A 57,671-nucleotide genomic window follows, 5' to 3' on the forward strand; every position below is an offset into this window, starting at 1 on the left:
GCCAATGCCACACTGAAACAGCTTTTGCCGATGCTAGAGCAAGGTATGGCTGAAAAGTCTCCCGGTCCCGATCAGGTACGTGAACAATTCTCTGCCTTTGTACCGGGCAAAAATACAAACTCTTTTGTCGGGCAATGTCGGGAGGCGTGGGAGAAACATGGCCTTGTGTCTGAAACGCAACAAGCCGCCCACATGATTTGTGCTCTGGTATTTACCCCTTTCTTTCTGGATGATCCCTTGCAGTCAGTCCTTGCCGACCTGTTTGCCAGACAACCGCCTGACAGGCTTTTTGCGTCGTTGAAGACCGAGTTTTTACGTCGTCTGGAAATAGCCTGACAGGTACGAATGACATGAACCAGATTACAAGCGAATATCAGAAAGCCCAGGAACTGGCCTCCTCCGAAGGCGGGCGGGTCGCGTCGGATGGTTGCCAGCATTGCCATGACGGCAACTGGATTCATTTGCGCTATGAATATCCCGACGAGCAGGCCGTTACCGACACCCTTTATGTGGTGCAAAAACCCAATGGCGGGGAGCCGGGCGGCGAGGTCATTGCCGAAGGTGTGTTAACCGTCAGCGAACTCTCCAAACATCGATATATCCATGTCGATCTTGGCGATTACGATGGCGAGGTTGAGGTCTTTTTCTTTGATGATCCGACCGAACCGGTACCGTTTGAAGAACCCGCCCCGGTTGAAGATGAACGCAACTGGCTGGAACGGGCAGCAGAAAGTGTTGCCTCCAGTATCGCCTCGGGTGCCGAGTGGACCTGGGGGACTCTTCAGGGCGACTTCAATGAAAACATGTCGACCAGCCAGATCATTACCAATGCCATCGTCACCGCCGTGCCGGTGGTCGATCAGGTGGCGGATCTGCGTGACCTGATCGCCAACAGTAAACTGCTTATCCGGGACAAACGGTACGATGAAATCGGCGTTTGGGTTGGTGTTTTTGCCTGCCTGATTGGCCTTGTCCCCTCGCTGGGCTCGCTGGCGAAAGGCGTGATCAAAATCATCTGGAAGAACGTCTCGGAAATCGGGCGGGTGCTGGTCTATATCAACAAGGCGCTGCACCGCACCGGGATGCGGGTCAATGGCTATCGCTTTGTCACCAAGCTCGCCGACGATGTGGTGGACCAGGTTGGTTTTGTTTCGCAAAAATTTGACGAGTTTCTGGACCTGACCGCGCAAAAGGTTTCGCTGCTGGGCAGCGTGATGCCGACAGGCATGGTTAATGACGCCCTTGCGACCATCAAAAAAGTGCGCGGCATGGCAAGCCGTAACTTTGAAGCGGCCGCGCAGGCGATCAAAAAACGGATTTTAAGGGCGACCTCAGGGTATGCCACGAGAGCATTTTCCGTCCTGCCGGGGCACTCAGTTATTATTCGGCGCGTAACTGACATGGTTATCAATTATGGCCCTTATCGGCATTGGCAAAAGACAATGGACCGACCAAGCTGGAGTCCGTCTTTGCCGGAGCCAAAAGGCTCTACTGTGCCGGATAACGCCGAGTTTAAGAACTTTCGAGATTTACACGAAATTAGGGTCGAACAATGGTACGATGAGTTGTTATCAGATCCAGATTTACCAAATTCCATCCGAACCGTGGCAGAAACAAGTCCTGATTTTTTTAAGGATAAGATACTGGGTTCGTTTGCCGAGAAGCCGGTCATTAAAAAATTGGGAAATGATAAAAATATACCTTCCGAAGAGCAGATTAACGAGCTTTATCGGGTGATTGGTAAGGAAGAAGATCAAACAGGCGGGTTTTGGAGCCGATCCCAACCATCGAACTCTGAAGCGGAATGGCGACGTGATAACGCTGTGCTACAAAACTGGAATGCCGCTAGTGCCTATGTTGTTGCTAAGGTGCCACCTCCCGATCATGCTCTGATAGGCCGAATTGGTCCGCAGAAAAGTGAAAATTTACCTGGTCATGTCTTGCCCGGAGGCGGTGAGCAGGTCTGGTTGCCAGGAACAAGAGAAGGTGCTGTTTCTCCGGATCAGATAAAGGAATATTATCATACTTATTGGAATGATCGGGCACCAGTGGAACCGTTACGGCCAACAAGAAATGCCGGAAAAATAGGAGAGTGCGATCTATGAAAAATGCGGTTAAGGTATTTCAAACGGCAGAAGATGCCATACAAGAATACAGAAATAAAATTTTGAACATTAAGAATATGATTGAGGATCATTTAAGATTCGGAAAGCCATTACCAAAAGATTTGCGTGAGATTCTAGTCAACCCTAATTCCACAGACAATTTAAGAATTTCAGTTAGAGTTCTTGATTATGTGGCAGAGGGCCTGTTAAAAAAGTTATACCGAATGAGATACTTTCTTGCTCAATGCAATGTTGTCGACGCCTTGCTTATCGCAGAAAGTTTAACAAGAGATGTTTTCAATAATCTCGCGAATGTATTTGGCGAATATCCTTATGAAAGCGAATTACTACCGCCTTCGTATAATTTTTTTCGAATAATTAACGATGAAACAAAAAAAATCTTCCCAAGAAACCTCGATAGCCCATTGGAGACGGAAGAAAAGAGAGATTTCGCTAATTATCTTCGCAATGTGGACAACCCTTGGACGAAATATGCCAAACCTTGAATGAAACAGAAGAAATCATCGAGTTTTTCGAGAAAGCAGACACAATGATGGCAGCTTACCCAAGCCTAATTGAAAATTTGCGCGAACAGATAAGACTGCATCTTGAAAAGAGTCAGCCTTTATTAAAAGGCGCAGAGGCTGCTTTAATAGCGCCAAATGACAAAGCGTTATTAAAACGTGCACACCAAGGTTTGGCGAAAGCCAAACGGACAGCATTTATTCATTTAAAATCGTTCAGAGATGGCTTGGTAAACGTCAAATCAATAAATGACGTTAGATCAGCAAAGATTTCTGTTGCGGATTGGTCAATGAGCATTGCGCGCACAATGGACGATGTTCTGGATTATGATTATGAGAACGGCGATGTCTTGCCGCCTCCTCATCAACACTCGGCAGAGATAACCAAAAAATATTATGATATATTTCGGTACGATGTGGATAATCCGAGGTCCGATCGTCAATTGGAGGCTGTTTTGAACTATCTCCTGACAGTAAACAATCCTTGGGCGAAACATGCTAAATCTTGAATGATACGGGAAACTGATAAAATCATAGATTTATTTCCCCTGCCTATCAAATGATCTCATATTATGGTGTCATGAGGATATAGTGCAAAACCATAACGTGGCGTGTCCGCGACGCTGTTTGCATGACTGGAATCTCGGTGGAGGATATATGTTTGCAAAAGTCCCGCCTCCTCCTGCTGCATTAATTGGCCCTATTGGCCACAGGATTTGGGTGATGCGACAAAGCATGATCCAGACGTCTTACATCCAGGCATGATATTGGATGGGGGTGGTGAACAGTTATGGTTTCCCAAGAAAGGTCGAGATATTCCTGCCATTCTCGAGAAACGGCAAATAGGCTTCAAATATACGAAATGCAACGCTCCGTCAGATGCGTTACGTTCAACACGGCAAGCTGGAAAAATTGATGAGTGTGACTCATGAATCAGTTTAGTGAAGAAATAAAGCTATTTTCTGAGGCTGATAGACGTCTTGAGGCCTATCCGTCAAAGCTACAGGACCTGATCGTACATTTAAAAAAATTTTTTGAACTTGGTGAACCACTAGTGGAAGGGGCAAATGCGCCGATTTGGCATCCGAATGATGTCGACAGTGTTAGACAGGTCATGGCCTTTTTCCAAGATCAAGGATTAGATCATTTGAATTTAATAAGTATAAATTATAAAAAATCTTTGGGCATATGTAATGTGAACGAAGCTTTTTATATAATATCCGGCATCGGGGGGATTCACCGTGCTTGGCATGACTACTTAGCCGACATATACCAAAGCGATATTTTTCCATCCCCAGCCAGTTATTTGCATGACATTCGTTTGAATATTTATAAAATATTCCAAGTTTACGAAGGGCCAAGAGAGAAAGAATTTGTCAGGTATTTACGTGAAGTGAAAAATCCATGGATCAAATACGCGCACATTTAGATCAAAAAAGTGTAAGAATCCTCTAAATCACACCCCAATCAAAGGCAATGACAGATTTTTCTTATCGGGCACAAAAGAAGGCGCTGTTTCTCTGAATCAGATAAAGGAATATTATCATACTTAGTGGAATGACCGGGCGCAGGTAGAACCGTTAAGATCAATTATAAATGCTGGACAAATAGGGGAGTGCGATCTATGAAAAGAGCGGTTGCAGCATTTAAATTGGCTGAATTCCTCATTCAGGAATACAGAATTAAGGTTTTGAATGTAAAAGATATTATTGCGGATCATTTGCGTATGGGAAAGCCATTGCCGCAAGACCTGCGTATTTTTTTGTTAAATCCTGCATCAGGAGATTATTTAAGAGGTTGTATCAATACTCTTGATCATGTTGAGAGCAGTCTTTCAAAGAAACTGGATAGAATGAGAGGTCATCTTTCTGGCGCAAGAGTTGGAGAGGCATTGGATATTGCCGAGAGATTTTCGGAAACGGTTTTTACTAGTTTGGGGGCTGTGGTTGGAGAATATCCCTACGAGAGTCAGATGTTACCGCCCGCCTACAAGTTCTTTACAAAAATTGATGATGAAATGATGATTGTGTTCCCACGAGAGATTAATGGGCCACTTGAAACCCAAGAAATGAAAGATTTTGCGAATTATCTTCGCAATGTGGACAACCCTTGGGCGAAATATGCCACACCCTGAGCCATGTTGAGCGCTAAAGAAATCGTAACTTTTTTTCAGGAATCTGACCAAATGATGGCAGCTTATCCGGGCCTGATTGAAAATTTGCGCGAACAGATAAGGTTGCATCTTGAAAATGGTCAGCCTTTATTAAAAGGTGCAAAGGCCGCTTTAATATCGCCAAATGACAAAGCGTTTTTAAAATGTGCATACCAAGGTTTGGAGAAAGCCAAACGGACAGCATTTATTCATTTAAAATCGTTCAGAGATGGCTTGGCAAACGTCAAATCAATGAATGATATTGGCTCGGCTGAGAGTTCCGTCGCCAGTTGGTCAATGAGCATTGCCCGGACAATGGATGATGTTCTGGATTATGATTATGAAAACGGCGATGTCTTGCCGCCTCCTCATCAACACTCGGCAGAGATAACCAAAAAATATTATGAGATATTTCGTTACGATGTGGATGATCCGAGGTCCGATCATCAATTGGAGGCTGTTTTAAACTATCTCCTGACAATAAACAATCCTTGGGCAAAATATGCCAGGTTGTGACCGAATGAAGGGGGTATCGCTTTATTTTTAGCTGACTGATAATAACCTGCAGGCCTCCGTTCCAACCTTCCGCCGATCACAAGCAGAGACTTTGGTTAAATTCATGTCCTGAATCGGATTTGGGAGCAATCATGCACAGGCCAACATGATACGTGATTGCAGCACAATTGCCTGAACCCCATGTCGATCCAAAAATAACAAGGCAGCGCCCAATGACGCTGCCCGCACAAATCAGCAGAAATCACAAAGATCCTGTCAGGACTGAAGACTGCGCAATTCCGCAATCAGACCAGCGGTAGAGGCATCGCGCTTTTCCGCACTTTCACTGCCCTGCACCATTGGCAATAATTCCTTTGCCAATTGCTTGCCGAGTTCCACCCCCCACTGGTCATAGGAATTAACGTTCCAGATCACACCCTGAACAAAGATTTTATGTTCATACATGGCAATCAAACGGCCGAGCGTGAACGGATCAAGCTGGCGATACAGGATCATGGTGCTGGGTTTATTCCCGGCAAAAACCTTATGCGGTGCCAGAACATCAATCTCATCTGCCGCCATGCCCTGTGCTTCAAGCTCATGGCGTACTTCAGCCTCGGTTTTACCCACCATCAGGGCCTCTGCCTGGGCAAAGCAGTTGGCAACCAGCTTGTCGTGATGGTTTTGCAAATCATGCAACGGTTTGGCCGCAACCATGAAATCCACCGGGATCAATTCCGTGCCCTGATGGATCAACTGGTAAAAGGCATGCTGCCCGTTCGTACCTGGCTCGCCCCAAATGACCGGGCCGGTCGCCGTTTGCACCTTTTTGCCATCGCGCGTCGTCGATTTGCCGTTACTTTCCATATCCGCCTGCTGCAGATAAGCTGGCAAACGCGACAAATGCTGGTCATAAGGCAAAATCGCAACGCTGGAAGCACCCAGAATATTGCGATACCAAACCCCGATTAACCCCAGAATAACCGGAATATTTTCGGCCAAAGGTGCTGTTTTGAAATGCCGGTCCATTGCCGCACCACCGCGCAACAATTCTTCAAACCGGTCATAACCAACCGCCAGAATAATCGGCAGGCCAATGGCCGACCACAGGCTATAACGGCCACCGACCCAATCCCAGAAACCAAAGGCATTGACCGTATCAATGCCAAATTCCGCCACCTTATCCAGCGCGGTTGACACAGCGACAAAATGCTTTGCCACCGCCGCTTCATCACCCAGCGCATCCAAAAGCCAGCTGCGTGCGGAATAGGCGTTGGTCAGGGTTTCGTCGGTGGTAAAAGTTTTCGATGCGATGATAAACAGCGTCGTTTCCGCATCCAGGTCCTTGAGGGTATCAACAATATGTGCCCCATCCACGTTCGAGACAAAATGGCATTTAATGCCATCAATGTGATACGGACGCAGGGCCTCATTAACCATCACCGGGCCCAAATCGGACCCCCCAATACCAATATTGACGACATCGGTAATTTTCTTGCCGGTATGGCCTGTCCATTCGCCGCTATGAACACGCGCGGCAAAGTCCTTCATACGCGCCAATACGTCCTTGACGGCGGGCATCACATCTTCGCCATCCACCTCGATCGGATCCCCGTCAAGGTTGCGCAAGGCAATATGAAGAACGGCACGATGTTCGGTAATGTTGATGCGTTCTCCGGCAAACATGCGGTCCCGCCAGTCTGCCACACCAGCCTCTTTTGCCAATTCAAGAAGGCCGTTTAAAACATCGTCGGTAATCAGGTTTTTGGAATAATCGACAAACAGGTCATCCAGAGCGGTGTGATAACGCGAAAACCGTGCCGGATCTTCGGCAAAGGCATCTCGCAGGTTCAGTTCGCTGGAAACTTCCGCGCCAATCTGCTTCAGATTTTCCCAACATTCGTTCAAACGTTCTGTCGCCATTCTATCCTCGGATTACAGGTCATTAGGCTATTTTCGGCCAGCGGAAAACTGTGTGGGACAGTCTGTATAAAACTTTCGGGCAATTATGTGGAATCACCGCCCGAAATTATGTTTTTGCCATTACCGTCATCAAGCTTCGGCCATAAAGGCCAAAACCTCTGTTTCTGTTGGCAAGGCGTTAATTGCCCCGCGTTTGGTTGCCGTCAGGGCCCCCACCGCATTTGCAAAACGACAGGCAGCCCCAACCTGTTCCGCCGAAGACAGCAAATCGGCATTTTTGAGCAGGCGCGACAAAAAGCCGGCGGTAAAACCATCCCCGGCCCCGGTGGCATCAACCGACGTCACACTAAACGGTTCGGCAAACCCATTCCACTCGCGGGTGTAATAACGGCTGCCTTTTGACCCCATCGTGACGATGCAAAGCTTCCAGTGATCACACCAAAGCTGTTTCAATCCTGCCTCGTGGTCTTCTTCACCTGTCAGGAAGGTCACTTCGTCATCAGAGATTTTAACGATGTCGGCCTTTGAAATGGCAAGGCGCAAAATCTCGCGCGCGCGATCGGCCGAGGGCCATAACGGCAAACGCAGGTTGGGATCGCACGAAATGATCGCCCCACCCTCGCGGGCAATTTCAATCGCACGCAGGGTCGCTTCACGCGGATCGTCATCAATCATGCACAGGGTACCGTAATGAAACAGTTCGCATCCTTTAAGCATATCAACATCAAGATCCGGCACCGACAAAAGCATGTCGGCCGACGGAGAACGATAAAACGAAAATTCACGTTCGCCATCTGCCCGTAATGACACAAAAGCCAGGCCCGTCAGGGCTTCCTTGGTCAAAACAATGCCCGATGTGTCAACGTCATCGGCTTTCAGGGTATCGACCAGAAAATGCCCAAAGGCATCATCGCCCAGTTTGCCAATAAACCCGGTTTCAATGCCCAACCGTTGCAAGCCAACAGCCACATTGCCCGGCGCCCCCCCGGCGGCCTTGGCAAAGGCTGGAGCATCGGCAAGACCTGTCCCCGTCACCGTCGGTACAAAATCAATCAACAACTCGCCAAGGCAAACTGCTTTTGCCGTCATATACGTTCTCCGCTTATTTCGTCGGTAATACCGACCTGTACGTTTCCGGTGTGGGACAGCCCTCTTTTAATCGATTCAATCCCTGTCGCAAACAAAAAGCCAATCGCGGTATTAACCGGCCAAATATGGCGCTCCTTTACGATGAAACAGCCATATCCACTTCGCGTTCACGGCCCAGTTCGGTCATCCAGGTTACAAAATGCGGATCACGTTCGATCTGGCGGCCATAATGACGGCGCAGCGCCTCGGTAAACCGCCCGTCACGGCCCAGCAATTCGTCGGCATACGCAATCATCACCGAATTTGGCCAGGCTTGCGGACGAATGGCCGCCAGGCGCTTAAACAGCTCGTCCTCGGAAATTTCCGGCTGGGCCTGCGCCATTAACATCACCATTGAGGCGGTAGAGCGCGAAACCCCCATATGGCAATGCACCAGCAAATGCCCGTCTTCGCGCAAATCGCAGGATTTTGCCAATTCTTCGCCAAAGGCCAGAACCTTTTCAACATGATCCCGACGCGGCATTTCCATACCGGGGCGATCCTCGATAATATCGTGAAAACGCAAGATGGTCCGTTCATGCGGGGCAAATTTGCCAAAGGCCTCAGGATCGGGCATATCAGGGTCAAGGACGGACAGAATATGCGTTACTTTGCGTTCGGCATGATCGGGCAGTTCTTCGATACCACAAATCGTCAAAAGCGAGATCGATACAGATTCCATGTCAACATCCTGCGCTATCGTAAAATAAAACGACCGGCATCCTACCCGGATACCGGTCGCATTGAAACGCATCACCAGAAAGTTTGATAATTATTTCTTATTGGCCGCGTGAAGATTAAGCATTTCCCACGCCATCGTCGCCCCCGCCAGGGATGTAATGTCCGACACATCGAAGGGCGGCGAAACCTCAACCACATCACTGCCAATCAGATTGATACCTTCTAGGCCCCGCAGGATCGATACGGCCTGATGGGTGGTCAAGCCCCCCAACACCGGCGTGCCCGTTCCCGGCGCGTAGCACGGATCAAGGCCGTCAATATCAAAGGTGATATAGGCCGGACGGTCGCCAACCACTTCCTTGATACGGGTGACGATCTCGGCAACCGACATGGATTGCACATCCGGTCCATATAGAATGTTGAAACCATGTGTCGAGTCATTATGGGTCCGAATACCCACCTGAATCGATTTGGACGGATCAACAATACCCTTCTGGGCCGCATGCCAGAACATGGTGCCATGATCGATACGGTCGCCGTCATCTTCCCAGGTGTCGGAATGGGCATCAAACTGGATCAGGGAAATGCCTTCGCCATATTTTTCGGCATGCGCTTTAAGGATCGGATAGGTCACAAAATGATCCCCGCCAATCGTCAGCATCTTTGCACCAGACTGCACGATAGTGCGGGCGTGATCTTCGATCATCTCGGGCAGTTTTTCCGGATGACCAGGATCAATGACCATGTCGCCATAGTCAATAACCGCCAATTCACCAAAAATATCCCGACCAGACGGAAAGTGTGGTGCCCAGGCCAAATGTGCCGAGGCACGACGCACCCCCTGCGGGCCCAGGCGCGTACCCGGGCGCGAAGAAGTGGCAAGGTCATAAGGCACACCCGTTACCGCCACATCAATCCCGTCAAGGTCGCGGCTATAGCGGCGACGCATGAAGGAAAGCGCACCGGAATACATCGGTTCGCTGGTATTCTGATGCACCGATTTTGCGGTAAAAGCGTTATCGCCGCCTTTGCTGTCAATGACGCCGGTACTGCTGCTCATTTTAATCGCGCCCTTTCATATTTCAGGCGTCGCCCAGTGCAATCCAGGTCGACTTGATTTCACAATACTTGTCCAGTGCATGCAGCGACCGGTCACGACCGGTGCCAGACTGTTTATACCCGCCGAACGGCATGGTGATCGACCCGCCATCCCAGCAATTCACCCACACCAGGCCTGCGCGCAATTTACGGGCCGCCAGATGCGCCTTGTTAATGTCGCGTGTCCAAACTGCGGCTGCCAACCCATAGGGTGTATCATTCGCGGTTTTAACGGCTTCCTGCCAATCGGCAACAGAAATAACCGACAGCACCGGGCCAAAAATTTCCTCGCGCGCAATGGTCATGGCATTGGTCACACCGTCGAAAACAGTCGGTTCAATGTAATAACCACCACTTTCGGTGCGAACACGGTTACCGCCAAGGGAAACGGCCGCCCCTTCGGACTGACCTTTTTCAATGTAACCCAAAACACGGTTCATCTGGGTTTCATCAACAATCGCGCCCATTTCACTGTTGGGATCCAGCGGATCGCCCGGCTGCATGGCCTTACCCGCCGCAATCACCTTTTCGATGAATTCATCCTTGATTGACTCCTCCACAATCAGGCGCGACCCCGCCGTACAAACCTCGCCCTGGTTATAGAAAATACCACCGGCTGCCGCCTCGGCAGCGGCATCAAGGTCCGGGCAGTCTGCCAGAACAATATTCGGGCTTTTACCGCCGCATTCCAACCACACGCGCTTCATGTTCGACTGACCTGAATATTGCAGGAACAGCTTGCCCACTTCGCCCGACCCGGTGAACGTTATGCAATCAACATCTTCATGCAGGCCCAACGCCTTGCCTGCCGTTGGCCCAAAGCCCGGCACAACGTTCAACACACCTTCAGGAATGCCCGCCTCAACAGCGAGTTCCGCTACCCGCAAAGCCGTCAGGGATGATTGCTCTGCCGGTTTGAGAATGATGGAATTCCCCATCGCCAGTGCCGGGCCCAATTTCCAAACCGCCATCATCAGCGGGAAATTCCACGGCACCACAGCGGCAACCACGCCCAGCGGCTCGCGCGTGATCATACCAATCGAATGCGGGTCAGACGGCGAAATTTCGTCATAAATCTTGTCGATGGCTTCGGCGTACCAGCGAATGCACTTGTAGGACAAAGGAATATCATCCCGCACCGCAAGCGTGATCGGTTTGCCCATATCAAGGCTTTCCAGCAGGGCCAGTTCGGCGGCATGCTTTTCCATCAGGTCGGCAAATTTCATCATCACCGCCTTGCGCGTGCCCGGCGATGCTTCTGACCAACTGCCTTTTTCAAAAACGGCACGGGCCGCAGCAACCGCGCGGTCAACATCGGCACTGTCGCATTCGGCAATTTTCGTCAGAACCGATCCATCACGCGGGCTGATGCACTCAAAGGTCTTGCCCGAAAGCGCATCGACATACGCGCCATTGATAAATGCCTTATTGCGGAAATCAAGGCTGCTAGCCTGCGATTTTAAGGCATCAAAGCTTAAAGCTGTGCTCATGGGATAACTCCTTTGGCAGATCGGGCATGCTATTGTGCCCTACCTTGCTTACGCAAAATTATGAATTCAGTATGACGGTGGTGTTGCTGCACTCACCACTTCACATTCAACATCGCCGGCGTTGCGAAAACGATGCGGGATTTCAGCATTGAAATAATAGGCATCACCGGCACTTAACACCTGCGCCCGTTCACCGACGGTGACTTCCAGCTTGCCACGAACAACAACACCCGCTTCCTCGCCTTTTTGCACAATCAACTTGCTGCCGGTATCGCCACCAACCGGATAAATTTCATGCAGCACACGAAGCTGCCGGTCTTTTCGGGTTGCCCCGACCAGCCGCATCGACATGGTGCCGTCCGATAGCTCGACAAGATCATCCCGCTTGAAAAAGATCTCTTCGCCATTTTCGATGTCGATGGTGAAAAAATCGATCATCGATATCGGAATGCCCTGCAAAACCTTGGCCAGCGAATCAACTGACGGGCTGACCCGGTTTTGCTCGATAGTGGAAATGGTACTGTTTGTCACCCCGGCCCGCCGGGCGAGTTCACGTTGTGACAAACCGTACATATTCCGAATGGCTTTCAGACGGTCTCCAACCTTTTGGCTCATTTTATTTTTCCTGGCACCGGGCCTGGAAGCCATCAAACGGCATCCAGATACCAGCGATGTTCAAGCGGCGTGACCTCGGCAAAAAACTCGTCATATTCCGCGCGACGGCACACATCAAAAACCTCGACAAATTGTTCACCCAAATATTCGCGAACAATTTTGCCATTGGTAAAGTGATCCAGTGCCGAAATCATGCTGCGCGGCACAATCCGGCCGTTATGTTGCTCATATCCATTGCCTTCAACAGGCTCGCCGGGATCAATCCTGTTTTTAAGACCGTGATGAACACCCGCCAAAACACACGCCAGCACCAAATAGGGGTTGGCGTCCGCCCCGGAAACACGATGTTCCACCCGTGCGGCATTGGCATTGCCGGCCGGAACACGCAACGCAACCGTCCGGTTGTTTAATCCCCAGTTTGGCGACATCGGCGCATAGGCCTTGTTTTGGAACCGGCGATAGGAATTCGGGTTGGGGGCAAAAATTGCCATGCTTTCAAACATGGATGCCTGCAAACCGCCAATCGCATTCTTCAACAGGTCGGAAACTTCCTCATCGCCTTTCGGACTGAAAACATTATTGCCTTCCGCATCGCGCAGACTGACATGAATGTGCAGGCCATTCCCGGCCTGATCCGAATAGGGTTTCGCCATAAAGGTTGCTGTTACTTTGTGATCCCAGGCAATACCCTTGACAACACGTTTTAGCTGCATGGCATGGTCGGCGGCCTGCATCGGGTCGTTCACATGACCCAGATTGATTTCAAACTGCCCTGGGCCAGCTTCGGCAACAATCGTATCAGCCGGAATACCCTGACGGTTCAGTTCGCTAACCGAATCATGCAAAACACGGTCAAAATTCTCGATTTCCTGAAGCCCATACACCTGAATACCATCCGAGGCGTAACTGCCATCAAGTGGTGCAGGTGGAATGGGCCGCCCGGTTTCGTTCTGGTCTGCCAGATAAAACTCCAGTTCCAGCGCCACCGTCGGGAAATAACCATCGGCTGCCAAACGATCCACAACGCCTTGCAAGACATTGCGCGGATCAGCAAAAAACGGGTTTCCATCCAGATCATACAGCGACACCATCACCTGGGCGAGCGCCTGTTCCCCGTAAGGAACCCGATGGAGCGTCCCCGGAATGGGTTTGGCAACATTGTCACGGTCCCCACTGGACCATAACAGACCGGTTCCTTCCGGGTTATCCCCGGTAATATCGACGAGGCAGACCGAACCGGGCATGTTAATGCCCTCAGCATAGCTTTTGAGAAACTTGTTTTTCGTAACACGTTTGCCACGAAAAACCCCATTGATATCCGGGAGCAACAACTCAACCAGTTCGATATCGGGATTGGCTTCAAAAAAGCGTTGGGCTTCGGCCCTACCGTCTTCGACGAACGACTTGTTCATCGTCTAATACTCCCTGCACGGCTGTTCATTTGTGTCATAGCGCTGTCATCGTGCCGCGCCGCATCAAAACGGTCAAGCCCTCGATCACGATATCGTTCAATATATCGTTCAATTCACAATTTGACTTTATACCAATTTTACTCTCTCAAAACAGCCAACACCGCACTCTTCCCAAAAATAGTGGCCCAAATCGGCGCTCGATACCTCACAGATCTTTCAAAAATTATCTCTTGCAAAGGTGTTCAAAAAAACGAACACTCTTTTCAAACGTTCGACATTTCGGACAACAGGGACCTGTTACGTCGTCAGGAGCAGTCATGAATCAGCTTGAAAAAACCGCCTTTTGGCAAAACCTTGACCAGCAACATCACATTCATCCCTTTACCGATACCGCAGACCTGAACAAACGCGGTACCCGTGTTATCACCGGTGCGTCAGGTGTTTTCATCGAGGACAGCGAAGGTAAAAGGTACCTTGATGGCATGGCCGGACTTTGGTGTGTCAATATCGGCTATGGCCGCCGGGAACTTGCAGAAGCCGCCTACAAGCAAATGCTGCAACTGCCCTATTACAACAATTTCTTCCAGTGCGCCCACGAACCGGTCATCGAACTTTCCAGGGTTCTGGCGGAAATCACCCCTGCGCATATGAACCATGTTTTTTATGCCAATTCCGGGTCCGAAGCAAACGACACCGTTGTTCGCATGGTGCGCCAATACTGGAACCTGAAGGGCAAGGCTGAAAAAAACTATATCATCAGCCGTAAAAACGCCTATCACGGCTCCACCGTTGCCGGTGCGTCACTTGGGGGTATGGCCGGGATGCACGCCCAGGGCGGACCAATGCTGCCAAATGTCGTGCATATTGACCAACCCTACTGGTATGGCGAAGGCGGCGACCACAGCCCCGAAGAATTCGGTCTGCTTGCAGCACGCAAACTTGAAGAAAAAATCAAGGAACTGGGACCGGACAAAGTTGGAGCCTTTATCGGCGAACCAATCCAGGGTGCAGGCGGCGTGATCATCCCGCCATCAACCTACTGGCCGGAAATTCAGCGAATTTGCAAAGAACACGACATTCTGCTGATTGCCGACGAAGTCATTTGCGGCTTTGGCCGTACCGGCAACTGGTTCGGATCCGACACATTTGACATCAAACCGGACCTGATGCCAATGGCAAAAGGCATGTCATCAGGCTATTTGCCAATTTCCGCTGTGATGGTCGGTGATCGTGTGGCAGATGTTTTGATCAATGAATGCGGCGAATTCACCCACGGCTTTACCTATTCAGGACATCCGGCATCGGCAGCTGTGGCGCTGGAAAATATCCGCATCCTTCGCGATGAAAAGCTGATCGAACGGGTCCGCGATGATATTGGCCCGTACTTCCGCAAAAAGCTGGCAACACTGGAAGATCACCCGCTGGTTGGCGCCGTTGAAAGTGTTGGCCTGATCGCGGGCATGCCGCTGGTTGCCGATAAAAAGACCCGCAAGGGTTTTGACAAACCCGGAGCCGTTGGCACGATTTGCCGTGATTTCTGCGTTGAAAATGGCGTGATTATGCGGGCCTGTGGAGATCGCATGGTTCTGTCACCGCCTCTGGTCATTTCGCGCGATGAAGTGGATGAACTTGTTAAACGCGCCCGTGCGGCCTTTGATGCCACTGCTAAAAAAATTGGCGTGATGTAAGTTTCATCCAGACCTTTTTTCCGCTTTGCGATACGCCCGGCACGGCTCAGACTGTGGCGGGCGTTTCATTTGGCACTATCGCCATCTCGGTGCCCGCCTTCATAATGCGATCACCCTCGTAAACCGCCAACCAAGACCGGCACATGCCCCACACACATACTTTCCATTCCCTGAAACGTTTATACGAACCCGACGCCTATCATGCACCTACTCTGCCCAAAAGTTTCTGGGCCCAAAGTGTTGCCCCCCTGCCCGCCTGTCAAACCCTACCCGACAGCGGCAACATCACGGCAGAAATTGCGGTTATCGGTGCCGGATATACCGGCCTGTCGGCGGCCTTGAAACTGGCACAAGCCGGTCGCTCTGTTGTGGTACTTGACGCCGGACGCCCGGGATGGGGCGCGTCAGGACGCAATGGCGGATTTTGCTGCCTTGGCGGGTCAATGCTGTCATTACATGCACTGGCAAAACAGTTTGGCGAAGACGCAAGCCGTCAGTTTGCCCGCCATCAATTGGCGGCTATTGACCTGGCATCTCAGCGCATTGGCGAATGGGGCGCTGATGTTGACCGCCATTCGGATGGGGAAATGGTGCTGGCCCACAAAGCATCCCGCGTAAAAGGGCTGCATGAAGAAGCACAGGAACTGGCACATTTTGCAGGCATCCAGACCACGTTTCATACCAAAGAATCCCTTGATGAAATGGGCCTGCATGTCCACGGCGTCGCCGGTGGTTTACATGTCAAAGCGGGATTTGGCCTGCATCCCTACAAATATATTGCCGCACTGCATAAAGCCTGCCTCGCCGCAGGTGTTCAGATTTTTGAACAGGCCGAAATCGGCGCCATTACCGAAAATGCAACCGGGGTTACCCTACATAATCCACAGTGCAAAATAAGTGCGCAACAGGCCGTTATCGCAACAAACGGATATAGTGCTGAAAACATGCCACAGTGGCTGGCAGGTCGTTTATTGCCAGTGATTTCGGGCATATTGGTAACACGACCCTTAACCGATGGCGAACAGGCCGAACAGGGCTGGCAAAGCGATATGATGGCCTATGATACGCGCATTTTGCTGCATTATTTTCGCAAACTTCCCGACGGGCGTTTCATGTTTGGCGGTCGTGGTGGTTTGAGTGCCTCGCCCGAAGGTCAAATCAGGGCCCGCAAAGCCCTGGAAAAAGAGTTCCACAGCATGTTTCCCGCCTGGCAAAAAGTGGATATCACCCATCACTGGAATGGGCTGGTTTGCTTATCACAATCTCGCCGTCCCTTTGTCGGTCGTATTGACGGTTATCAACGGTTATGGGCATCACTGGGCTATCACGGCAACGGTGTTGCCCTTGCCAGCTATGCCGGTGAAATGCTGGCAGACCTGATGACCGACAAAACAAGCCAAAGCGATATTGGCCCCATCATGAGCATCCCGCCCAAAAAAATCCCGCTTCCGGGGTTACGCCGCCAATATCGCTGGCTGGCCTATGCCGCATACGGGTTTCAGGATGCGTTTCTGTAACAAATACCCCCCAGCCTTTGCGACAAAAAGTGACATATGTCATGTTTCAAAGGCTGGTTCGGCCCTATAAACGGACAGAAATTTACTGACTCCAGACGTTGCCAAAGACAGAAGCACATAAATGACCAACACCCACACCGAAGATGACGGCCTGTCACATCAGGAACGCCGCGAACGCGCAACACAAAAGATCATGGATGAAACCGGCATAGACCCGCAAATGATCCATGATGTTGTGCATGGCTTTTATGCCAAGGTCCGTGCGGACGCATTTTTGGGCCCCATCTTTGAAAGCAAAATTGAGGACTGGGATCATCATCTGAATAACATGTGCCAGTTTTGGTCATCGGTCGCACTGGCAAGCGGTGCCTATTATGGGCGTCCGATGCAAAAACATATGCCTCTGCCCCTCGACCGGCACCATTTTGATCGCTGGCTGGCCCTTTTTGCCGAAACATTATCGGAACTTTGCCCGCCAGAAGCTGCACGCCATTTTATGGAACGGGCCTTGCGCATCGCGCAAAGCCTTGAAGTCGGCATTGCTGCACATAATGGCGTTATCCTGGCAAAAGGTGAAAGATACGACCCGGTGTCGAAATGGCAGCCCGACTGACATCAGCCGACAACGCCATCAGGAAACACGTTCCTCGACAAATCCTGCACTGCGTATTTCCCCAAAACGGGACCGGCTGACAGGCAGCACCGTGCCATCATCCAGTTCGACAAACAAATTTCGACCCTTTGAAACAAGCCGGTGAATAGCCGAACGGGCAACCCAGTGCGAACGGTGAATTTGCACTCCGTCCGCCGCACCAAGTTCCTTCAGCGCATCGGAAAAACGCAACAGAACCAGCGTATGTCCCAATCGTGTATAAACTTCGACATAATGATCACTGGCCGAAAGACGGATAATTTCCTGTCCAAGTTCAGCGGGCAAACGGCGGACCAGGTCGGGTAAGTCAACTTCTGGTGCCGTTACAAAGGCGTTATCAGCATGTGCCTGCGGCGATGTACCAGTTGCTATTTGTCCGGCTGCAACATTCGTCCGACGGTTAACAATACCGACAATCGCGGCAATTGCCGTAACCGTGACAACAACACTGATAAACATATTTAACAGCGTTTCTGCAGTTGGCAATTTTTGATCAATAAGGGCGGTTAGTCCGGCGAGAGATACGAACACCAAAGGCGACGATAAAACGCCTGCCAACACGTAACGCGGCATGGTCGAAAACCGCAAACGCAGTATTCCAACCCAAACCAGGATGCCAAGAGAGGCAACACTTGCACTGACACCGGCAAACAACAGCCGCATCAAAAACAAAACAAGCATTTCAGAAAGGGCTGCGTGAATGGAAATATCATTCACCGCCCAAATAACCGATACCGCCCCAACAATTGCCAGGAAAGTCGGCGATTTTACCAGCTCGCGCCATCGACGAAGCGCGAATTGTACATCGGTCCCATTCGCGAAAGCCCCGGCTCTTTTCACGCAAAATTCCTTGTTGATCGCAAAGCTGGCACAAATATAGCCGCTCTTTCCTTTGCGCATCAAGTTAAGGGCCATTTCGCTGTGACAATATTTTCCATCATCGCCGGGACCCCAAGCTGGGTCTGGCTGCTTCTCGCCTTTATCCTTTATCGCGGCTTAAAGGCCACCAAACCCCGCACGACCTCGCTTTATGGACCGCTGATTATGCCGGTCATCATGTTTGCCATTTCACTGCAATCCCATACCACCCATCTTGCAATACCAAGCACAATTGATTTTCTGTGGCTTACCGCGCTAGGCGTTGGCGGGCTTGGTGGCGTACTGCTGGCGTCCCATACGGATATCCGCGTTGAAACAGGCCCCCCCGCCCGTATTCACATGCCGGGAAGCTGGGCCAGCTTGATTCTGATCTTGATGATTTTCCTGACCAAATACACTTTTGGCGTGATTGACGCCACACAACCCGAATTGGCAAGTGATCCCGGCATCGTACTGGCCCAGGCAGTGCTTGGCGGGTTGTTTAACGGTCTGTTTCTGGGCAGGGGCATTGGTATTTTCGTTTCTGCCAAAAAACGCCAACAGGAAATTTTACCCAATATAAAGAATAACGTATGATCATTGCCAAAAACAATACTGCACGGTAACGTCAACGCTGCGGTGTCTGAAATCAACCCGACCAAGGCGGAGAAAATACCATGTGGCCTGCCGTGCTTCTTGCTATTCTGTTGCTAGCCGGAATCATCGGCTACACCATCTACGGGTATCGCCGCCATCTTGAAAGCACGACGGGACAAAAAATCGACCTGAATGCGCGCCCCAACAGCGCCCTTCTGATTATTGACCTGCAGGAAGATTTTACCAAGGCAACAGGCAAGAATGCCTATGATCCTGTTCTTATCAAAAACGCCATCGCGGCCATCAACGACCTGGTAACGCTTGCCAATCAAAATGGTCATCCGGTTATTTCAGTGCGGCAGACCTTTTCCGGCTGGTATATGAACCTGCTGGTAAAGCTGCTGAACAACGGTCGCGGTGGCCCCAAATCAGACGGGCTGGATATTGATACCCGGCTGGATGGGGACATTGACCACGATATTGTCAAATCCTGTGCCGATGCCTTTCGCGAGCCAGAACTGGAAAAAGCCCTGGTCCAGCAAAAGGTCGGCAAACTGACAATTGTCGGGCTGGACGGAAATTATTGCGTTAACAGTACAATCAACGCGGCCCTAAACCGGGGATATGACGTATCATTCAGTGATGCGGCAACCCTGGCGATTAGTCCGGCCAATTGGCAAAAAGCAAAATCACACCTGCTGGCCCGCGGCGCACACGATATCACGTCTGGCAACGTTGCCGCCGGGCAATCTCGAAAAACGGCTTAGGAGTTAGGCGGTCCGTAACCGCCTAACCAACCAGCTGGTGATCAAAGACGGTCACGCAATGCATACCATGTCATTGCCAGAACCAGTAGCGGGTAACGCAGGCTTTTCCCACCCGGAAAACGGGGCACGGGCACATTCGCCATCACGTCGAACCGTTCCATCGTGCCTGATACAGCCTCGGCCATAATCTGCCCGGCCAGCGTTGCCATTGCCACGCCATGACCAGAATATCCACTTGCCGAAAAAACCTTTGGTTCAACCCGACGGAAATACGGCATCCGGTTCATGGTAATCGCAAGCGTGCCGCCCCAGCCATAATCAATGCGCGCATCACGCAATTGCGGATACACTTCCAGCATATAGGGCTTAACGAAACTTTTGATGTCTTTGGGGAAATGATAGCTATAGGTTTCGCCACCGCCAAAAAGCATTCTGTTATCGGCACTTAACCGATAATAGTTAATCACGAACTTTGAATCGGCCACCGCAACATCATCACGAATCAATTCCCGCGCCAGGTCATCACCCAGCGGTTCAGTCGCGATGATAAAGTTATTAATGGGCATCACCCGGCGCGCGACCCGATCATCCAAACCATCAAGATAGCCGTTACATCCCAAGATAAGTATTTGTCCGGTAACGTCAGGCCCACCCTTCACTTTTACAGTTACATTTTCGCCAGTGGAGTATTCGGTCACAATCGCATTTTCATAGATCCGCACACCGGCCTGGCGCGCCGCCACCGCCAAACCAAGGGCAAAGTTTAACGGATGCAGGTGCCCGGCCCCCATATCCAGCGATCCGCCATGATAAAATTCAGACCCCACCATCTCGCGCATTTCATCGCGGTTAATATTGCGAATCTGTTCATAGCCATATTCGTCGCGCAATTTGTCGACATATTCATGGGTGCCCTTTACAAACCGTTCCCGATGATCAGCATGTAAAATACCCGGCTTCCAGTCACAGTTTATGCCGTGCTTTTTAATCAGGCTTTTAACGATGCCCTTGGATTGCTCGGCGATGTCCCACAATTTGCGGGCATCATCCGCGCCCAACATTTTTTCAAGTTCATCCTGTTCACGCCGCTGACCGGACCCGACCTGCCCGCCATTGCGCCCAGACGCCCCCCAACCCACCTTGTGGGCTTCGAGCAACACCACATCATACCCCTGTTCTGCCAGGTGCAATGCCGACGATAACCCGGTAAACCCGCCGCCAATCACCACGACATCACAGGTGACATCCCCATCAAACGTATCGAAACCATAAACCGGGTGGGCCGACGCGGCATAATAGGAATTCGGATAGGTGCCGGTCTTGTCATTTGCAGTCAGAAAATTGGGGGTAAACACAATATACCTCGGTGTTATGAACTGGTCCAAAGTGTGCGCCATTCATAGCAAAAGGCCAAGAGGTCAGATCAATTATTTGTTCTGTAACCGCAGGTTAGCGGTTAGTTCCTCAACCATTTTTTGCGCTGTTTTGGTCGCAGCGCAGCCTCCGCGTGCCGTGCAGCGTAAATCCGGGTGCATCAGGTTGCCAATTTTAACAGTTTGATCCACCAGTTCGTCAAATCCCAACACAGCATCAAAACCGGCCATCACCGCCATTGCCGATGAATAGGCATGTGAAACACCCGCCACATTGCGGGCATGACAGGGAATTTCAACATCCCCGCCAACCGGGTCACATACCAAACCCAGCGTATTCATCAGGCACATGCTGGCCGCATCAAAACACTGCGTTGCATTACCTCCAAAGGCCTGTACAACCCCGGCCGCCGCCATTGCCGCCGATGCACCGGTTTCCACCGAGCACCCACCACATTCAGCCGCAAAGGTTCCCCTTGCAGCAAAAACGGCTCCAATCAGGGCCATGACCTGCAGGGCATCGGCCACACCTTGCATATCAATACCATGTCGCACCAGCGCATATAGCGTACCGGGCACAACACCGGCACTGCCCGCCGTCGGAGCGGCAACCACCAATCCCCGGTTGGAATCCCGTTCCATTGCGGCAAGGGCACCGGCAATTGCATCCTGCAACACCGCTCCGCCCAACCCGGCAGGCAGGTTTGCATCTCGTACATTGCGGGCGCGCAAGGTTAAAAAGCGCATCACGTTGTCTTCCTCGCGGGCATTAAAGCCGTCTTCAACAACCCGCAACATCAGTTCAGCACGTTCCATAAATAGCTGGCGTGTCGCGTCACGCGACAATCCCAGCCTTTTTGATTCCAGGCTTAGGGCCGTCTGCGCCAATGATCCGTTATGGGATAAAACCTGGTTTAAAACGCCGTCCGTTGTTGAAAACAGATCATCCGTCGCACATACCGGATATTGCGCCGCGTCGGCAACCAACACCTGGGAAACACCTGGCAATACCTCTATTTTCGCTAGAACGTTCGGGCTTGGAACAGACTGCAACGCCACCTCGATCCGGTCCAATATTTGATCGTCAGCATTCCCAATGCTGGCACGTTCCAATCCCAGCAAGCGGCTATCTGTCGCAACGATCCGCGTTAGATCAGCCTCAATCGCGTTTGCATCATTGGCATACACAAAGATGACTGCCGTTTTACCGGTCAGATAGACATCTTCGCCATTCATGCGGTCGATATAAAACATACCGCCCCCAATCGAGGCTCCCTGATATATATCCGTCCGCAGGCGACCATCCCTTTCCCGCACCGACAGAGCCATATCAACGCGGTTGGGGTGGTTGTTTCGCTCCAGTTCTGTGACCGTGACAGAAAAGGCAAAGCCCTGACCGTTGGAAAGGCAACCTAAAACAGCCCGAAAGTCCGGGTCTGTCAGTGCCACACCGGCAAGACCGGCGGCAAAATTCTCATCGGTGCTTTGCGCCTTGTAAACCGGCGCAAACGATCCGCGCGGGTCAAACCGGATGTCGGCCTGCTCAATCACCTCGCCTTGCGATGTAGATAAGGCCCGCGCGAGACGCCCCAACATATAAGGTGCTGCACAATGAGAACTCGACGGCCCTCGCATCACCGGGCCCACAACAGAATTCAACAGGCTTATTTCCTGCATGGTCCCTCTCCGGTTTCCAATTGCATAAAATATCCGTCATCATTGCGGCAAACCTGAAAAAACGCAATGTGGCCTTTGAAACCTGCAATCCGTGAAAAAATAAAAAGGCCGAAAGCCCATTTCAGGCTTCCGGCCATTCAAAACTCAATAAACCGTCATCTATCGCTGGCGCGTTTCCCATTCGGGATGAACCCAGAACGATGCGTCTGACGGCGGCAAAGCCTGCCCACGAATAATATCGGCCGCCTTTTCACCAATCATAACGGTCGGTGCGTTCAAATTACCCGATGCAATGGCAGGCATGATCGAACTATCGACAACACGCAAGCCTTCAATACCGTGCACACGGGTCTCCCCATCCACAACCGACATATCATCACTGCCCATTTTGCACGAACAGGACGGATGATAGGCACTCTCGGCATGCTGCGCGACCCAGGCATCAATTTCGGCGTCGGTTTGCACATCCTTGCCTGGGGCAATTTCACCACCACGCAAATCCTTAAACGCATCCTGGGCGAAAATTTCGCGGGTCAGGCGCACCGACGCCCGCATTTCTTCCCAGTCTTCCGGGTGGCTCATATAGTTCGGATCTACAATCGGGCGGTCCGCCGGGTTGGAGGACGCCAACCGCACCGTCCCCCGTGATTTGGAGCGCATCGGTCCAACATGGGCCTGAAAACCATCATTTTCCGCCGCACCCGAACCATTATAGTTAATGGCTGCCGGCAGGAAATGGTATTGAATGTCAGGATGCTGCACCCCGGCACGTGACCGAATAAAACCACCGGCTTCAAAATGATTGGTTGCGCCAAGGCCCGTTTTAAACAGATACCATTCCAAACCGACCTTCAATTTTCCCCACGGGTTAAGCACGCGATGCAGGCTGATCGGCTGGGTACATTCCTGCTGAACATACAGTTCAAGATGGTCCTGCAAATTCTCGCCCACTCCCGGCAGGTCCTGAACAACCGGAATATCGTGCTCTTGCAAATGCGCCGCCGGACCAATACCCGAAAGCATCAACAGTTTTGGCGAATTGATTGATCCACCCGATACAATCACTTCACGATCCACCATTGCCTGTTTGACACCGCCTTTATGCTGATATTCCAGCCCAATTGCCCGCTTGCCATCAAACAGAATACGCAGGGCAAGGGCCTTGTCATGTACGGTAAGGTTGGGACGCTTCATTGCCGGGCGCAAATAGGCGCGGCTGGTGGACCAGCGGCGGCCTTTATACACCGTCATATCCATCGTCCCGACACCTTCCTGGCAATAGCCATTCTGGTCCGGCGTTACCGGATACCCCGCCTGCTCGCCCGCCTTGATCCAGGCTTTATAAAGCGGGTTCTTGCAGGCACCGGTGGTCACATGCAACGGCCCTTCGCCGCCGTGATAATCATCACCTGCCTTATCCTCGTTACGGGTATTGGCCCGGCGGAAATACGGCAGGCAATTGGCATAATCCCAATGGGCCAGGGCCGGGTCACTTGCCCAGCCATTATAATCCAGCGCATGTCCTCGCACATAAACCATGCCGTTAATTGAACTGGACCCGCCATAAACCCGGCCACGCGGCGTTTCCATGCGGCGATTATTCAGGTTCTTTTGCGGTGTCGTCCAATAGGCCCAGTTATAGCGCTCTGACTGCATGGGATAGGACAAGGCGGTTGGCATATGAATGCGCCAGTCCCACAAATGGTCCACCGGTCCTGCTTCAATCACCAGGACATTAACAGTGCGGTCTTCCGTCAAACGATTGGCCAGAACTGCCCCGGCAGACCCGGAACCGACAATCACATAATCATAGGTATCGCTGGCTGATGGTTTCATTTTTTAACCTCAGAAGCTTGTATCAACGTAAGTATGATGAATTTTACCGCTGGTGCGCCCCATCACCGGGCGCACGCAAGCGGTTAGCCGTCAATATGGCCGCTCTACATCACCGGTTTCGACATAAACCGATTTCACACGGGTATAGTGCTCAATGGCGGCACGACTGTTTTCCCGCCCGACACCCGATTTCTTCACCCCGCCAAACGGCATTTCGATAGGCGTGATGTTATAGGTATTGATCCAGCAGGTTCCGGCCTCAAGCTCGGCCACAACGCGATGTCCGCGCGAAAGATCGCGCGTAAATACACCAGCTGCCAAACCATATTCCGTCGCATTAGCGCGGCGAATGGCCTCTTCCTCGGTTTTAAAAGTCAAAACCGACATAACCGGGCCAAAAATTTCTTCGCGCACAATGGTCATATCGTCGCGACAATCGGCAAAAACAGTCGGCGCAACGAACAATCCCCCTTCGGGCGTGCCTTCCGTTACGGCATGACCACCAAGAACAACTGTCGCCCCTTCTTTTTTGCCAAGTTCGATATAGGACATGACCTTGTCAAACTGTCCCTTGGTCACAATCGGACCGACCTGGGTTTCAGGGTTTTCCGGGTCGCCCAAAACCAGGTCTTTGCTGCGTTCTACCAGCTTGGCCAAAAACGCATCTTTGACCGATTCATGGACAAAAACCCGCGTTCCGTTGGAACAAATCTGCCCTGAGGAATAAAAATTCGCCATCTGTGCGCCAGATACCGCGTTATCCAGATCGGCATCTTCAAACACGATCATCGGCGATTTACCGCCCAGTTCCATTGTCACGGATTTCATACCGCCAGCGGCAACCGATGCCACCTTGGCCCCCGTTTCGGCGGAACCCGTTAGCGAAACTTTATCCACCCCGGGATGTTCAACCAGCGACGCACCGCATTCGCGCGCGCCCTGCACCACATTATAAACGCCATCTGGCAGGCCAGCTTCCTGCAATGCCTGGGCCACGGCAATCGCCGAAAGCGGTGTCACTTCAGATGGTTTGTAAACAACCGCATTGCCACAGGCCAGGGCCGGTGCTGCCTTCCAACTTGCAATCTGGATCGGATAATTCCAGGCCCCAATTGCAGCACAAACCCCAACCGGCTCTCGGCGCGTATAGGCAAAATTACCAGAAAGATCGATATGCTCGCCCGTAATGTTGCCTGCCACACCGGCGAAATATTCAAAGCATTCGACGGCGGAAACAACATCTACGATTTCCGTTTCCTGAATGGCTCGGCCGGTATCGCGGGTTTCAAGCAGGGCCAGTTCGTCATTGCGCTCACGCAAAATCTGCGCGGCCCGAAACAGCACGCGGGCGCGTTCAGCCAACGGCGTTGCCTTCCAAATTGCCAGGCCCTTGCGCGCGGCCTTGACTGCAGCATCCACATCTGCAGCCGTGCTTTCATTACCCGATGCCAATACCTTGTTGGTCGCCGGGTTCAGCGTCACCATTTCTGCACCGCTGCCCTTTTGCAACTTTCCATCGATGAAATTGCTGATTTGATAAAGGTTCATCTCATAACTCCTATTAGCGCCGCACATATCGGGGCGCTCAAAATTTCGCAAAAATGATTATGCCGCCGCCGCATTCAGGCGAAGGCGCAGGGTCTCAAGCACCATTTTACGTGCCGCACCCACATCAGCCTGCCCCGGCGAAAGCCCCGAACGCACCCAGATGCCGTCAATCATGGCGGCAATAACCTCGGCAATCTCGTCGGCTTTCTGGTCACTGGTTAGAGTGCGCAATTCGTGGCGCAAATTGGATGCAAGCCTGCGAAAATAAACGGTATTCAACCGCCGTAATGCGTCAGAAAACGGTACTTGCGCCCAAAAGGACAACCACGCCACAGTCACCTGCGGCGTAAACTGTTCCTCGTTGAAATTGGTATTCACAATGGCCTCCAAACGCTCCATTGGCGTATGGCACTGTGATACCCGCTTCAAAAAATCAGCGCGTAATTCCTGCATCAGAGACAACATAGTGGCCTCGAGCAGGGCATTCTTGCCGCCGAAATAATGCGAAATAATTCCAGACGACATTCCCGCAGCACCGGCAATCCGGCTGATGGTTGCATCGGCAAAACCAAACTGGTGAATGGTCGCAATCGTCGCATCGATAAGTTGCCTGCGGCGTACAGGCTGCATTCCAACCTTGGGCATTCTGGTATCCAAAACTTGCGATCCGAAGCATCAAAAACACGCCTTGGCTGTTTTTTCCTCTTCGCAATTGACCTAGAGAGAATATGATGTATTTTAATTGAACATTCAATCAATAAAAACAGGTGAGGCCGCCACCAACTTCCGCAAGGCGGAATTCTGCGTGTTTTTGGCTAGATGGCACACCTGTTTGAATTAATTCCGGCCTGCAACAGGGTGTTTGTTGCAGTTCTGGACGAGTATTGGCGCACAGACCGTTGATGTTCGTCTGGCTTTCCGGAACCGAAAGTCTGTTGCCACGTTTGGCTTCAGTATCCGTAAGGTCCATACAAGGGAGAACCAGAAACATGACTTGTCGTAAATCCATTACCCGCCTTATGTGCAGCACCATGATTGCCGGTGCCGCCATTCTGGGTGCCACCACAGCCCAGGCAGAAGTCTCTGACGCATGTAAAACTGTTACCTTCTCTGACGTAGGCTGGACTGACATCACCTCAACCACTGCAACAGCATCGGTTGTTCTAAATGCACTGGGTTACAAAACCGAAACCGAACTGCTTTCCGTTCCCGTGACCTATACCAGCCTGAAAAATGGTGATGTTGACGTGTTTCTTGGCAACTGGATGCCAACCATGTCTGCAGACATCAAACCCTATCTCGAAGATGGCTCGGTTGAGAAACTCAAAGCCAATCTTGAAGGTGCGAAATATACCCTCGCCGTTAGCAAGGCTGCTTATGATGCTGGCCTGAAGAGCTTTCAGGACATTGCCAAATTCAAAGACGAACTTGACGGAAAAATCTATGGCATCGAACCAGGCAATGACGGCAATCGTCTGATCCAGGGCATGATCGACCAAGATCAGTTTGGTCTTGGTGACTTTGAATTGGTCGAATCCTCCGAACAGGGCATGCTCGCACAGGTAAAACGCAAAACGTCGCGCGATAAGTTTATCGTCTTCCTTGGCTGGGAACCGCACCCGATGAATGCCAAATACGACATGAAATATCTTGATGGCGGCGATGACATCTTCGGCCCGAATTACGGTGGCGCAACCATTTATACCAATGTGCGCAAGGGGTATCTTAATGAATGCCCGAACGCTGGAAAATTCATCGACAATCTGAAATTCTCTCTGGATATGGAAAACCAGATCATGGATTCCATCCTCAATAAAAACGAACAGCCGCAAAAAGCCGCAACTGCCTGGATCAAGGCAAATCCCGATGCGGTTTACACCTGGCTGGATGGTGTAACCACCGTTGATGGCGGCGATGCAAAAGCCGCCGTTAAAGAAAAATTCGGCTTCTAATCGCCGATACATTCTGATCATCGATCCCCTGCCCCGGTTTTCCGCGGGCAGGGCGAGCGTCCAAAGCGCCGGAAAAAGCAATATCTGCCGCCTCTGGTGCCAAGACTATAGAACGTTCTTCTTCTAACAGGATTAATTTTGTCCACTAATCTGCGGCTGCTTTCATAAAGCATATGGCAGCGCCAGGGTAACACTAGCCAAACACCTGTCAAAACCGGACAAAACTGATCTTGTTCTAAAAAGAACGTTCTGGAATACACATTCATTCATATTGCTGGAAATTATCTCATGGAATGGCTCACGGAAATCAAGATTCCGCTGGGGAGCTGGATCGCATCCCTGATGGACGCCCTGAATGCTCATGCCGACTTTGTTTTTTATGCCATCTCGGATGCACTGGGTTTCATCATCGACCACACCGTCGATGCACTGGTATGGTTACATCCACTTGTCATTATCGCATTCTTCGCCGGTTTGGCGATCTGGCTGCACAGATCCTGGAAACTGACAGCCTTTACCGTGCTGTCATTGTTGCTGGTTGTCAATCTTGGCTATTGGGAAGCCACCATGGAAACACTGGCGATGGTGTTTTACGCCACCCTGATCTGTATGGTGATTGGCGTTCCCCTTGGCGTGGCTTCGGCCCATCGTCCCTGGCTATATCAGGCCCTGCGCCCGATCCTGGATCTGATGCAGACAATCCCGACATTCGTATATCTGATTCCCACCCTGATCCTGTTTGGCCTGGGTGTGGTGCCCGGTTTGATTTCAACCGTGATTTTTTCCATCGCGGCACCGGTGCGTCTAACCCAGCTTGGCATTGCCTCCACCCCCAAGGCCCTTATCGAGGCCGGGCAAAGTTTTGGCTGCACCCCGCGCCAGTTGCTGTTCAAGGTTGAACTGCCTTCTGCGATGCCGTCCATCATGGCAGGCCTGACGCAATGTATCATGCTCTCGCTTTCGATGGTGGTGATTTCAGCGCTTGTTGGGGCGGATGGCCTGGGCAAACCGGTTGTACGCGCACTTAACACCGTTAACATTGCACAGGGCTTTGAAGCAGGCCTGGCCATCGTCATCCTGGCAATCGTACTGGACCGCATTTGCCGCCGCGACAACAACGAAAAAACGGGGCAGTAATCATGACCAACGCCGTTGAATTCGACAATATCGACGTCATTTTTGGCGACCGCCAGCAAGAGGCCCTCGCCCTGCTCGATCAGGGAAAGAACCGGTCGCAAATCCAGGAGGCCACCAACAATGTGCTGGGCGTTGCCGATGTCAGCTTTAATGTTCCCCAAGGCGAAATCTGCGTCCTGATGGGGCTTTCAGGCTCAGGCAAATCTTCACTTTTGCGCTGTGTAAATGGGCTGAACAAAGTATCGCGCGGGTCGTTGCGGGTACGACATGGCGATGGCGACCAGGTTACGGATGTCACCAGTTGCGATGCCCAAACCCTGCGCACCCTGCGCCGCGAACATGTGGCAATGGTATTTCAGCAGTTCGCCCTGCTGCCTTGGCGAACCGTTGCCGAAAATGTCGGTTTCGGACTGGAGCTGCGCGGCTTGAGCGCAAAACAGCGCCACGAAATCGTTCAGGAAAAACTGGCTCTTGTCGGGCTCGATGAATGGGCATCAAAATATGCCCATGAACTTTCAGGTGGCATGCAGCAGCGCGTTGGCCTCGCCCGTGCGTTTGCCACCGATGCCCCCATTCTTCTGATGGACGAACCGTTTTCAGCCCTTGATCCGCTTATTCGCAATCGCTTGCAGGATGAACTGCTTGACCTGCAGGAAAAGCTGAACAAAACCATCCTGTTTGTTAGCCACGACCTGGATGAAGCCATGAAACTGGGCAATTCAATTGCCATCATGGAAGGCGGATATGTGGTACAGCATGGCACACCGGAAGATATCGCGCTGCGCCCGGCAAATGATTATGTTGCGGACTTTGTCGCGCACATGAACCCGGTAAATATTCTGCGTGGCCGGGCGATCATGCAGCGTGCAACACGCGACATGCGCAATGGGTCTGGAGAATTCGCCATCGAGGATGAGGACATCAAACTTTTCATCGAAAACGGCGTGGTCAAATCCGCTCAAAATGGCGAACAGCAGGAACTCAAACTTGTTCCTTATGACGGCACCGTACCGGATCATCTTGATCCGACCAACAATTCGATCATTTTTGTTGCCGAGGATGATGTTCTTCTCAAAAATCTGATCGAAATTCGAGAAATCACGCAAAATCCGGTGATCCTGACCCGCGAAAACCGCATTTCAGGCACCTTGGGCCGTCGTGAATTTTTCGCAAGCCTGACGCAAACCGCATCTGTGGCCGATTAACACGTCGGCATAGGTTTTTGCAAAAGGCGGCCTGCTTTACCCGGGCCGCCTTTTTCTATTTTCCAAGTCCCACAAAAACGTTAACTCATCCGCCGGTAACAGGTGGAAACAGGGCAATTTCGCGTGCTTCCCCAATCACGTCATCGGCATGGGCAAATTCCTGATCCAGGGCGACACGCACCAATGCAGGATCATTCAGTGCCGCAGCATAATTTTCGCCCTGTGTCGGCATCCATGCCAACAGGTCCGCAACAGTGCCAATATCGGCGGGCACATCAAGCGTTTCTTCGGCTTTCCCGATCCGATCCTTGACCCATGCAAAATACACAAACTTCATCTTCATTCCGATTTAATTCCAAGGTTCCTTATATGCTTGCGCAATGCCAAGCATCAGGCAAGGGACAAAACCTTAGGAATAGATAAAATATCCGCCCGGTGCAGCTGACAGACGTGACGTTAAATTATCGATGAAAAAACGTTCTGCCCGGCCAAGCGACATGCGCGGATTGGTCACAAGATAAATATCAATCGCGGGTGGGGCCTCATACGGGGGCAATTGCCACAACACACCGCGATCACGAGCACTTTTGACCACATGAATCGGCAGCGGACCAATGCCCAGCCCGGCATTGATCAACCGGCGGACCTCCTCCAGATGTGGGCTGGTGGCAATGACCTTTCCCTTCATCCCTTCGCGCGCGCGCAAAACGGCAACAGGTGCTAGCGCATCCGATAACTGATCGGTGGAAAAGGACACAAAGGCTTCATGGCGCAAATCCGCCAATGTCACGTCCTTACGGCCAAAAAGGTGGTGTGTTGGTCCACAAAAAAATCCGAAATGCTCCCGATAGAGCCTGCGGTAATCAAGACGCGGATGTTGTTCGTTCACCAGGCATATGCCGAAACTGGCCTGCTGCGATAAAACCTGGCTCACAACATGGGCCGATGTCGCGACATTAATTTCATATGTCACATGTGGATGCTGGCGATTAAATTCAAACAGGGCTTCATCCAATGGCGGGAACACAACGTGGCTTGCCATCCATAAATGCAAATGCCCCGTCAATTGACTGCCACTATCCTGCATCACATCGGATAATCGCCCGATTGCCCCGCAAATTTCACGACATTCATGATAAAGCGCCAGCCCCTGTTCCGTCACTTCAAACCGGCCCCGTTCACGGTCTATCAGGCGTGCGCCAATCTGGTCTTCCAAACGTTTCAGGGCATTGCTGACGCTGGGCTGACGCAACAATAACCTGTTTGCCGCCCCGGTGATGGAACGTTCCTCCACAATCACCGTGAAAGTATGCAGCAAATTCCAGTCAAACCTGCGCTTGGAAATATCGTCCATAGCCACCTCATAGCCATTTGCTATGAGTTATATTCTACTTATCTATTTGCGCTATAGGCAAGCATAAGGTGAAATATCGCCAATATGGAAACCGGCAAGACAGATTGCCCGGCATAAAAAGCCAACAAAACAATATTCCTTTATGCCGCATAAACGGGAGGCCCACATGGCCGCTGGTGTCGCAAGGGCGCAAAAACGCGCCCCGTGGATACTGCTTTCGCCGTCACTGGTGACGATCGGATTTTTGCTGATCATACCGATGATGTTTATCGTGGTTTATTCCTTCTGGCTGCGCACGGCAACCGGCGCGGATCAAAGCGGCTTTTACCTTGATAACTGGCAGGAAGTTCTCTCCGATCGCTTTTATCGCGACATCCTGTTGCAAACCCTGAAAATCGCCTTTTTCACCACCATCATTTGCGCGGTCATCGGCTATATTCCAGCTTATTTCGTCGCCAATACCCGGATGCGATCAAAAACACTGCTGCTGATCATGCTGATGCTGCCATTCTGGATCAGCTACATCATCCGTACCATGTCCTGGATCAATATTCTGGGTACGTCGGGCGCTATTAACGGCCTGTTGCTGTGGGCGGGCATTATCGATAACCCGCTAAATATGCTCTATAACCAGACAACGGTTATTCTCGGTCTGGTGCATTATTTACTGCCTTTCATGATTTTGAATGTCTATGTCAGCCTGGAAGGCATTGACAAAAACCTGACCGAAGCTGCCGAAAGCCTGGGCTGCAATGGCTTCCAGGCCTTCCGCGAAGTTACATTGCCGCTTTCCTTTCCCGGTCTGGCGGCAGGCTCGCTTCTGTGTTTTGTGCTGGCATCAGGCACCTATATCACCCCGCTTATCCTCGGTGGCCCGCGTGATGCGATGTTTGCCAATCTGGTCTTTGAAGCCATCATTACGCAGCTTAACTGGCCGCTGGGCTCGGCCCTGTCACTGGTTCTTCTGGCACTGCTGGGCGCGCTGGTCGTGATTTACACCCGTTATCTCGGCGTTGATCAAATCGCCAAAAGTTTCCGGTAAGGGGAATTGATCATGATAAAAGGCTGGTCTCTAATCCGTATCGCAACCATTCTGGTTTATCTGTTTTTGTTTGCCCCTGTGGCCGTTGTTATTTTGCTGGCCTTCAATGCCAATCAGTTTGGCAGTTTCCCCATCGAAGGCTTTTCGCTGCGCTGGTTTGACTCCCTATTGCACAACGATGCCATCGTTCGGGCCTTCAAAACCTCGCTGCTACTGGGCGTTCTGACCAGCGCCATTTCCACCACGATTGGCACAATGGCCGCCGTTGCGATGGTCCGTTACGATTTTCCCGGCAAAAAGGCCATTTCCAGCCTGTTAATCGCCCCCATCCTGATCCCGGAGGTGGTGCTGGCTGTGGCCCTGTTGCTGTTCCTGCAATTTTTGGCCCTGCCCAAAAGTTTTGGCCTGCTGTTAATGGGGCATGTGGTCTTCACCCTGCCCTTTGTGCTGCTGGTGGTGCAGGCACGGCTTGTTTCCATTCGCCGCGATGTTGAAGAAGCCGCCATGAGCCTCGGGGCAACACCGATACAGACCTTTTTTGAAATTACTCTGCCGCTGATGCTGCCAGCCGTAATGGCCGGGATGCTGTTTTCCTTCACCATTTCGTTTGACGACATTACCGGCACGCTGTTCTGGAAACCAGGTGGTGTTGAAACAGTCCCCACACAAATTTTTGCCATGCTGCGCAATTCCATCAGTCCGGAAATCAATGCCTTGGGTGCCGTTATGGTGATTTTTACCGTCGCCCTGCCCCTTGTCGCCACTGCCATTGCACGTCGCCTTTCAGCCGCGCGCATAAAAACCAACAAAGCCAAACAATGAAACGGGTACACCCGTCACAAAACACAACAAAAAGACAAAACCAAAATATCAAACCTTTATCAGGAGGCTTAACCCATGGATGAGACGAAACGCTACGAACGCCTGCTAAGCCGTTATAGAAATGGCGACATTAACCGCCGTACTTTTTTGACCGTACTGGGTGCTGCTGGCGTTACAGCAGGAATCGTCGGCGGACCGATGGGCATGCTGGTAAAATCCGCCAAGGCGGCAACCCCGCAACAGGTTCGCTTTGATGGCTGGGGCGGCGTTGTATCTGAAGCATTTGAAAAATACGCCTTCGAACCCTACACAAAAAAAACCGGTATCAAGGTGGTTTCGGGCACCTTTGGCGGGGCGGATGAATATCTGGCACGGGTTAAATCCAGCCAGCCAGGCGAATTTAATCTGGCCCATCTTTCTGGTGTGTTTGATTACGCCCGCTATCACGGCCTGGAGCTCAGCTCGGAACTTAATGAAGCCAATATTCCCAACCTAAAAACGGTCATTACCAACCTGATCGAACCTTTACGCAAAATCTCGGACGGTAAACTCTCCGCCGTGCCCTACGATTATGGCACCACCGGTATTGCCTATAACCGCAAACATATCAGCGATGATGAAGCCAAAGCCAAAGGGGCCAAGCTGATGGTTGATGACGCCTATAAAGGCAAAATCGGCGGCTGGGCGGAGTGGAAAACCCGTATCTGGTATGGCGCCCTGCAATCCGACCAGGACCCGAATAACATTCAGGATATGGAAGCGGTTTGGGACATGATCCGTAAGCATCGGGATCTGGCCCTTAAATACTGGACCTCAGGCGCGGAACTGATGAGCCTGCTTGCCGAAGAGGAAATTTATGTCACCGAAGGCTGGTCGGGCCGTATTCGGGCCCTTCAGGATCAGGGGCATGATATTGGCTATTTTGACCCCAAAGGCGGCCTTGGCTGGCAGGAATGTATCTTCGTTCTGAAAGGAAGCCCGATGGCCGCCTGCGAAGAACTGCTCAACTTCATGCTGGAACCCGAAGTCGCCATTGCGGTGGCCGAAGGGCAGTTCTATCCGCCTGCGCTTGACCCGCAAAAGGTGGAACTGGGCAAGATCATCCCCACCCTGCCCGCCTTTGACCCCACCGGCACACTCGATGGCCTTAGCTTTTTTGATCCGGCTTACTGGAACAAAAACGAAGCCGACTGGTCCAAGAAATTCTCGCGGGTACAGCGCGGTTATTAACCACGTTCCGCCAAGACAACCCGGCTTTGCCAATGTCTCCCCTCTGCGGGCCGGGTTGTTTTAAAAACCAATGACAAAGGTTTGAAAACATGGCCCAACGCCAGCATGCTGTTGAAATGCGCAATGTCGTAAAACGATATGGCGAATTCACTGCCGTTAAAAAAATGGATCTGACCGTTCCTGAAAACAGCTTTGTCACGTTTTTGGGGCCATCGGGATGTGGTAAAACCACAACCCTGCGCATGATTGCAGGCCTGACGGACATTACCGAAGGCGACCTTATCATCCGGGACCGGCGGGTTAACGACCTGCCCATCCATAAACGCAATCTGGGGCTGGTCTTTCAGAATTACGCCCTGTTTCCACACAAAACCATTTTTGAAAATATCGCCTTTGGCCTGAAATATCGCAATGTCAACAAGGCCGATATTGCGCAAAAGGTTAAATCCGCCCTGGATCTGGTGCAGTTGCCACATGTAGCGGACCGCTACCCCAACCAGCTTTCTGGCGGGCAACAACAGCGTATTGCCCTGGCCCGCGCCATTGTGATTGAACCAGATGTATTGCTGCTTGACGAACCCCTGTCGGCCCTTGATGCGAACCTGCGCGAAGAAATGCGTGTCGAGCTGAAACGTATTCAACGCGAATTGGGCGTTGCCACCGTTTTTGTCACCCATGACCAGTCCGAAGCCCTGGCAATGTCAGACAAACTGGTGGTTATGAAAGACGGCATTGTCGAACAGGAAGGCGCACCGCAAGACGTTTACAATAACCCATCATCGGCCTTTGTGGCCGATTTTCTGGGGCATTCCAACATCTTTACCGGAAAATTGTCCGAACCATCGGGTGAGACAGCACCTGTCGAACTTGAAGGCGGAACAATCCTTCGAACCACTGCCCATCAAATACAGCGTGTTAACCGCCAGCAAAATATTCGTGCCGTTATCCGGGCAGAAAAAATTATGGTTTCAACCAATCAAAGCCCGGCCTCAAACGATAGCACCAGCATCCCCGGCCGCATCAAAACCGTTGATTATCTGGGGCAAATGGCCCGCTATTTCATCACTGCCGAGGGCCAGGACTGGCAAGTGATCAACCCGATTGATCAGCATCCCTTTGGCGAAGGTGCCGAGATTTTCATGCACATTCCTGCACGTAACTGTGTGTTGTTACCCGGTCATACCGACTGACCGGTTTTAGAAAGCCCCACGAAATGACCCATGAAACGACAAAAGCCGGGCATAACCGGGATTCCAAGCTGTTCTATCAAAGCCGTTCCCGTCGCCCGCTGATTGACCACGCCAAAGGCGTGTATATGTGGGATGTGAATGGCCAGCGTTACATCGATGCGTCCAGCGGCGCGATGGTCAGCAATATTGGCCATAGTGATCCGCGTGTTCTTGCTGCCATGCAAGCCCAAATGGAACAGGCGACTTTCGCCTACCGCCTGCATTTTGAAAATGAGGCCGCCGAGACTTTGGCCTGGCGCCTGGCCCAATATGCGCCGGGCGATCTGGAGCGGGTGTTTTTTGTTTCCGGCGGGTCGGAGGCTGTTGAAAGCTGCCTGAAACTGGCGCGCCAATACACGCTTGCCATTGGGCAGGCGCAGCGCAGCAAGGTCATTTCACGCTTTCCCAGCTATCATGGTTCGACCCTGGGCGCGCTTGCGATCACCGGATATACACCGATGCACGCGCCCTTTGCCCCAATGATGGTGGACCAACCCAAAATCCCGGCACCAACATGTTATCTGGACCGCGATGACCTGAGTGATCATGAACGCGGCCTGAAATATGCAAACATGCTGGAAGCCGAAATTCTGCGCCAGGGGCCGGAAACCGTGCTGGCCTTTATCATGGAGCCTGTCGGTGGAGCCGCCACGGGTGCCCTTGTTGCACCTGACAGCTATTACCAGCGGATTCGCAACATATGCGACCAATATGGCGTGTTGTTGATTTATGACGAGGTCATGACCGGGGCGGGCCGCACCGGCAAATATTTTGCCGCCGAACACTGGAATATCGTGCCCGATATTATCGCCGTCTCCAAGGGACTGGCAGCAGGTTACGCACCGCTGGGCGCCATGATTGCCCCGGACCGGATCGTCAGCCCCGTGCTGGATCATGGCGGATTTATTCATGGTTACACCTATGCGGGCAACCCGATTGCCTGTGCGGCGGGCAATGCCGTGCTTGATGTAATTGAACAGGATAACCTGCTGGAAAATGCCACGTCTTCAGGGGCCTCCCTGAAAGCCGAACTGACCAAACTGATGGCGTCATTCCCCTTCATCGGCGATGTCCGTGGCAAGGGCCTGTTGCTGGCACTCGAACTTGTTGCCAATCGCGACACAATGGAACCGATTGCCCCCAAGCATATGGCCGCTGCAAGGCTGGTCGATATTGCTTACGACAAAGGGCTGATCATTTACTGGCGGCGTACCCGGGGCGGGTATCGTGGCGATCATATTATGGTTTGCCCACCCCTAACCATCACCCCCGACCAGTTTGGCGATATTCTTGATCCGTTGCGCGATGCCCTGACCCAGCTTGAAAGCGAACTCAAACAGGCGGGAGCAATTTGATATGGCCCATAAAGTCATTATCACCTGTGCCATCACTGGTTCGGTTCATACGCCGTCCATGAGCCCATATTTGCCCATCACACCCGATGAAATTGCCGAACAGGCCATTGCGGCCGCACAGGAAGGGGCCGCTATTTTGCACCTTCATGCCCGCGACCCCAAAACCGGCTTCCCCGCCCCGGACCCGGGACTTTTCAGGCAATTTTTGCCTAAAATCCGCGAGGCCACCGAGGCGGTGGTCAATATCTCGACCGGCGGTGGCATGACCATGACGGTTGAGGATCGCATCCAGGCAGCGCAAACCACATCGCCGGAAATGGCGTCGCTTAACCTTGGCAGCATGAATTTTGGTCTGTTTCCGGCATTAAAGCGCAAAACCGAATGGCAGCATGACTGGGAACCGGACTTCCTCGAAAGCAGCCGTGATTTCATATTTAGAAATACCTTTTCAGATATTGAAACAATCCTTGCGCAACTGGGCGACGCCAACGGCACCCGCTTTGAATTTGAATGTTACGATGTAGGCCATCTTTATACCCTGGCCCATTTCATCGATCACGGGCTGGTCAAAGGCCCGGTCTTTTTACAGTTTGTGCTGGGTGTTTTGGGTGGCATCGGTGCCGATCCTGAAAACCTGATGCACATGAAGGCCACCGCAGACCGGCTTTTTGGCGACCAGTACCGTTTTTCCGTTTTAGGTGTTGGTCGGGCCCAAATGCCCTTTGCCGCCATGTCGGCCAGTATGGGCGGTCATGTGCGTGTTGGCCTGGAAGACAACCTTTACATCTGCAAAGGCGAACTGGCGCGTAACAATGCCGAACAGGTTAAGAAGGTTTGCGATATTCTGACCGGCTTGAACCTTGACATCGCCACACCGGACGAAGCCCGCGCCATGCTGGGCCTCAAGGGATATGACAAAGTCGGGTTTTAGCCCGGCCAGCCACAATGTTTTATCCCATCCCTGATGCGTCACCACCACACGACCAAGGAAAGGGCGGCAAAATGATGCAGGCCTATTTTTCACCCGATCAAATGTTGCATCACGGCCAGACCTTTCTGGTTGGCGGTGAACGCAAACCCATTCCCGAAGTACCAGAACGGGCCGAAATCCTCAATTCTGCCCTAAAAAAGCTGTCAATTACGCCCCAACACCCCAACGATTTTGGCCTTGCACCGCTGGCAAAGGTCCATTCGCCGGAATATTTGCTGTTTTTAGAAACAATTCATGACGAATGGCGTGCCAGCGGCGGGGCCGATATCGTGGTGCCGCACATTCACCCGTTTGATCGCACCGGTACCTATCCCGCTACGGCGGCAGGCAAAGCGGGATTTCACCTGTGTGATACATCCTGCCCCATATCGGCCAAGACATGGCAATCCGCACGGGCAAGTGCCAATTGTGCCGTCGCTGCCGCGCAGGATGTACGCGATCACAAAGCGAACATGGCCTATGCCCTGTGCCGCCCGCCGGGCCACCATGCCAGCCGCGAGATTGCCGGCGGTTTTTGTTATCTGAATAATTCGGCCATTGCTGCCATGCAATTACGCGAACGGTTTGACCGTGTCGCGATCCTGGATATCGACCTGCATCATGGCAATGGCACGCAGCACATCTTTTATGACCGCGACGATGTGTTCACCCTGTCCATCCATGCCGATCCGGCCGGTTTTTATCCGTTCTACTGGGGCCATTCCCATGAACGCGGAACAGGCCGGGGTCTGGGCTATAATCGCAACTTTCCCTTGCCACTTGGCAGTGGCGATGATGTGTTTTTGAACGCCCTTGATGACGCAATAATGCTTATTGAGAAATATGCCCCCGGTGCCCTGATCCTGGCCTGCGGCCTTGATGCCTCAGGCGATGACCCTTTTGGCGGACTAAATGTCTCGACCGACGGTTTTGGCAAAATCGCCCGTAAAATCAGCTTGATCGGCCTGCCCACCGTGATAGTTCAGGAAGGTGGATATGTCAGCCCGTCTCTGGGTGACAACCTTGTTCAGTTCCTTGGAAGTTTTGCGGAGGCACGATCATGACTTCAGCCGACATCATTATCATCGGGGGCGGTATTGCCGGGATGTCTGCCGCCTATTTTCTGGCGCAAAAAGGCAAAAAAGTCATCGTGCTGGAACGCGAGGACCAACCGGGCTATCACTGCACCGGGCGTTCAGCCGCACTCTACAGCGAAACCTATGGCCCGAAGATCATTCGCAAAATGTCAACCGCCAGCCGGTCCTTTTTCCTGACCCCGCCCGAAGGTTTCACCGACCACCCCATTCTGACCCCGCGTGGCATGCTGATTATGGCAATGCCCGGCGAAGAAACGCAACTGGACGAACTTCTAACCGAAGGTCGTGCCAATGGTGCGGATGTTCAGGCCCTGACACCGGATCAAATCGGTGAGTTGATCCCGATTATTGATACCCGGCAGTTTATTGGCGGCGCACTGGAACCCGCCGCAATGGATATTGATGTTCATGCCCTGCATTGGGGCTTTATTCGCCAGTTCAAAAAGATGAATGGCACAATTGTCACCCGCGCCCATGTCGCCAAAATGGAAAAAACCGGCGATAACTGGGTTGTCACCACACACCGCAACGATCAGTTTACAGCCCCGGTTGTTGTCAATGCCGCCGGTGCCTGGGTTGATGAAGTTGCCTGCGCGGCAAATGTCGCCCCGCTTGGCATTACCCCCAAACGCCGCACGGCAGTGATGGTGGACCTTCCGGCTGGCATCAATGCCGAAAAATGGCCCATGACGGCCACCATCGAAGAAGGACTTTATTTCAAACCCGATGCCGGGCGATTGCTGGTCTCCCCCGCAGATGCCACACCAACCACCCCGCAAGACATCCAGCCCGAAGAACTCGATGTGGCGATTACCATTGACCGGCTTATGACCATGACCAATCTTAATGTCGGCCGCCCCGGTGAAAGCTGGGCTGGATTACGCAGTTTCTTTGCCGATGGCGACCCGGTATCGGGTTTTGATACCAACAAAAAGGGCTTTTACTGGCTGGCAGGGCAAGGGGGCTACGGCATTCAAACGGCCCCGGCAATGGGGGAATTTGCTGCCTGCATGATTTGCGGTGAAGACATTCCTGAACGCATGAAGCAACTGGGCATCACACAGGATGCCCTGTCCCCTGCCCGTCCGGGGCTTGCCGCACAAACAACCGAACCCGCATCATGACCGGCAAGGCAACAACAGCAGCAGCCACACGAACAGCCCTGCGTAAAGCCGTCCATGCCCGGCGCGATCAGATTTTGAGCGACCTTGCCGATCTGGTCGCCCATCCAAGCCTTTTGGGCACCGAATACGGCGCACAGGAATGGATGGCGGAAAAATATCAGTCGATGGGGCTGGTTGTTGAGAAAGTCGCCATTGATACTGAAAAACTGCGCGACAAGCCCGGTTTTTCACCGCCCGTTATTGAAAACTATGATGGCCGGGAAAATATTATTGGCCTGTATCAGCCGCAAAAACAAACCGGCAAAAGCCTGATTCTGAACGGCCATATTGATGTAGTGCCAACCGGCCCGGCAGAACTTTGGCAGCAACCACCTTTTACCCCGCATGTCATCGGCGATTGGCTCTATGGCAGGGGTGCCGGCGATATGAAGGCGGGGCTTATTGCCAGTTGCCATGCCTTCGAGGCCCTGTGTGATGCAAACCTTCTGCCTGCCGCCCCGGTGATCTTCCAATCCGTGGTCGAGGAAGAATGCACCGGTAACGGCGCCCTGGCCTGCCTTCACGCCGGATACCGTGCTGATTGCGCCATCATCCCCGAACCATTTAACCAAACCCTGATGACTGCGCAATTGGGGGTTATGTGGTTTCAGCTAACCGTTACCGGCAGCCCGGCCCATGTGCTGGATACGTCGGCAGGCAGCAATGCCATCGAGGCTGCCTATGGCTTTTTTGAAACGCTAAAGGAAGTTGAAGACCTTTGGAATCAGCCGGACCATCGCCACGCGGCTTATGCCGCCCATGATCACCCGGTAAATTTCAACCTGGGTAAAATATCAGGCGGGGAATGGGCCTCGACCGTGCCGCCAGTATGCGAGGCCGATATTCGCATTGGCTTTTATCCCGGTATGGATATGGCAAAAATCCGCAAGATCATCGAGGACGTTGCGCAATCGGCCCGTCAGAATCATCCGTCTTGCAAGGGTGCCACCTTTGACATCACCTATCGCGGTTTTCAGGCCGAAGGATGCGTCATGGATGAAACCCATCCCATGATGCAAACCATTGGCCGCTTGCATCAGGAAGTAACGGGGGATGCGATAAAAAACTACGCATCAACGGCAACAACGGATGCCCGTTTTTTCCAGATCTATGGCAATATCCCGGCCACATGTTACGGACCAAAGGCAGAACGCATTCATGGCATTGATGAACGGGTGTCGATTTCTTCGCTCATGCAAGTGACCGAAGTTCTCGCCCTGTTTGTGGCTGACTGGTGCGGAACACTGCCGCGTTCCTGAACCACACCTTAAATCTTATAATCTTATCATCTTATAAACGGAGTATCTTATGAGCATTGAACGTTTTCATACCGGCCATCGCATGAGTCAGGCTGTTGTACATGGCAACACGGTTTACCTGGCAGGCCAGGTTGGTGAAGCGGGCGCATCCGTCACCGAGCAGACCAAAAAATGCCTGGAACAGGTTGATGCCCTGCTGGCCGAATGTGGTTCAAGCAAGGAAAAAATCCTTCAAACCATTATCTGGCTGGCCGATATGAATGATTTCGCTGAAATGAATGCCGTTTGGGATGCTTGGGTTCCGCAGGGTCATACGCCGGCACGCGCCTGTGGCGAAGCCAAGCTGGCAACGCCGGATTACAAGGTGGAATTCATCGTTACCGCCGCCAAAGACTAACATGACGTCATTTATTGCCAGGCAGAGGAGCCCCTCTGTCTGGCTTTTTTATAACGCGATCACATAGCCTGCGGCATCAAGAACGAACAGACGTGCCTAGCCTTCCTGCTGATCGCGTGCGTCGCGCGTAACAATCACGGAATGTCCTTCCAGCGTTTGGTGAACAGGGCATTTATTGGCGATTTCGATCAGACGCTGGCGGACGTCATCATCAAAATCCCCATGCAGGGTAATGATGCGTTCAAAACGGTCAATTTTGGCACCGTGTTCCCGTGCACTTTCGCTACAATCAATGCAATCATCAGCATGTATTTTCTGGTGTGATACCTGCACGGAAATGCCATCCAGCAGGATTTTCTTGCGATCAGCATACATACGGATCGTCATGGATGTACAGGCCCCCAGGGCAGATGCCAAAAAATCATAGGGGGATGGCCCGCTATCCAACCCGCCAACGGCCTCTGGTTCATCAGCAATGAAACGATGACGCCCCGAAACCAGCATGGTCTGAAATTTTCCCAGCCCGGTTTCACGCGCCTTAACACCATCAGGCCCTTCCCCGGCGGCAGCCACCAACGATTTTGCCGCATCCGTTTTGACGATATAAGGTCTCGCCCAGGCGGCAATCACACCGGCGACATAGGCCGCATCCTCGGACGCACGTAAAAGATGGTCCGCTTTATCAAGCGAAATAAAGCTTTTGGGATGTTTGGCGGCGGTAAAAATACGCGTTGCATTGTCAATTCCGACGGTTTGATCCAGCGGACCATGCAGCACCAGCAACGCCTTGTGAAGCTGGGAAACGGACTTTTCGATGTCATGCCCGGCAAGATCATCAAGGAACTGTTTTTTGATGGTAAAGGGCCGCCCACTCAGCGAAACTTCCGCCTGCCCTGCCTTGCGGATTTCATCGAGCTTGGCGGCAAAATTTTCCGTTACATGCGCCACATCTGCCGGGGCTGCAATGGTGGCAACAGCCTGCGCCTCGGGGATATCTTTGGCAACTGCAAGCATCGCCGCCCCCCCCAGCGAATGACCGATCAGCAATTTCGGGGCTTCAAACTCGTCACGCAGATATTGTGCAGCCCGGCGTAAATCTTCCAGGTTAGATGTAAAACTGGTTGATCCAAAATCGCCCCCCGAACCACCAAGCCCGGTAAAATCAAACCGTAAAACAGCGACACCTTGCACATTGAGCGCCTGGGAAATTTTGCGGGTCGCCGTCAGGTCCTTGGTGCAGGTAAAACAATGCGCAAACAGGGCATAAGCCAGAACAGGCCCAGCCGGCAAATCCAGTCGCGCGGAAAGCGATGCACCCATAGCACCTTCAAAACTCAGCTTTATCGCGCGAATTGTCATGTTTTTCTCCGTTGCTGTGGGTCAAATACATTTTGACAAATTGATAATATATTACCAGCTTAACGGGTAATTATTATATGTTTTTTACGCTAGAAGGATGGCCTTGCAATGCTGCCCATCAAAACATCCCGGCTGGTCCTAAGAGCAGCAACACATGATGACGCAGCTTTTGTTCTGGAACTGCTTAATCAGCCAGACTGGCTTGAATATGTTGGGGATCGCAACATTGGCGATCAGGCTGCAGCAGCGGTTTATATTAATGAACGGCTGATTAGCGCCTATGAACGCACCGGATTTGGCCTTTATATGGTGGACCTTGCCAAAACCGGCGAAACGATTGGCCTGTGTGGCCTTGTAAAACGTGAAAACCTGCCCGATCCAGACATTGGTTTTGCCTTTTTACGCGAATGGCAGGGCAAGGGCTTTGCCCGCGAAGCCGCCCAGGCAACATTAGGTCATGCCTATAGAGACCTTGGCTTAAAACGAGTTGTCGGTTTTACGTTACCGGAAAATGAACGTTCCATTCGCCTGCTGGAAAGCTTGGGCATGGTGTTTGAACGCCAAGTCTATATTGATGACAACCGCGAGGCCTGTAATCTTTACGTTCCGGCAAAGGAACATCAACCGTCGGCCTATGGCGCATTCTAATTACGCCGGATGCCTATCCTGCGCCCCACCCCCGATGGCACAGGCAAATGTTCCTGCGCCTTGCGAATGCCATCCAAAGTTTGAAAAATATCATCGGGGAACGGGGCCGAACGCCGGGTTTCCATGTTGATGTGCATGGTAATGATTTCGTTGGTGGCCGAAAGCCAGCCTTCCTCCGCATGGCGCATTTCATGATACATGTGAATGCGTTTGGCATCGCAATCAAGCACACGGGTATGAAGTTCAAACCTGTCACCCAGATGGATTTCCCGATCATAGGTCGCGTGCATTTCAAGCGCAAAGGTCGATCCCCCGCGCCGGGCGGGATATGTCCTGCCCAGCCCTACAGCATCCAAAAATGCCAATGAGCCCAGATTAAACGCCACGATATAATACCCGACATTCACATGACCGTTGAAATCGATCCATTCAGGCAGAACATCGCCACGATAGCTGATCAGCATATCCGGGCCGAAAAGAGTGGAGCTGATCATTTATCCAGAGCCTCGACAACACTTACGGCAGCAGCAAAATCTTCCAGCGCGTGACCAACGGATTTGAAAACAGTGCATTCATCATCCGACTGGCGCCCTTTGACTTTCCCGCACGTTAGATCAAACAAATCCCCGTTAATGTCATCCTTGCTGATCGCCCCGGATGCAATTGCCTGCACAACATCCCCGCCTTCGGCCGAGGCACCATCGAAGCTGTCCACATAGATGCGGCATTTCTGCATAACCGCATCATCGGTTTCGCGCATGGTGGGCTTGAACGCCCCAACCAGATCAACATGCACCCCGGCAGGCAGCCAGGCCCCACGTACCAGCGGTTCCGTGCTCAGCGTGGCGCAGGAAATAATATCCGCCGTACCACAGGCGGCCTCCAAATCATCCGTCCCGCTGGCCTTAAACCCCAAAAGTTCAACTTCACGCGCCAAAGTCACCGCCTTTTCCGGGCGGCGATTCCAGATCGTGACTTTTTTGATCGGGCGGACTGCTGCATGAGCCGCAATCAGGTTGGGGGCCATCGCACCCGTACCCACCATCACCAAATGGCTGGCATCCGAACGGGCCAGATAATCGGCCGCCAGCGCCGATGCGGCAGCGGTGCGGCGGGTTGTTAAACGTGTACCATCCAGCACGGCTTTGGGTTGCCCCGTGACACCATCAAGCAAAATGTAAATGCCAGATACCGCCGGAAGATTACGCTGCGCATTGCCCGGCACGACGGCAGCCACCTTTACGCCCGCTGCACCGTCTTTTTCCCAGGACGGCATCACAAGCAGGGTGGCATCATCCTCGCTGGAACGTTCCATGTTAAAATGACTGCGCAAGGGTGTCTCGCAGCCCTTTGCAAACCAGGTGCGCAGGGCCTCAACCATGTCGCGCGGGGGAACAGAACGATCAATATCTTCGGCGGTGACAAAACGCATGGGGCCTACCTGTAAAATTTGTGATTATTCAATTGGTAACGCACAATAACCCTATCATGTTGACCGGGCATCGTCACCGTAACAAACCACTGTTTTACCTGGGCACAACGCCTGTATCATGCTGGTTTTACGCGATTTAGCTTATAATACGCTTTAGATTTCCATAAAGCGCACCGCTGAGGGTATAAAGCTCCTCCAGGACGGTAAAATGGTTCGCCCCCCATGCCTGACGAACCGGAACATTCGATCCACTTTTGCTGCAATAGGCAGCATAGGCCTGACTTTGTCGCAAAAATTCAGGTGTTTCCAGTGCGCCCACCACCAGCATCATATTCGGCCCCACCGGCACCGCATCAAGCATTGGCGAGTTATCAGCAGCACTTTCTTCGGTCAGATGAATATCATTATTGATACTGGTAAAGCGTAACGGAGCCAGATCAAACACGCCTGACACCGGAATAACGGCGTTAAACGGGCTCGCATCGCCAATTTCTCCATGCCAGTCATGGGCGGCCAGCCGGGCGACAATCTGCCCGCCAGCGGAATGGCCGGAAATGCTTAACCGATCACGATCGCCATTAAAATCATCGATATGGTCGTAAATATAGGCAATGCACCGGATCGCCTGTTGCGTAATCTCGGCCACGGTAACATCGGGGCACAAATCATAATTGGCCAAAACAACTGTAAAACCGTCTGCCACCATGTCACGCGCAATAAAGGCATAGTCGCGCTTGTCCTGGCTGCGCCAGTAACCCCCATGAAAAAACACATGGATCGGAGATTTTGGGTCAGCCGCCGGGAAAACATCCATCGTCTCTTTGGGGCCGGGGCCAAACCGCACATCGGCAAGATGATGCAAGTCTGCACGGGTTTTTTCCGATTGTGCAACAAAGCGGGAAAAATGATCAGCAAAATCCGGCACGGTTTCGCGCGGGTTATACTGCCATTCGACCTCTGCTGCTGTAAAACCACCCCACCCCATATGTATTTTTCCTGTTTTGCTGTGCCTATCGTCAAATATGTCAAATACCCAAATGATTTTTCTTTATTTCCGGCGTATTTGCAAATTCTTCCGAAGAACCATTCCAGACAATGCGTCCTTTTTCCAGAACATAATGCCTGTCGCACACCGCCATCAACGCATCCAGATTGCCATCAATGATCAATACCGTCTGGCGCATGTCACGCAATTTGCGAATGCAGGCCCAAATATCGGTCCGAATAACCGGAGCCAGCCCCTCGCTTGCTTCATCGAAAATCAACAAGTCAGGATTGGTCAACAGCGCCCGACCAATCGCCAGCATTTGCTGTTCACCGCCCGAAAGCTGATTGCCCATATTGTTCTGACGTTCGGCCAGACGCGGAAACAAGTCGTAAATCTGCGCCAGGTCCCAGCCCTGGCCGCGTGCCGTTGCCACCAGATTTTCGCGAACCGACAGATTGGGGAAAATCTGCCGTCCTTCGGGCACCAGACCGATCCCGGCGCGGGCAATACGAAAGGATTTATGACGCGAAATGTCGCTGCCGTTAAAAAGGATGGTGCCAGAACGTGGCGGAGTTAACCCCATGATGGAACGAACCGTGGTGGTTTTTCCCATGCCGTTCCGGCCCAGAAGGCTGACAATTTCACCTGCGTTAATTTGTAAATTTACACCAAACAAAACCTGGCTGCTGCCATAACTGGTTTCGACATTTTGCAACTCCAGCATCAGTATCCCTCCGCCAGATAAGCCTTTTGCACATCTGCATTGTCACGGATTTCATCGACAGTGCCCGATGCAATCACCGCACCATTCACCAAAACCGAAATCACATCAGCCAGGCGAAAAACGATATTCATGTCATGCTCAACCAGCAGAATGGCAAAATCCTGTTTAAGCCGTTCCAGCAATTCGGCCAATTGGGTACTTTCGGTGGGGCCCATGCCCGCCATTGGTTCGTCTAGCAGCAAGACCTTGGGTTCAAGTGCCAGGGCCATTGCAATTTCAAGCTGGCGTTTTTGCCCGTGGGCCAAATCGGCAGCACGCCGGTTCGCAAACCCGGCCAAACCAACCAGGGTTAATAATTCAGTGGCACGGTGATTGATGCCTTTATCCCGGCCAACGGCCCGCCAAAATGAAAAATGATGCCCGGCACGCGATTGCACGGCAACGGCGACATTTTCAGCAACGGTAAAATCATCAAAAATCGCGGTGATCTGAAACGACCGCGCGACCCCCATTCGCGCCCGCTTGGGCATGGAATAACGGGTAATGTCCTGCCCGCAAAACCAAACCTGACCTTCATCGGGGTGCAATTCGCCCGACAATTGCGACAGGGCCGTGGTTTTCCCTGCCCCATTCGGGCCGATCAGGGCATGAATTTTACCCGTTTCCAATTGCAGCGAGAGGTTATCGGTCGCCCGCAAACCGCCATAGCTTTTAAACAGGTTTTTGGCCTCGAATACCGGGCCGATGGTGCGTTGTTCAACCATGATCATCCCCGGATTTTATGGATGCCTTGCCATTGCCGGTCAGGAAACCGGCAATCCCGCCCCGGAAAAACACCACAACCAAAATCAGGATCGGCCCCAAAATCACCTGCCAGTGTTCGGTAAAGGATACCAGGCTTTCTTCCAACAGAAACAGGGCCAGCGCCCCGTAAACCGGCCCGACAAGAGTTCCCATCCCGCCCAGGATCACAATCACCATCAATTCGCCGGACCGTGACCAGTGCAAAAGACCAGGGCTGACAAATTCGGAATGATTGGCAATCAGCGCGCCCGCAAGGCCGCCAATGGCGGCAGAAATGCAAAAAGCCACCAGCTTATAAAGCAGCGGGTCATAGCCAAGCGCCCGCATCCGCCGTTCATTTTGCTTGCAGCCAACAATGACGCGCCCAAAACGCGACGCCACCAGCCGGGACAGGAAAAACCACACTGCCAGCAAAATGGTAAAACACAGATAATAGAACGTATTGCGGTCATAAAGGTCCAAACCGGGAAGGGTATTGCGATCCCATAACGACAGCCCGTCCTCCCCACCATATTGCGACAGCGAGACGAAGAAAAAATAAAACAATTGCGCAAAGGCCAGGGTGATCATAATGAAATAAACACCCGATGTGCGCAGGCTGATCAGCCCGATAATTGCCCCAAAAAAGGCCGCCACCAGCATGGCAAGCGGCCAGACCACCAGGGCTGCATTACTGCCTGTCCAGCCAAAAATAAAATCGCTGCCATCAAAGGCGTGGGTGCCCAAAATACCCGCTGTATAGGCGCCAATGCCAAAAAATGCCGCATGCCCAAAACTGACCATGCCACCAAAGCCAATGATCAAATCCAGCCCGACAGCCGCCACAGCATAAATCAGCGCGCGATTGAACATCGTGATCAAAAAGGAATTATCAAAGGCATGGGCAATGGGTGGCACCAGCGCCAGCAGCCCGAAAATCGCCAATGTTACCCAGCTTTTACGTGAAAAATTCTTAACCATGTGTCTGGAACAACCCCCGTGGTCGGAAGGCCAGAACAACGGCCATCAAAATATAAATCATCATCGATGCAAGCGACGCCCCTGCCCCGTCCGCAACGGATGGCGGCAACCACAGGCGCATCAAATCGGGGATGTAAACCCGGCCCAGTGTATCGGTCAGGCCAATCAACAATGCCCCGGCAACCGCACCGCGAATGGAGCCAATACCGCCAATCACAATGACCACAAATGTCAGAATAAGGATATTTTCGCCCATACCGGACTGAACGGCACTAAAAGGTGCCGCCATGACGCCAGCCAAACCGGCAAGGGCCGCGCCAAAACCAAACAACACCGTATAAAGCAGTGAAATATTCACCCCAAGTGCACCAATCATTTCCCGGTTCGATGCCCCGGCACGGATCCACATGCCAATGCGGGTTTTCATCACCAGAAAATACAAAAGCCCGGTCACAACAATACCCGTCACAATCACAGCAAGGCGAAAGGCGGGATAAGGTGCGCCGGGGATCAGCTCCACCGTGCCAGACAGAAAATCAGGGGTGTTCATGGCAACGGGCTGCCGACCCCAAATAATGCTGACCATTTCATTAAAAAACAATATCAGACCGAATGTCGCCAATACCTGGTCCAGATGATCCCGGCGATAAAGGCGACGCATAATGACAAATTCCATTGCCATCCCGGTTATGGCGGCAGCGGCAATACCAGCCAGCAAACCCAGAAAAAAGCCCGACCCATGCGCAATGGCGGTTGCCCCGACATAGGCGCCCACCATAAATAACGACCCATGCGCGAGATTGATCAGGTTCATGATCCCAAAAATAAGGGTCAGCCCCGATGCCATCAAAAGCAGGGTTACGCCAAATTGCAGCCCGTTTAAAAGCTGCTCCAGGAATAAAAGCATAACTGTTTTCCGGTGCAGAAGTGGTGGAACGGCTGGCAAAAGCCAGCCATTCACCGGTTACGCCAGGCAAAATTACATTTTGCACTCGGATGCGTAGGCATCGACATGATCGGAAAACACTTTGCCAACCAGTTTGTTGGTAAAGCCACCATCCGGGTCCGCAACAACCTCACGGATATAAAAGTCCTGGATCGGATGATTATTATTGCCAAATTTGAAATTACCCCGAACCGAGGTAAAATCGGCCTTTTTCAAGGCCGTGCGGAATTCATCCTTTTTCGACATATCCCCGCCAACGGCCGCAATGGCACTACCAATCAGATTAGCGGCATCATAGGCCTGCATCGAATACTGGCTGGGTTTGGCACCATATTTGGCGACATAGCTGGCGACAAATTTTTTCGACGCCTCATTATCCATATCAGGCGACCAGAGCGATGAATTCTTCATCCCCTCTGCGGCCTCGCCTACAGCATCGACCATATGTTCATCAGCTGAAAATGCCGGGCCAAACAGCGGAATTTCGTCTTTCAAACCCGCCTGGGCATATTGCTTGATAAAGTTGATACCCATGCCACCGGGATAAAAGAAAAACACCGCATCCGGCTTTGCCGCACGCAAAGATGCAATTTCAGCGGCATAGTCGGTCTGGCCCAGTTTGGTATAGACCTCGTCCACGATATCGCCCTTGTAGAACCGCTTGAAACCAGACATCGCGTCTTTGCCCGCCGGATAGTTCGGAGCCAGCAAATAGACCTTTTTATAGCCCTGGTCCTGAACATACTGGCCCATTGCTTCGTGGATATTGTCGTTCTGATAGGCCGCGTTAAAATAGTTTGCGTCACATTTCGCACCGGCCAGCAAACTGGGACCTGCATTGGTGGAAACATAAATGATGCCATCCCGCACAACTTTCGGCACAACGGCCATCGCCACATTCGAGAAAACAATACCTGTCATCAGATCAACATGTTCGCTCTCGATCATGCGGGTGGCAATCTGACGTGCCGTTTCGGGTTTTAAACCGTCATCCTCGACAATCAGGTTAATATCGGCCCCCCCAAGCTTGCCGCCCTGTTCAGATATCGCGAGTTCAAACCCCTTGCGCGTGTCATCTCCCAGATATCCCGCACCAGTAGACAGGGTTGTAATCAAACCGATTTTAACCGGTTCAGCCGCCTGCGCACCGAATGTTGCGATACAGCTACCCATCATCGCGGCGGCTGCCCCCAGCAATACGGCCTTTTTGCCTTTTAGTGACATTTCAAATGTCTCCCTGAAGCCTGACTATGAATGGTTTATTATGGTTGTTCTTTGTCGTCTTTCTATTGATCCCCAATTTGATCGCCGTTGCAACACACAGTTTGTTTAAGCTTAAAGTTTTTTTATTTCACCTACGTGTAATTGCGTATTTTTTGCCAGTATTCCTGTTATCCACCCGCGAAAAGTGACACAGTGTGCAACCATAAAATGTGCCACTGCCAAAAACAGGGACTCAATATGACCGTCAATCAAACTTGCCCCTTCCCGACCAAGGACGCCGACCGCAACGCCATTTGGGACATGCTTGTCCCGCGCGATATTACGGCCTTTGTCCTGGCGGACTGGTCATTGGTGGAAAATGATTTTGCCGCCAATGGATTTTACGGCATTGACGCCCACACATCAGCCAACCCGGATGACTGGACACTGGCATTCCCCGACCTGTCGGCCTATCGCGATACGTGGTTGTCGCAGGCGCGCGCCAGCCAAAACACCGACTATGCCGAACGGTTATTTGATGCGGTTTTTGCCGCCACCAAACTGGAACATATTGAAATCAATGGCGACCGTGCGCTGGCGCGCAAGCATTTTAACGGCAACATCAAAAAGGCGGATGGCAGCGAAGACCGCCTGTTATGGAAAACGCATTATTACTGCCAAAAAGGGGCGGACGGCAAATGGCGCATTACCGGCTTTATCGGCTATTTGCCCAATAACGACTGACCCAAAACAACAAAGGCGGCACCCCCAAATACGCGGGTGCCGCCTTTATCATATTAACAGATAAACAGATGAAGCCTGTTACAAAACCTTGCCACGGGCGGCAACAAAGGCCGGATTTTCAAAAATATCATTCCGGCAAAGCTGCACATAATCGAACATATTGCTGACCACACAGACATGGTTGGGAATGATGCGGATACGCTGGCCAATTTCAAAGGGCTGTGTTGCCGGATCAAAACTGAGAATGCCGTGTTCTTCGCTTAATCCCTTAACGGAAACATCGGGATGGCCAACGACATAGCCGTAACCCTCAAGCCCCAGCAAATCCGATGTCAGGACCTTTGACCCCGCATCGATAATGGCGCGTCCCGGTGCCGGCAGGGAAACGACTTGCGTCAAGACATGCAAGGCACAATCTTCTTCCTGGCAAACGCCCCGCGCCATCAGCGATTTGTCGTTATAAATATAGGTGCCAATGCGATATTCCGTCACCACCGGGGCCAAATGCGCCTGCCACATATCGGGCGTTCCCCCCGAACTGCGCACCGGGCATTCCAGCCCTACCTTTTCACACGCGGCCATTGCCGCCCGGAAAAATTCTTCGACCCGTGCGGTACCACCATTGGGCGGATAAGTCATCAACCCCATAAATTTCAGGCCGGGCAAATCATTGATCAGAACCGCAAGCTTGGCGGCATCCTCAGGTGTTTGTACCCCGCAGCGCCCTGCCCCGGTATCACATTCAACCAAAACCTCCAGCGGTTTTTCCGCACTGGCAAATGCGCCGGATAATCCCCGAAGAACAACATCATTATCGGCAACAACCCGCAGCAAACCGATCCTGTCGGCAAGCGCACGCAGACGGGCAAGTTTACGATCGCCCAGAATGTTATAGGTGATCAGAATATCATCAATACCGGCATCGGCCATCACCTCGGCCTCGCCGATTTTCTGGCAGGTAATGCCCTTGGCCCCAACGGCAATTTGCTGCAGGGCAAAATCAGGAATTTTGTGGGTCTTGATGTGCGGGCGGAGCGCAATACCGTGTTCGTCGCAATATTCCTGATAATTGCGCAAATTACGCTCGACACAATCCAGGTCAACGATGGCACAGGGCGTTTCAAGCTCGGCAAATTCGGTCATTCTATGCTCGATTCATCATGATGCGGCAGTAAACGGATCATCGACAATAGGCCAAATGTCACGGGTCAGATGTTTATAACCGTTGGTTTTCGGATCAGACGGATAAGGTCCGTGAACATTGACGTAAATGATCTCGCCAGCGATTTTGGCAAACGCATCGTAAAAGTGATTGGTGGATTTGATAAACAGATATTTTTTCGCTTTGGGATCAACGCCCATATTGGCAAAAAGATCCGGATCGAAACTTTGTGCCCGGTTGCTGTTTAAAATGACTTCGCCACCATCAGGCAGTTCAATCAGCGCACAATCGCCCAGCGGCACGATGCTGTCGCCAAAGCTTTGCCAGGAATTACGGCGCAGTTTTTTAACCGTCACCATCGCATCGACCGGAGCGCCCCCGGTCGAGGATGTTTTGCCACCAAAGCGCAAGGGAAGCTGCCCGCCTTCGCCGGCTGAAAAGCAGATCCGCACCGCCATCGGGTCCCAGATTGTGCCAAAGGCATAATCCGTTAGCCCGGCTTCCATTACCTTGCGCAGCAACAGGGTGGAATCACCGGGAACCCCGCCGCCCGGATTATCCCAGACATCGGCGATCACGACGGGAAAACTCGATGAACAAGACAGTTTTTCAAGTGCCTGTTCGGGGGTAATGAAATCGGGCCGCGTGGTGCCGCGAAAACCAAAAAGTTCCATACCCAAATCATGCGACAGGCGCATTGCCAATCCCTTGTCATTATCGGTAATGACAACCACCTTCGCACCCAGGTCCGGCACGTCACCCGCCATGAAGCCGTGAATAACCGAAATCGACAAAATGCCATTTCGGCCTTCCATCGCATTGATGCGGTCAACAAAGGATCGCATCGGTTCACGCGATGTCGGCAGGACCTCGATCATTTTGCAATCAAAGGCCGCCTTTACCGGCGCAATCTCGCCGCGCAGGGTGCGCAACACCAGATCAACGGTACTCGCCCCTGCCGTGACAAAATCGGTATGGGGGAATTCCTTGAACGCGACCAGAATATCAACCGCGTCAAACCGCTTGGCACTTAAATGACTGTGCGGGTCAAAACTGGCCCCAATCACCACCTCCGGGCCAACAATATCACGCACCGATTGCAGCAAATCACCTTCGCAATCAAGATAATCCTGCGCCACCATTGCCCCGTGCAACCCCAGCACCACACCATCGACCGGCATGGCGGCACGTAATTGCGCCAGCACTTCGTCACGCAGGGTTTCATAGGTTTCGCGGTTTACAAGCCCGCCCGGTTCGGCCCAGGTGGCCGTTCCCTCAACCAGTTCCCAGCCCTCAGCCTTCGCGCGGGCGCGGGCAATGGTGAAAACGGCACTGCATAGGGTTGGTGTTTCAGGATGTTCGCCGGGGGCGGCATAAAAACTTTCGCGGAAATCGGCCATATCGGTGCGAAGCGGCGAAAATGTATTGGTTTCGGTTGCGATGGAGGCGCAAAAAATCCGCATACCCGTGTCCTTCTTGATCTTTATATTGGGTAAGTTGTTCAATAAAAATGTGAAAAACGATGAACAGAATAAGGGGTGGCGGGAGGAAGCCGGGAGACAGCCCCCTCCCTGCCTGACGGAAAACTTATTCCGTCAGATACTGTTTTGCGTTGGCTTTGTTGACTTCGGTTTTAAACAGATCCAGCAGTTCAACACCTTTTTCGCCCAGGGTTTCCTGAACGTGTTTTTCCATGACCGGCTGGGTCGCTTCCTTGAACTGTTCGCGTTCTTCCGGCGTCAGGGCATCAATTTCCATTTTGCCCATCAGGCCTTTCAGACCACGATCAGATGCCTCGATCACGCGGGACACACCCCGGCTGGCAACAACACAGGACTGTGCGGCATAACGAACGATGCGCTGCTGATCCGGTGTCAGCCCATCCCAAAAGGTTTTTGACAGCATAAAGGTGTAAGGCGAGAACAAATGATTGGTCAGGGTCAGATATTTCTGAACTTCGTTGAATTTGGCAAAGGTCACAGTCGGGACCGGGTTCATCTGCCCGTCAATCACGCCGGTTTGCAAACCGGCATAAACTTCGCCCCACGCCATCGGGTAGGCTTCGGCACCCAATGCCTGCATGATTTTCTGATGAGATGGCAAAGACATAGTACGAATACGCACGCCTTTGAAATCTGCCAGATTTTTAATTGCGTGTTGCGAGTTGGTTACAGCAAAGAACCCGCCGGTATCGGGGAAACCAAGAACCTCGACATCACCCAGGGTTGCCTCAATATCCTTTGCCAGGGCAACGCCAAACGGCCCATCATACACGTTATAGGTGGCGGCATTGCTGTCAAAGGCGAATGGCAGGTTCAAAACATCGATACGCGGATAATAGGATGCAATGGCCCCGGTTGACGTCAAAGTTGCCTGGATCAGACCATCACGCACCATTTGCACATGTTCAGCCGCAGACCCCAACTGGTTGGACGGATAAACTTCAACCTTGATGGCGCCATTGGTATCGGCCTCGACGATATTGGCGAAAACTGCCGTGCAGGCCTGGGCCGGGTTTTCAAACGGGTCCAGTTTATTGTCATGGGCGAATTTTAGAATCTTTGCTTCGGCATGGGCGGTGCCAACGGTACCGGCCAGCATCGCTGTCGCAGCCATCAAAGCCCCGAAACGTTTTAGTGTTTTCATAATACCTCTCCTGATTGGGTTTATTTTGCGCCCCAAACACCCGGTCCCCAGGGTGATCCGCCCTGGGCAAGGGCGGATAAAAAGTCGTTCTGGCAAGGACCGATGCCTAGCGGAAGCCAAGCATGTGCGGCACAACCAGCGCCAGATCGGACCAGAAAGCGAACAGCAACAGCACCCCGATTTCAGCAATCAGAAACGGCCAAAGCTGCACAGCAATTTTTTCAAGTTTTTCACCCGTCACGGATGCCAGCACAAACAGACAGGCCCCGACAGGTGGCGTCATAAGCGAGATGTTCAGTGCCAGCACAAAAATGATGCCTGCATGAATCGGATCCATCCCGATTTGCAGGGTCAGCGGCACCAAAACCGGGGCCAGAATGATCAGAATGGCGTTAATATCCATGACCATGCCAATCGCCATCAACAGGCCAATGATCATCAGGATCACCCAGTAAGGGTTGCTTGATACCCCCAGAACCGCACTGGCAATTTCCTGTGGAATGCGATTGAAACTCAGCCACCAGCCCAGAATTGAGGCAAAGGCGATGATGATGAAAATGACACCCGTGACCCGTGCGGTACGGATCAGCATATTGATGAAGTCTTTTACCGTCAGCGCCCGGTAAACGAACACGCCAATAAACAGGGCATAGGCCACGGCAACAGATGCTGCCTCGGTCGGGGTGACAATACCCCCCAGGATACCCCCCAGAATAATCAGAGGCATAATCAGGGCCGAAATCGAGGACTTAAAAATTTTCCAGATTTCAAGCAGGCTGGCGCGGCGTTCTTCCTTGGGCAGGTTTTTGCGGCGCGCGGAAACGGCAATCACCGTCATGCAGATCAGGCAAATCATAAGGCCTGGCAAAATACCAGCCGCAAACAGACCCCCAATGGAAACCCCCATCAGCGACCCATACACCACCATCAGCCCCGAGGGCGGAATGGTCGGCCCGATGATGGACCCCGCCGCTGTTACCGCACAGGCATAATCACGGCGATAACCACGTTCCACCATTGCCGGAACCAGCGTTTTGCCAAAGGCAGCAGCATCGGCGGTCGCGGCCCCGGTCAACCCGGCAAAAAACACGCTTGCCAGCATATTGGTATGCGCAAGCCCGCCGCGAAAATGCCCCACCAGCGACTGGGCAAATTTCACCAAACGGCTGGTAATGCCGATATGGTTCATAATTTCGCCTGCCAGAATGAAAAACGGCATGGCAAGAAACGGAAAAACATTAAGCCCGTTAAAAACCTTGCTGGGCCCCTGCACCAAAAACATGCCGCCGCCCATATCGTAAAGGCCGACAACACCGGCAACGCCCAGGGCAAAACCAATCGGCATCCCCAGAACCATCAGAACAACAAAGATAATGGCGACGATCATTCCGCGCCCTCCGTCAAATCGACCGGGACGTAACGCCCCTGGTCACGCAATGCGACCAGCAGAAGCTGAATGGCTGCCAACAGGGCCGAAACCGGCACGGCGGCATAAGGCAGCGCCAGGGTCATGCCAAAAATCATCGCATGGCGTTTCATGCCGCCCAGCGCAAAATCAAACCCGTAAAAGGCCAGATAAACAAAGGCAGCAAGCGCAATGACATCGACGGAAAAAAGAACAGTTCGCTGCAAACGCATGGGGAAATTAAGAACAACAAGGCCAATGCCGATATGTTCGCGCCTTGCAATGCCCGCCGAAACAGCCAG

Annotated in this window: 56 protein-coding genes (2 of these 56 running past the window's edge); 27 read left to right on the plus strand and 29 right to left on the minus strand. The window is 52.2% G+C overall.

The window, feature by feature from the left end; translation table 11 throughout:
- The 7 genes from LF95_RS08990 to LF95_RS09020 form a co-directional block, all read left to right on the plus strand.
- Nucleotides 1-336: the 3' end of a DUF4123 domain-containing protein gene (locus tag LF95_RS08990; RefSeq protein ID WP_073954615.1), read on the plus strand. The gene continues 1,437 nt to the left of window position 1, outside the view; only the last 336 of its 1,773 coding nucleotides appear in the window; its start codon lies beyond the left edge, outside the window; its stop codon occupies nt 334-336.
- 125 nt (nt 337-461) lie between these two features.
- A complete protein-coding gene (locus LF95_RS08995) occupies nt 462-2,105 on the plus strand; it encodes a hypothetical protein (RefSeq protein WP_143181972.1) in 1,644 nt (547 codons plus the stop codon).
- Complete coding sequence (locus LF95_RS09000) at nt 2,102-2,611, plus strand: hypothetical protein (protein ID WP_073954617.1); 510 nt, start codon at nt 2,102-2,104, stop codon at nt 2,609-2,611. Before LF95_RS08995 ends, LF95_RS09000 begins: the two co-directional genes overlap by 4 nt.
- The gene (locus LF95_RS09005; protein ID WP_073954618.1) at nt 2,608-3,138 is read left to right on the plus strand and encodes a hypothetical protein; all 531 of its coding nucleotides are present in this window, start codon (nt 2,608-2,610) and stop codon (nt 3,136-3,138) included. Before LF95_RS09000 ends, LF95_RS09005 begins: the two co-directional genes overlap by 4 nt.
- Before the next feature lie 419 nt (nt 3,139-3,557).
- On the plus strand, nt 3,558-4,058 hold the full coding sequence (locus LF95_RS09010) for a hypothetical protein (protein ID WP_073954619.1): 501 nt from the start codon (nt 3,558-3,560) through the stop codon (nt 4,056-4,058).
- 195 nt (nt 4,059-4,253) lie between these two features.
- Nucleotides 4,254-4,763, plus strand: a complete 510-nt coding sequence (locus LF95_RS09015) for a hypothetical protein (RefSeq protein WP_073954620.1) — start codon at nt 4,254-4,256, stop codon at nt 4,761-4,763.
- A 51-nt stretch (nt 4,764-4,814) separates the two neighbouring features.
- Entirely contained in the window at nt 4,815-5,297 is a 483-nt protein-coding gene (locus LF95_RS09020) for a hypothetical protein (protein WP_073954621.1), read from the plus strand.
- 255 nt (nt 5,298-5,552) lie between these two features.
- On the opposite strand, the gene pgi is transcribed toward LF95_RS09020, so the two are convergent.
- The 7 genes from pgi to LF95_RS09055 all read right to left on the minus strand — a co-directional run bounded on the left by pgi (nt 5,553) and on the right by LF95_RS09055 (nt 13,623).
- Nucleotides 5,553-7,199, minus strand: coding sequence for a glucose-6-phosphate isomerase (gene pgi / locus LF95_RS09025; RefSeq protein WP_073954622.1), 1,647 nt, complete (start codon nt 7,197-7,199; stop codon nt 5,553-5,555).
- A 129-nt stretch (nt 7,200-7,328) separates the two neighbouring features.
- Nucleotides 7,329-8,288, minus strand: coding sequence for a PfkB family carbohydrate kinase (locus LF95_RS09030; RefSeq protein ID WP_073954623.1), 960 nt, complete (start codon nt 8,286-8,288; stop codon nt 7,329-7,331).
- A gap of 136 nt (nt 8,289-8,424) precedes the next feature.
- Nucleotides 8,425-9,009: a tyrosine phosphatase family protein gene (locus LF95_RS09035; RefSeq protein ID WP_073954624.1), complete on the minus strand. Its 585-nt coding sequence runs from the start codon at nt 9,007-9,009 to the stop codon at nt 8,425-8,427.
- A gap of 90 nt (nt 9,010-9,099) precedes the next feature.
- Entirely contained in the window at nt 9,100-10,068 is a 969-nt protein-coding gene (gene speB / locus LF95_RS09040) for an agmatinase (RefSeq protein ID WP_073954625.1), read from the minus strand.
- Between the two features lie 22 nt (nt 10,069-10,090).
- Nucleotides 10,091-11,596: an aldehyde dehydrogenase gene (locus tag LF95_RS09045; RefSeq protein ID WP_073954626.1), complete on the minus strand. Its 1,506-nt coding sequence runs from the start codon at nt 11,594-11,596 to the stop codon at nt 10,091-10,093.
- Nucleotides 11,597-11,662: 66 nt separating this feature from the next.
- On the minus strand, nt 11,663-12,211 hold the full coding sequence (locus tag LF95_RS09050) for a cupin domain-containing protein (protein WP_073954627.1): 549 nt from the start codon (nt 12,209-12,211) through the stop codon (nt 11,663-11,665).
- Nucleotides 12,212-12,243: 32 nt separating this feature from the next.
- A complete protein-coding gene (locus LF95_RS09055) occupies nt 12,244-13,623 on the minus strand; it encodes a glutamine synthetase family protein (RefSeq protein WP_073954628.1) in 1,380 nt (459 codons plus the stop codon).
- A 317-nt stretch (nt 13,624-13,940) separates the two neighbouring features.
- Here LF95_RS09055 and LF95_RS09060 point away from each other — a divergent pair, with 317 nt between their 5' ends.
- From LF95_RS09060 to LF95_RS09070, 3 genes are all read left to right on the plus strand, one after another.
- Entirely contained in the window at nt 13,941-15,311 is a 1,371-nt protein-coding gene (locus LF95_RS09060) for an aspartate aminotransferase family protein (protein WP_073954629.1), read from the plus strand.
- Between the two features lie 143 nt (nt 15,312-15,454).
- A complete protein-coding gene (locus LF95_RS09065; protein WP_083607571.1) occupies nt 15,455-16,828 on the plus strand; it encodes an NAD(P)/FAD-dependent oxidoreductase in 1,374 nt (457 codons plus the stop codon).
- A 121-nt stretch (nt 16,829-16,949) separates the two neighbouring features.
- Nucleotides 16,950-17,441, plus strand: coding sequence for a group III truncated hemoglobin (locus LF95_RS09070; protein WP_073954630.1), 492 nt, complete (start codon nt 16,950-16,952; stop codon nt 17,439-17,441).
- Between the two features lie 18 nt (nt 17,442-17,459).
- Here LF95_RS09070 and LF95_RS09075 read toward each other — a convergent pair whose 3' ends face one another.
- Nucleotides 17,460-18,320 (minus strand): LytTR family DNA-binding domain-containing protein, encoded by an 861-nt coding sequence (locus LF95_RS09075; RefSeq protein WP_168173677.1) that lies wholly within the window; start codon nt 18,318-18,320, stop codon nt 17,460-17,462.
- An 81-nt stretch (nt 18,321-18,401) separates the two neighbouring features.
- Between LF95_RS09075 and LF95_RS09080 the strand changes: the two genes are divergently transcribed.
- Both LF95_RS09080 and LF95_RS09085 read left to right on the plus strand, forming a co-directional pair.
- Complete coding sequence (locus LF95_RS09080) at nt 18,402-18,935, plus strand: DUF6622 family protein (RefSeq protein WP_073954632.1); 534 nt, start codon at nt 18,402-18,404, stop codon at nt 18,933-18,935.
- Nucleotides 18,936-19,015: 80 nt separating this feature from the next.
- Complete coding sequence (locus tag LF95_RS09085; RefSeq protein ID WP_073954633.1) at nt 19,016-19,702, plus strand: cysteine hydrolase family protein; 687 nt, start codon at nt 19,016-19,018, stop codon at nt 19,700-19,702.
- 41 nt (nt 19,703-19,743) lie between these two features.
- Here the strand turns inward: LF95_RS09085 and LF95_RS09090 are convergent, their stop codons facing one another.
- The 5 genes from LF95_RS09090 to betI all read right to left on the minus strand — a co-directional run bounded on the left by LF95_RS09090 (nt 19,744) and on the right by betI (nt 26,781).
- On the minus strand, nt 19,744-21,057 hold the full coding sequence (locus tag LF95_RS09090; RefSeq protein ID WP_215905659.1) for an NAD(P)/FAD-dependent oxidoreductase: 1,314 nt from the start codon (nt 21,055-21,057) through the stop codon (nt 19,744-19,746).
- Between the two features lie 72 nt (nt 21,058-21,129).
- Nucleotides 21,130-22,752, minus strand: coding sequence for an L-serine ammonia-lyase, iron-sulfur-dependent, subunit alpha (locus LF95_RS09095; protein WP_073954635.1), 1,623 nt, complete (start codon nt 22,750-22,752; stop codon nt 21,130-21,132).
- A 159-nt stretch (nt 22,753-22,911) separates the two neighbouring features.
- On the minus strand, nt 22,912-24,588 hold the full coding sequence (gene betA / locus LF95_RS09100; protein ID WP_073954636.1) for a choline dehydrogenase: 1,677 nt from the start codon (nt 24,586-24,588) through the stop codon (nt 22,912-22,914).
- A 90-nt stretch (nt 24,589-24,678) separates the two neighbouring features.
- Complete coding sequence (gene betB, locus LF95_RS09105; protein WP_073954637.1) at nt 24,679-26,136, minus strand: betaine-aldehyde dehydrogenase; 1,458 nt, start codon at nt 26,134-26,136, stop codon at nt 24,679-24,681.
- A 57-nt stretch (nt 26,137-26,193) separates the two neighbouring features.
- Complete coding sequence (gene betI / locus LF95_RS23535; protein WP_073954638.1) at nt 26,194-26,781, minus strand: transcriptional regulator BetI; 588 nt, start codon at nt 26,779-26,781, stop codon at nt 26,194-26,196.
- 344 nt (nt 26,782-27,125) lie between these two features.
- Between betI and LF95_RS09115 the strand changes: the two genes are divergently transcribed.
- From LF95_RS09115 to choV, 3 genes are all read left to right on the plus strand, one after another.
- Nucleotides 27,126-28,088, plus strand: coding sequence for a choline ABC transporter substrate-binding protein (locus LF95_RS09115; RefSeq protein WP_073954639.1), 963 nt, complete (start codon nt 27,126-27,128; stop codon nt 28,086-28,088).
- Nucleotides 28,089-28,376: 288 nt separating this feature from the next.
- Nucleotides 28,377-29,225: a choline ABC transporter permease subunit gene (choW, locus tag LF95_RS09120; protein WP_073954640.1), complete on the plus strand. Its 849-nt coding sequence runs from the start codon at nt 28,377-28,379 to the stop codon at nt 29,223-29,225.
- Between the two features lie 2 nt (nt 29,226-29,227).
- The gene (gene choV / locus LF95_RS09125) at nt 29,228-30,430 is read left to right on the plus strand and encodes a choline ABC transporter ATP-binding protein (protein ID WP_073954641.1); all 1,203 of its coding nucleotides are present in this window, start codon (nt 29,228-29,230) and stop codon (nt 30,428-30,430) included.
- 85 nt (nt 30,431-30,515) lie between these two features.
- Here the strand turns inward: choV and moaD are convergent, their stop codons facing one another.
- Both moaD and LF95_RS09135 read right to left on the minus strand, forming a co-directional pair.
- Entirely contained in the window at nt 30,516-30,773 is a 258-nt protein-coding gene (moaD, locus tag LF95_RS09130; protein ID WP_252509703.1) for a molybdopterin converting factor subunit 1, read from the minus strand.
- Nucleotides 30,774-30,839: 66 nt separating this feature from the next.
- Nucleotides 30,840-31,784: a LysR family transcriptional regulator gene (locus LF95_RS09135; RefSeq protein WP_073954642.1), complete on the minus strand. Its 945-nt coding sequence runs from the start codon at nt 31,782-31,784 to the stop codon at nt 30,840-30,842.
- A 166-nt stretch (nt 31,785-31,950) separates the two neighbouring features.
- Between LF95_RS09135 and LF95_RS09140 the strand changes: the two genes are divergently transcribed.
- The 10 genes from LF95_RS09140 (at nt 31,951) to LF95_RS09185 (ending at nt 42,348) form a co-directional block, all read left to right on the plus strand.
- The gene (locus tag LF95_RS09140; RefSeq protein WP_073954643.1) at nt 31,951-32,826 is read left to right on the plus strand and encodes an ABC transporter permease; all 876 of its coding nucleotides are present in this window, start codon (nt 31,951-31,953) and stop codon (nt 32,824-32,826) included.
- Nucleotides 32,827-32,838: 12 nt separating this feature from the next.
- Nucleotides 32,839-33,648 (plus strand): ABC transporter permease, encoded by an 810-nt coding sequence (locus LF95_RS09145; RefSeq protein WP_073954644.1) that lies wholly within the window; start codon nt 32,839-32,841, stop codon nt 33,646-33,648.
- 75 nt (nt 33,649-33,723) lie between these two features.
- Nucleotides 33,724-34,878 (plus strand): extracellular solute-binding protein, encoded by a 1,155-nt coding sequence (locus LF95_RS09150; protein WP_073954645.1) that lies wholly within the window; start codon nt 33,724-33,726, stop codon nt 34,876-34,878.
- An 89-nt stretch (nt 34,879-34,967) separates the two neighbouring features.
- Nucleotides 34,968-36,068 (plus strand): ABC transporter ATP-binding protein, encoded by a 1,101-nt coding sequence (locus LF95_RS09155; RefSeq protein ID WP_073954646.1) that lies wholly within the window; start codon nt 34,968-34,970, stop codon nt 36,066-36,068.
- A 23-nt stretch (nt 36,069-36,091) separates the two neighbouring features.
- Nucleotides 36,092-37,462, plus strand: coding sequence for an aminotransferase family protein (locus tag LF95_RS09160; RefSeq protein ID WP_073954647.1), 1,371 nt, complete (start codon nt 36,092-36,094; stop codon nt 37,460-37,462).
- Nucleotide 37,463: 1 nt separating this feature from the next.
- Nucleotides 37,464-38,393 (plus strand): 3,5-dioxohexanoate:acetyl-CoA acetone transferase, encoded by a 930-nt coding sequence (locus LF95_RS09165; RefSeq protein ID WP_073954648.1) that lies wholly within the window; start codon nt 37,464-37,466, stop codon nt 38,391-38,393.
- Nucleotides 38,394-38,464: 71 nt separating this feature from the next.
- Nucleotides 38,465-39,496 (plus strand): histone deacetylase family protein, encoded by a 1,032-nt coding sequence (locus LF95_RS09170; RefSeq protein WP_215905660.1) that lies wholly within the window; start codon nt 38,465-38,467, stop codon nt 39,494-39,496.
- A complete protein-coding gene (locus tag LF95_RS09175) occupies nt 39,493-40,653 on the plus strand; it encodes an NAD(P)/FAD-dependent oxidoreductase (protein ID WP_073954649.1) in 1,161 nt (386 codons plus the stop codon). Before LF95_RS09170 ends, LF95_RS09175 begins: the two co-directional genes overlap by 4 nt.
- A complete protein-coding gene (locus tag LF95_RS09180) occupies nt 40,650-41,951 on the plus strand; it encodes a M20 family metallopeptidase (protein WP_073954650.1) in 1,302 nt (433 codons plus the stop codon). Before LF95_RS09175 ends, LF95_RS09180 begins: the two co-directional genes overlap by 4 nt.
- A gap of 49 nt (nt 41,952-42,000) precedes the next feature.
- A complete protein-coding gene (locus LF95_RS09185) occupies nt 42,001-42,348 on the plus strand; it encodes a RidA family protein (protein WP_073954651.1) in 348 nt (115 codons plus the stop codon).
- Between the two features lie 96 nt (nt 42,349-42,444).
- Here LF95_RS09185 and LF95_RS09190 read toward each other — a convergent pair whose 3' ends face one another.
- Nucleotides 42,445-43,707 (minus strand): bifunctional alpha/beta hydrolase/OsmC family protein, encoded by a 1,263-nt coding sequence (locus LF95_RS09190; protein ID WP_073954652.1) that lies wholly within the window; start codon nt 43,705-43,707, stop codon nt 42,445-42,447.
- 108 nt (nt 43,708-43,815) lie between these two features.
- Between LF95_RS09190 and LF95_RS09195 the strand changes: the two genes are divergently transcribed.
- Nucleotides 43,816-44,355, plus strand: coding sequence for a GNAT family N-acetyltransferase (locus LF95_RS09195; RefSeq protein WP_073954653.1), 540 nt, complete (start codon nt 43,816-43,818; stop codon nt 44,353-44,355).
- Here LF95_RS09195 and LF95_RS09200 read toward each other — a convergent pair.
- From LF95_RS09200 to LF95_RS09235, 8 genes are all read right to left on the minus strand, one after another.
- Nucleotides 44,352-44,849, minus strand: a complete 498-nt coding sequence (locus tag LF95_RS09200; protein WP_073954654.1) for a thioesterase family protein — start codon at nt 44,847-44,849, stop codon at nt 44,352-44,354. The two genes, LF95_RS09195 and LF95_RS09200, sit on opposite strands and share 4 nt — an antisense overlap.
- The gene (locus LF95_RS09205; RefSeq protein WP_073954655.1) at nt 44,846-45,787 is read right to left on the minus strand and encodes a bifunctional Delta(1)-pyrroline-2-carboxylate/Delta(1)-piperideine-2-carboxylate reductase; all 942 of its coding nucleotides are present in this window, start codon (nt 45,785-45,787) and stop codon (nt 44,846-44,848) included. Before LF95_RS09205 ends, LF95_RS09200 begins: the two co-directional genes overlap by 4 nt.
- Before the next feature lie 136 nt (nt 45,788-45,923).
- Nucleotides 45,924-46,772 (minus strand): alpha/beta hydrolase, encoded by an 849-nt coding sequence (locus LF95_RS09210; protein WP_073954656.1) that lies wholly within the window; start codon nt 46,770-46,772, stop codon nt 45,924-45,926.
- A gap of 40 nt (nt 46,773-46,812) precedes the next feature.
- Nucleotides 46,813-47,499, minus strand: coding sequence for an ABC transporter ATP-binding protein (locus LF95_RS09215; protein WP_073954657.1), 687 nt, complete (start codon nt 47,497-47,499; stop codon nt 46,813-46,815).
- Nucleotides 47,499-48,263 carry an ABC transporter ATP-binding protein gene (locus LF95_RS09220; protein ID WP_073954658.1) on the minus strand — a complete coding sequence of 255 codons (765 nt, stop codon included), beginning with the start codon at nt 48,261-48,263 and terminating at the stop codon, nt 47,499-47,501. Before LF95_RS09220 ends, LF95_RS09215 begins: the two co-directional genes overlap by 1 nt.
- Nucleotides 48,256-49,263: a branched-chain amino acid ABC transporter permease gene (locus LF95_RS09225; RefSeq protein ID WP_073954659.1), complete on the minus strand. Its 1,008-nt coding sequence runs from the start codon at nt 49,261-49,263 to the stop codon at nt 48,256-48,258. The genes LF95_RS09220 and LF95_RS09225 overlap by 8 nt, the downstream gene beginning before the upstream one ends.
- The gene (locus tag LF95_RS09230) at nt 49,256-50,170 is read right to left on the minus strand and encodes a branched-chain amino acid ABC transporter permease (RefSeq protein WP_073954660.1); all 915 of its coding nucleotides are present in this window, start codon (nt 50,168-50,170) and stop codon (nt 49,256-49,258) included. Before LF95_RS09230 ends, LF95_RS09225 begins: the two co-directional genes overlap by 8 nt.
- 72 nt (nt 50,171-50,242) lie before the next feature.
- Entirely contained in the window at nt 50,243-51,433 is a 1,191-nt protein-coding gene (locus LF95_RS09235; protein WP_073954661.1) for an ABC transporter substrate-binding protein, read from the minus strand.
- A gap of 237 nt (nt 51,434-51,670) precedes the next feature.
- On the opposite strand from LF95_RS09235, the gene LF95_RS09240 reads away from it, so the two are divergent.
- Nucleotides 51,671-52,156 carry a hypothetical protein gene (locus tag LF95_RS09240; RefSeq protein ID WP_073954662.1) on the plus strand — a complete coding sequence of 162 codons (486 nt, stop codon included), beginning with the start codon at nt 51,671-51,673 and terminating at the stop codon, nt 52,154-52,156.
- Nucleotides 52,157-52,234: 78 nt separating this feature from the next.
- On the opposite strand, the gene LF95_RS09245 is transcribed toward LF95_RS09240, so the two are convergent.
- The 5 genes from LF95_RS09245 to LF95_RS09265 all read right to left on the minus strand — a co-directional run.
- Nucleotides 52,235-53,299 carry a D-TA family PLP-dependent enzyme gene (locus LF95_RS09245; RefSeq protein WP_073954663.1) on the minus strand — a complete coding sequence of 355 codons (1,065 nt, stop codon included), beginning with the start codon at nt 53,297-53,299 and terminating at the stop codon, nt 52,235-52,237.
- Nucleotides 53,300-53,314: 15 nt separating this feature from the next.
- Nucleotides 53,315-54,781 (minus strand): M81 family metallopeptidase, encoded by a 1,467-nt coding sequence (locus LF95_RS09250; RefSeq protein ID WP_073954664.1) that lies wholly within the window; start codon nt 54,779-54,781, stop codon nt 53,315-53,317.
- A 124-nt stretch (nt 54,782-54,905) separates the two neighbouring features.
- A complete protein-coding gene (locus LF95_RS09255) occupies nt 54,906-55,964 on the minus strand; it encodes a TRAP transporter substrate-binding protein (RefSeq protein ID WP_073954665.1) in 1,059 nt (352 codons plus the stop codon).
- 106 nt (nt 55,965-56,070) lie between these two features.
- Nucleotides 56,071-57,351 carry a TRAP transporter large permease gene (locus LF95_RS09260; protein WP_073954666.1) on the minus strand — a complete coding sequence of 427 codons (1,281 nt, stop codon included), beginning with the start codon at nt 57,349-57,351 and terminating at the stop codon, nt 56,071-56,073.
- Nucleotides 57,348-57,671, minus strand: the 3' portion of a protein-coding gene (locus LF95_RS09265) for a TRAP transporter small permease (protein ID WP_073954667.1). It continues 198 nt past the right edge of the window; only the last 324 of its 522 coding nucleotides appear in the window; its start codon lies beyond the right edge, outside the window — the gene reads right to left on this strand; the stop codon is at nt 57,348-57,350. The genes LF95_RS09260 and LF95_RS09265 overlap by 4 nt, the downstream gene beginning before the upstream one ends.

The sequence above is a fragment of the Thalassospira sp. TSL5-1 genome, from assembly GCF_001907695.1.
In the GTDB taxonomy this organism is placed as follows: domain Bacteria; phylum Pseudomonadota; class Alphaproteobacteria; order Rhodospirillales; family Thalassospiraceae; genus Thalassospira.

Coding starts and splice junctions, on each gene's coding strand:
- LF95_RS09000 (WP_073954617.1), top strand. CDS start 2,102: ATGAAAAATGCGGTTAAGGTATTTCAAACGGCAGAAGATGCCATACAA.
- LF95_RS09010 (WP_073954619.1), top strand. CDS start 3,558: ATGAATCAGTTTAGTGAAGAAATAAAGCTATTTTCTGAGGCTGATAGA.
- LF95_RS09015 (WP_073954620.1), top strand. CDS start 4,254: ATGAAAAGAGCGGTTGCAGCATTTAAATTGGCTGAATTCCTCATTCAG.
- LF95_RS09020 (WP_073954621.1), top strand. CDS start 4,815: ATGATGGCAGCTTATCCGGGCCTGATTGAAAATTTGCGCGAACAGATA.
- pgi (WP_073954622.1), bottom strand. CDS start 7,199: ATGGCGACAGAACGTTTGAACGAATGTTGGGAAAATCTGAAGCAGATT.
- LF95_RS09030 (WP_073954623.1), bottom strand. CDS start 8,288: ATGACGGCAAAAGCAGTTTGCCTTGGCGAGTTGTTGATTGATTTTGTA.
- LF95_RS09035 (WP_073954624.1), bottom strand. CDS start 9,009: ATGGAATCTGTATCGATCTCGCTTTTGACGATTTGTGGTATCGAAGAA.
- speB (WP_073954625.1), bottom strand. CDS start 10,068: ATGAGCAGCAGTACCGGCGTCATTGACAGCAAAGGCGGCGATAACGCT.
- LF95_RS09045 (WP_073954626.1), bottom strand. CDS start 11,596: ATGAGCACAGCTTTAAGCTTTGATGCCTTAAAATCGCAGGCTAGCAGC.
- LF95_RS09050 (WP_073954627.1), bottom strand. CDS start 12,211: ATGAGCCAAAAGGTTGGAGACCGTCTGAAAGCCATTCGGAATATGTAC.
- LF95_RS09055 (WP_073954628.1), bottom strand. CDS start 13,623: ATGAACAAGTCGTTCGTCGAAGACGGTAGGGCCGAAGCCCAACGCTTT.
- LF95_RS09060 (WP_073954629.1), top strand. CDS start 13,941: ATGAATCAGCTTGAAAAAACCGCCTTTTGGCAAAACCTTGACCAGCAA.
- LF95_RS09065 (WP_083607571.1), top strand. CDS start 15,455: ATGCCCCACACACATACTTTCCATTCCCTGAAACGTTTATACGAACCC.
- LF95_RS09070 (WP_073954630.1), top strand. CDS start 16,950: ATGACCAACACCCACACCGAAGATGACGGCCTGTCACATCAGGAACGC.
- LF95_RS09085 (WP_073954633.1), top strand. CDS start 19,016: ATGTGGCCTGCCGTGCTTCTTGCTATTCTGTTGCTAGCCGGAATCATC.
- LF95_RS09095 (WP_073954635.1), bottom strand. CDS start 22,752: ATGCAGGAAATAAGCCTGTTGAATTCTGTTGTGGGCCCGGTGATGCGA.
- betA (WP_073954636.1), bottom strand. CDS start 24,588: ATGAAACCATCAGCCAGCGATACCTATGATTATGTGATTGTCGGTTCC.
- betB (WP_073954637.1), bottom strand. CDS start 26,136: ATGAACCTTTATCAAATCAGCAATTTCATCGATGGAAAGTTGCAAAAG.
- betI (WP_073954638.1), bottom strand. CDS start 26,781: ATGCCCAAGGTTGGAATGCAGCCTGTACGCCGCAGGCAACTTATCGAT.
- LF95_RS09115 (WP_073954639.1), top strand. CDS start 27,126: ATGACTTGTCGTAAATCCATTACCCGCCTTATGTGCAGCACCATGATT.
- choW (WP_073954640.1), top strand. CDS start 28,377: ATGGAATGGCTCACGGAAATCAAGATTCCGCTGGGGAGCTGGATCGCA.
- choV (WP_073954641.1), top strand. CDS start 29,228: ATGACCAACGCCGTTGAATTCGACAATATCGACGTCATTTTTGGCGAC.
- moaD (WP_252509703.1), bottom strand. CDS start 30,773: ATGAAGATGAAGTTTGTGTATTTTGCATGGGTCAAGGATCGGATCGGG.
- LF95_RS09135 (WP_073954642.1), bottom strand. CDS start 31,784: ATGGACGATATTTCCAAGCGCAGGTTTGACTGGAATTTGCTGCATACT.
- LF95_RS09140 (WP_073954643.1), top strand. CDS start 31,951: ATGGCCGCTGGTGTCGCAAGGGCGCAAAAACGCGCCCCGTGGATACTG.
- LF95_RS09145 (WP_073954644.1), top strand. CDS start 32,839: ATGATAAAAGGCTGGTCTCTAATCCGTATCGCAACCATTCTGGTTTAT.
- LF95_RS09150 (WP_073954645.1), top strand. CDS start 33,724: ATGGATGAGACGAAACGCTACGAACGCCTGCTAAGCCGTTATAGAAAT.
- LF95_RS09155 (WP_073954646.1), top strand. CDS start 34,968: ATGGCCCAACGCCAGCATGCTGTTGAAATGCGCAATGTCGTAAAACGA.
- LF95_RS09160 (WP_073954647.1), top strand. CDS start 36,092: ATGACCCATGAAACGACAAAAGCCGGGCATAACCGGGATTCCAAGCTG.
- LF95_RS09165 (WP_073954648.1), top strand. CDS start 37,464: ATGGCCCATAAAGTCATTATCACCTGTGCCATCACTGGTTCGGTTCAT.
- LF95_RS09170 (WP_215905660.1), top strand. CDS start 38,465: ATGATGCAGGCCTATTTTTCACCCGATCAAATGTTGCATCACGGCCAG.
- LF95_RS09175 (WP_073954649.1), top strand. CDS start 39,493: ATGACTTCAGCCGACATCATTATCATCGGGGGCGGTATTGCCGGGATG.
- LF95_RS09180 (WP_073954650.1), top strand. CDS start 40,650: ATGACCGGCAAGGCAACAACAGCAGCAGCCACACGAACAGCCCTGCGT.
- LF95_RS09185 (WP_073954651.1), top strand. CDS start 42,001: ATGAGCATTGAACGTTTTCATACCGGCCATCGCATGAGTCAGGCTGTT.
- LF95_RS09190 (WP_073954652.1), bottom strand. CDS start 43,707: ATGACAATTCGCGCGATAAAGCTGAGTTTTGAAGGTGCTATGGGTGCA.
- LF95_RS09195 (WP_073954653.1), top strand. CDS start 43,816: ATGCTGCCCATCAAAACATCCCGGCTGGTCCTAAGAGCAGCAACACAT.
- LF95_RS09200 (WP_073954654.1), bottom strand. CDS start 44,849: ATGATCAGCTCCACTCTTTTCGGCCCGGATATGCTGATCAGCTATCGT.
- LF95_RS09205 (WP_073954655.1), bottom strand. CDS start 45,787: ATGCGTTTTGTCACCGCCGAAGATATTGATCGTTCTGTTCCCCCGCGC.
- LF95_RS09210 (WP_073954656.1), bottom strand. CDS start 46,772: ATGGGGTGGGGTGGTTTTACAGCAGCAGAGGTCGAATGGCAGTATAAC.
- LF95_RS09215 (WP_073954657.1), bottom strand. CDS start 47,499: ATGCTGGAGTTGCAAAATGTCGAAACCAGTTATGGCAGCAGCCAGGTT.
- LF95_RS09220 (WP_073954658.1), bottom strand. CDS start 48,263: ATGGTTGAACAACGCACCATCGGCCCGGTATTCGAGGCCAAAAACCTG.
- LF95_RS09225 (WP_073954659.1), bottom strand. CDS start 49,263: ATGGTTAAGAATTTTTCACGTAAAAGCTGGGTAACATTGGCGATTTTC.
- LF95_RS09230 (WP_073954660.1), bottom strand. CDS start 50,170: ATGCTTTTATTCCTGGAGCAGCTTTTAAACGGGCTGCAATTTGGCGTA.
- LF95_RS09235 (WP_073954661.1), bottom strand. CDS start 51,433: ATGTCACTAAAAGGCAAAAAGGCCGTATTGCTGGGGGCAGCCGCCGCG.
- LF95_RS09240 (WP_073954662.1), top strand. CDS start 51,671: ATGACCGTCAATCAAACTTGCCCCTTCCCGACCAAGGACGCCGACCGC.
- LF95_RS09245 (WP_073954663.1), bottom strand. CDS start 53,299: ATGACCGAATTTGCCGAGCTTGAAACGCCCTGTGCCATCGTTGACCTG.
- LF95_RS09250 (WP_073954664.1), bottom strand. CDS start 54,781: ATGCGGATTTTTTGCGCCTCCATCGCAACCGAAACCAATACATTTTCG.
- LF95_RS09255 (WP_073954665.1), bottom strand. CDS start 55,964: ATGAAAACACTAAAACGTTTCGGGGCTTTGATGGCTGCGACAGCGATG.
- LF95_RS09260 (WP_073954666.1), bottom strand. CDS start 57,351: ATGATCGTCGCCATTATCTTTGTTGTTCTGATGGTTCTGGGGATGCCG.